At 50.4% G+C, this 48,270-nt stretch carries 31 protein-coding genes; 11 read left to right on the forward strand and 20 right to left on the reverse strand.

Annotation, left to right across the window (positions count from 1 at the left end):
* On the reverse strand, positions 1 to 419 hold a 419-nt coding region (locus LLG96_19785), incomplete at its 3' end, for a hypothetical protein (GenBank protein MCE5252449.1).
* A gap of 272 nt (positions 420 to 691) precedes the next feature.
* On the opposite strand from LLG96_19785, the gene LLG96_19790 reads away from it, so the two are divergent.
* Together LLG96_19790 and LLG96_19795 are read left to right on the forward strand one after the other, a co-directional pair.
* The gene (locus tag LLG96_19790) at positions 692 to 3,715 is read left to right on the forward strand and encodes a hypothetical protein (GenBank protein ID MCE5252450.1); all 3,024 of its coding nucleotides are present in this window, start codon (positions 692 to 694) and stop codon (positions 3,713 to 3,715) included.
* A gap of 203 nt (positions 3,716 to 3,918) precedes the next feature.
* On the forward strand, positions 3,919 to 6,009 hold the full coding sequence (locus tag LLG96_19795) for a hypothetical protein (GenBank protein MCE5252451.1): 2,091 nt from the start codon (positions 3,919 to 3,921) through the stop codon (positions 6,007 to 6,009).
* Positions 6,010 to 6,153: 144 nt separating this feature from the next.
* Here the strand turns inward: LLG96_19795 and LLG96_19800 are convergent, their stop codons facing one another.
* The 10 genes from LLG96_19800 to LLG96_19845 all read right to left on the reverse strand — a co-directional run bounded on the left by LLG96_19800 (position 6,154) and on the right by LLG96_19845 (position 18,611).
* The gene (locus LLG96_19800; GenBank protein ID MCE5252452.1) at positions 6,154 to 9,633 is read right to left on the reverse strand and encodes a hypothetical protein; all 3,480 of its coding nucleotides are present in this window, start codon (positions 9,631 to 9,633) and stop codon (positions 6,154 to 6,156) included.
* 76 nt (positions 9,634 to 9,709) lie between these two features.
* Entirely contained in the window at positions 9,710 to 10,546 is an 837-nt protein-coding gene (locus LLG96_19805) for a metal ABC transporter permease (GenBank protein MCE5252453.1), read from the reverse strand.
* Between the two features lie 132 nt (positions 10,547 to 10,678).
* Complete coding sequence (locus tag LLG96_19810; GenBank protein MCE5252454.1) at positions 10,679 to 11,488, reverse strand: metal ABC transporter permease; 810 nt, start codon at positions 11,486 to 11,488, stop codon at positions 10,679 to 10,681.
* Positions 11,489 to 11,530: 42 nt separating this feature from the next.
* Positions 11,531 to 12,601: a metal ABC transporter substrate-binding protein gene (locus LLG96_19815; GenBank protein ID MCE5252455.1), complete on the reverse strand. Its 1,071-nt coding sequence runs from the start codon at positions 12,599 to 12,601 to the stop codon at positions 11,531 to 11,533.
* A 45-nt stretch (positions 12,602 to 12,646) separates the two neighbouring features.
* On the reverse strand, positions 12,647 to 13,978 hold the full coding sequence (locus tag LLG96_19820) for a hypothetical protein (GenBank protein ID MCE5252456.1): 1,332 nt from the start codon (positions 13,976 to 13,978) through the stop codon (positions 12,647 to 12,649).
* Between the two features lie 243 nt (positions 13,979 to 14,221).
* Positions 14,222 to 14,506 (reverse strand): hypothetical protein, encoded by a 285-nt coding sequence (locus LLG96_19825; protein MCE5252457.1) that lies wholly within the window; start codon positions 14,504 to 14,506, stop codon positions 14,222 to 14,224.
* A gap of 163 nt (positions 14,507 to 14,669) precedes the next feature.
* Positions 14,670 to 15,257 carry a hypothetical protein gene (locus LLG96_19830; protein ID MCE5252458.1) on the reverse strand — a complete coding sequence of 196 codons (588 nt, stop codon included), beginning with the start codon at positions 15,255 to 15,257 and terminating at the stop codon, positions 14,670 to 14,672.
* A 443-nt stretch (positions 15,258 to 15,700) separates the two neighbouring features.
* Positions 15,701 to 17,956, reverse strand: a complete 2,256-nt coding sequence (locus tag LLG96_19835; protein ID MCE5252459.1) for an excinuclease ABC subunit UvrA — start codon at positions 17,954 to 17,956, stop codon at positions 15,701 to 15,703.
* The gene (locus tag LLG96_19840) at positions 17,943 to 18,350 is read right to left on the reverse strand and encodes a DUF3795 domain-containing protein (protein MCE5252460.1); all 408 of its coding nucleotides are present in this window, start codon (positions 18,348 to 18,350) and stop codon (positions 17,943 to 17,945) included. The genes LLG96_19835 and LLG96_19840 overlap by 14 nt, the downstream gene beginning before the upstream one ends.
* Positions 18,351 to 18,398: 48 nt before the next feature.
* Positions 18,399 to 18,611, reverse strand: coding sequence for a hypothetical protein (locus LLG96_19845; GenBank protein MCE5252461.1), 213 nt, complete (start codon positions 18,609 to 18,611; stop codon positions 18,399 to 18,401).
* Between the two features lie 688 nt (positions 18,612 to 19,299).
* On the opposite strand from LLG96_19845, the gene LLG96_19850 reads away from it, so the two are divergent.
* The 3 genes from LLG96_19850 (at position 19,300) to LLG96_19860 (ending at position 24,706) form a co-directional block, all read left to right on the forward strand.
* Positions 19,300 to 21,294 (forward strand): transketolase, encoded by a 1,995-nt coding sequence (locus tag LLG96_19850; protein MCE5252462.1) that lies wholly within the window; start codon positions 19,300 to 19,302, stop codon positions 21,292 to 21,294.
* A complete protein-coding gene (locus LLG96_19855) occupies positions 21,294 to 22,622 on the forward strand; it encodes a beta-ketoacyl-ACP synthase 3 (GenBank protein ID MCE5252463.1) in 1,329 nt (442 codons plus the stop codon). The genes LLG96_19850 and LLG96_19855 overlap by 1 nt, the downstream gene beginning before the upstream one ends.
* A gap of 122 nt (positions 22,623 to 22,744) precedes the next feature.
* On the forward strand, positions 22,745 to 24,706 hold the full coding sequence (locus LLG96_19860; GenBank protein ID MCE5252464.1) for an NAD(P)/FAD-dependent oxidoreductase: 1,962 nt from the start codon (positions 22,745 to 22,747) through the stop codon (positions 24,704 to 24,706).
* Positions 24,707 to 24,748: 42 nt separating this feature from the next.
* Here LLG96_19860 and LLG96_19865 read toward each other — a convergent pair whose 3' ends face one another.
* The 3 genes from LLG96_19865 to LLG96_19875 form a co-directional block, all read right to left on the reverse strand.
* Positions 24,749 to 25,546, reverse strand: coding sequence for an SDR family oxidoreductase (locus tag LLG96_19865; protein MCE5252465.1), 798 nt, complete (start codon positions 25,544 to 25,546; stop codon positions 24,749 to 24,751).
* A gap of 581 nt (positions 25,547 to 26,127) precedes the next feature.
* Positions 26,128 to 27,024, reverse strand: a complete 897-nt coding sequence (locus tag LLG96_19870; GenBank protein ID MCE5252466.1) for a universal stress protein — start codon at positions 27,022 to 27,024, stop codon at positions 26,128 to 26,130.
* Between the two features lie 3 nt (positions 27,025 to 27,027).
* Positions 27,028 to 28,344 (reverse strand): Nramp family divalent metal transporter, encoded by a 1,317-nt coding sequence (locus tag LLG96_19875; GenBank protein MCE5252467.1) that lies wholly within the window; start codon positions 28,342 to 28,344, stop codon positions 27,028 to 27,030.
* A 408-nt stretch (positions 28,345 to 28,752) separates the two neighbouring features.
* On the opposite strand from LLG96_19875, the gene LLG96_19880 reads away from it, so the two are divergent.
* From LLG96_19880 to LLG96_19905, 6 genes are all read left to right on the forward strand, one after another.
* A complete protein-coding gene (locus LLG96_19880; GenBank protein ID MCE5252468.1) occupies positions 28,753 to 29,757 on the forward strand; it encodes an arabinose ABC transporter substrate-binding protein in 1,005 nt (334 codons plus the stop codon).
* Positions 29,758 to 29,784: 27 nt separating this feature from the next.
* Positions 29,785 to 30,789, forward strand: a complete 1,005-nt coding sequence (locus LLG96_19885) for an arabinose ABC transporter substrate-binding protein (protein ID MCE5252469.1) — start codon at positions 29,785 to 29,787, stop codon at positions 30,787 to 30,789.
* A gap of 85 nt (positions 30,790 to 30,874) precedes the next feature.
* A complete protein-coding gene (araG, locus tag LLG96_19890; GenBank protein ID MCE5252470.1) occupies positions 30,875 to 32,386 on the forward strand; it encodes an L-arabinose ABC transporter ATP-binding protein AraG in 1,512 nt (503 codons plus the stop codon).
* 100 nt (positions 32,387 to 32,486) lie between these two features.
* Entirely contained in the window at positions 32,487 to 33,452 is a 966-nt protein-coding gene (gene araH, locus LLG96_19895) for an L-arabinose ABC transporter permease AraH (GenBank protein MCE5252471.1), read from the forward strand.
* Positions 33,453 to 33,568: 116 nt separating this feature from the next.
* A complete protein-coding gene (locus LLG96_19900) occupies positions 33,569 to 34,735 on the forward strand; it encodes a hypothetical protein (protein MCE5252472.1) in 1,167 nt (388 codons plus the stop codon).
* A 109-nt stretch (positions 34,736 to 34,844) separates the two neighbouring features.
* A complete protein-coding gene (locus LLG96_19905; GenBank protein ID MCE5252473.1) occupies positions 34,845 to 36,272 on the forward strand; it encodes a trimethylamine methyltransferase family protein in 1,428 nt (475 codons plus the stop codon).
* 90 nt (positions 36,273 to 36,362) lie between these two features.
* Here the strand turns inward: LLG96_19905 and LLG96_19910 are convergent, their stop codons facing one another.
* The 6 genes from LLG96_19910 to LLG96_19935 all read right to left on the reverse strand — a co-directional run bounded on the left by LLG96_19910 (position 36,363) and on the right by LLG96_19935 (position 48,155).
* The gene (locus LLG96_19910) at positions 36,363 to 39,404 is read right to left on the reverse strand and encodes a hypothetical protein (GenBank protein ID MCE5252474.1); all 3,042 of its coding nucleotides are present in this window, start codon (positions 39,402 to 39,404) and stop codon (positions 36,363 to 36,365) included.
* A gap of 320 nt (positions 39,405 to 39,724) precedes the next feature.
* Entirely contained in the window at positions 39,725 to 41,734 is a 2,010-nt protein-coding gene (locus tag LLG96_19915) for a beta-galactosidase trimerization domain-containing protein (protein ID MCE5252475.1), read from the reverse strand.
* 23 nt (positions 41,735 to 41,757) lie between these two features.
* A complete protein-coding gene (locus tag LLG96_19920) occupies positions 41,758 to 42,354 on the reverse strand; it encodes a hypothetical protein (GenBank protein MCE5252476.1) in 597 nt (198 codons plus the stop codon).
* Between the two features lie 61 nt (positions 42,355 to 42,415).
* A complete protein-coding gene (locus LLG96_19925; protein ID MCE5252477.1) occupies positions 42,416 to 43,681 on the reverse strand; it encodes a beta-lactamase family protein in 1,266 nt (421 codons plus the stop codon).
* 291 nt (positions 43,682 to 43,972) lie between these two features.
* A complete protein-coding gene (locus LLG96_19930) occupies positions 43,973 to 46,183 on the reverse strand; it encodes a T9SS type A sorting domain-containing protein (protein MCE5252478.1) in 2,211 nt (736 codons plus the stop codon).
* 109 nt (positions 46,184 to 46,292) lie between these two features.
* A complete protein-coding gene (locus LLG96_19935; protein ID MCE5252479.1) occupies positions 46,293 to 48,155 on the reverse strand; it encodes a right-handed parallel beta-helix repeat-containing protein in 1,863 nt (620 codons plus the stop codon).
* Positions 48,156 to 48,270: the final 115 nt, after the last annotated feature.

The following is a 48,270-nucleotide window of genomic DNA, read 5'->3' on the forward strand; positions in this document are numbered from 1 at the left end:
CTGAGGGAGATCGACGGCTCCTGAACCGCAGACAGCCCGCTTATCCGCCATACAAGCACCTGCTCGTCGCCGCCGCCAGATGCATACAGATATTTGCCGTCGGAGCTGAATGTCAGGCCATAAAAACCCTTCTCGACCGGCAGTTCTCCCGCGATACTGTCCTGCTCCGTGTCGATGAGCGAGATGAACTGCCTGCTGAAACCGTTGTTCGTGACAGCAAGGAGTTTCCCGTCCGGAGAAAGGGACATATTGAGCGGCAGATCGCCGACCGGCAGGTGTGTTCCCGCCGGCGTGAGCACCCAGCGGTTGGGAAGGAGTGTCCCCGCCTTTGTGGGGCCGGGCAGTTCGGGCGGTTTCGCACAGGAAAACAATGCAAGCGCCATAACCACACACAGTACATACAATGTGCTCTTTTTCATGTGTTTTTCTCCCAAATTTTTTTTTAAATCGGTGAAACATTCAGACCATCAGACAGTTACGTTTATTCACACCATGACACACTCTCTTTGCAGAACTACCGGAAAAATTTTTGCGCCATGCATGGAAAAGATATATACTGTACGGTATAACATTCACCAGTTTATTTCAAGTCAATTTTTTATAAAAAACCCATGATATTTATACAAATTCCAAAAGATATTCGTTCGAAAACAATGAAAATGATACACATGAACATGAAAGGATGGCGCCAGTGAACAGGTCACGGTATACTCTCAGGACGTTCTTTTTTGCGGTACTCTGCTTTATGACGGGTGTTGCTTCCATGTATGGAGCACCGGGACGGTATGAAAAGGAATTGGCGGGAAACGGCTGGAAGCTCTGGCTCGACCGTGAAGCCACATGGATCGATGACGATATATACCTTCCCCCCGCGGATGTTTCGCGTCTGCCGGTGAATCCCCCCACCTGCGGGTGGGAGAATCTGGACGATGCGGGCGGTAAGAACGTGTCCGTTCCCGGTACTGTCGAGGAGCATTTCTGGAGCGCAAGCGGAAATCCGGTCGGCACTGCGGGCGATTACCACGGTGTTTCCTGGTGGAGCACAAAGTTCAGCCTGGACCCTTCGCTCAAGGGGAAAAGAATCATCATCGTCTTTGAATCGGCCAACCTCAGGGCGGAAGTATTCGTAAACCGCAGGCTCGTCGGCTACGATGTCGTCGGAAACACCCCGTTCGAAACGGACGCCAGCGGAGCGGTACGGTTCGATGGCGAAAACCGTCTCGACATCCGCATCACCGATCCCGGCGGAAACTTCAGCTGGCCCGCCCATACCGTATTTACCTGGGGAAAAAATACCCTGCCCATCGTACGCGGTTTCGGGGGGATTACCGGGAAAGTGACACTGCGGGCCACAGACGCCGTTCATGTGGACGACATCTGTGTCCTTAACAAACCGCAGATCAGGGATGTCGATATATTTATCACCGTGGGAAATTCCTCGGGCGTCCAAAAGGACGGAAAACTGACCCTCACCATCAGCGAGTGGAACAATCCCGCGAGTATTCTCTGGGAAAAGACCATATCGGCATCCGTACCGCCGGAAGGAAAGGAGCTTTCGCTCGGGGTCAGTGCCCCCAAGGCAAAGACTTGGAACCTGCTCGACCCGCATCTCTATGTTGCCGCGGTCACATTCACCGGAGCGGACGGCGCCGGTTCGGATACCATGACGAGGAGGTTCGGCTTCCGGTGGTTCGATATCAGGGATAAGGACGGGGATCAGCGCCTCTATCTCAATGGGAAGCGTGTGTTCATGATGGCCACGGTCAATCGCGGATACTGGGCAACGAACGGCATGTACGCTACACCGGAAACGGCGCGGAAGGATGTTGAAACCGCCCTGGCGCTCGGCTACAACTCCCTCGCGTTTCACAACGCCATCGGCCAGCCGCTTCTCGTTCAGTACGCCGACGAGTACGGTATTCTCTGTACCGGCGAATCGGGCGGATACCGTATCAACGATGACCGCGGCAAGCCGGTGCAGAATGAGATAACCCGTGCGCTGCGCCGTGAGAAGCTCATACGGTTTGTCAAACGCGACCGCTCCTATCCCTCGCTCATCGCCTATATGCTCAAAAACGAGGACGGGAATCCTGCAGACGAGGACGATATTGCAAACATGACGAAAGTCCGCGCGCTCGACCCCTCGCGGATACTCCTCTACACCGGCGACTGCGACAGGATCAGGCCGGAATTCGCCAAACTGAACAAACATCCCCTGAAGCTTTTCTACAAGCCGTACGACCCGAAAGAATATTATTACGGCTGGTTCGACATGCACCACTGGAATCCCGAGCCGGGCTATCTCGACGATTACTACCGTAATCCCCGGAATTACATGCGCCTTAACGTGGTTGACGGTGATTCGACGCGTCACATTCCGGAAGACGAGATCATCTTCTATGGCGAAGAGGGAGCGTTCGGTACAATGTTCCGCCTCGGAAAAATCAGGGAGGACATCTACCGCAAGGGAAATGCCGACGGCTGGCGTGAAGGGGAGCATATCGACTGGTACAACGCTTATGACAGGTTCCTCGATGAAAGTGGATTCAGGTCATCGTTTCCCACTGTTGACGACCTCACCCTCGCGCTCGGGAAAAACATGCACTACTTCCACGGCCGTATCATCGAAAACGCCCGCATCTCGAACATCATCGATGCATACAACCTGAACGGCTGGGCGAGCGCAGCCACTCACTCCGACATAGCGGATGCATACCGCTATCCCACAGGGGATCCGTCCATCCTCAGGTATTACAACCAGCCCCTCTATATCGCGGTTAAAATCCGCGACAAGGTCATGCCGGTTGGTACATCCCCGGTAGCGGATATTTATATAGTCAATGAGGTCGACCTCAAGGGTAAACACACGCTCGAACTCGACCTGAAAGACCCTGCGGGCGCAACGGTATTCTCGAAATCGTATCCCGTGACTGTCACAGGTGGCGAGGAGTTCGGCCAGCTCCTCGTGGAAGGCGTGGCTCTTCCACCGGTGACCGCGCACGGGTACTACCGTCTCGATGCCCGTCTCACCGGCTCAAAGGGAACGGCGTGCTCCGGGTTCGACGATATCTTCTCGGTGGACTACAGGAACGGCGCTCCGCTTCCCGGCAAAGGAGCGGTGATCGACACGACGGGAACGGTCAGTGCTCTCCTTCGCGAGGCGCGGGGGATTACCCTTCCGGAATTCACCCCTGAAAGCCCTCAGTTGGATTACATTATCATTGGCGGACACGATTTCAGGAAAATCGTGAGGACTGTTTATACCGCCGTGATGGAACAGGTGGTCAACGGCGCCACGCTCATCGTGCTCGACAACGCCGACCAGTGGGCTCAGCAGTGGGATAACATCTATGCGTACCAGGCGGTTCAGTACAACGGCAGCCGAAACGTCGGAGGAGGAGGCCGCCTGTTTGTGGGCAGGAGCACCCTGCTCACCGGTCTTCCCGTTTCGCAGTCGATGAACTGGGAATACCAGGTATTCTACCGTAAGAATATTTGGGGGCTCGATATCGGCCGTATCGGGAACGAGACGGTCGTCGCCCTTGCTTCTCAAAGCCGCAAGGATATCCTCACCTCAGTCGCGCGCATACCCTTCGGCAGGGGGCGGATTATCGTGAGCACGCTCACCATGCTGCCCGAGCTCGGCTCCGACAGGCCCCAGTCGGCAATGGCAAAGAAGCTGTTTTTAAACTATATCGAGTATGCGAAGAAATAATAGTATCTTAACCCGATCTATTCATGAATTCAGAACGGGGATTTACGCGGATTTATTTTTATATCTTTTTGATGTAGATGATTAATTGTTACGAAAGACAGTATTAATAATCTATTATGTCTCTTTGTGCTTTTGTGGTGAAATATTTTCATGAATAATCAGAGATGAATATCTCTGGTATTACATAGTCCAGGGGGCGAAAGATGATAAAAAGAGTCTGTGCGCTGTTGATGACTTTCTTTATCTTGACATCATGGAGCGTTTCGGCTGAAGAAATGAACATTGACGAGCTGCTCCGCGTTTTCACAAACAAGGTATCGGGCTCACGGGCCCGCGATTACACCATGAGATTGTGGCGGTACGACAAGTGGTCGACGCTTCCCATGTGGAAGAATACCATGAAAGAGGTAAGATCGATCATGCGCGAGCGGGCGTTCGACGAAGCCGAGGTTGTCGATACCCCTGCGGACGGAGTCACCCAGTTCGGCACATGGACAAACCCGCTCGGCTGGGATGTGAAACAGGCAACGCTCGAAGTGATCGAACCTGCAAATATCCCCGATGAATACCGTTATCTCTGTAACTATACCGACAATCCGACCTCTCTGAACAACTGGAGCTGTCCGACTCCTCCCGGAGGGATTGAAACCGGGCTTGTCCTCCTCGAAAATCCCGATCCGGAAGAGCTTAAAAAACTCGATGCAAAAGGCAAAATCGTGCTGGTCGACTCGGGCAGCCGCGGACTGAAACGGTATCTTGCGGAATACGGCGTGCTCGGTCTGGTGAGCGATGAAATCGAGGAGCAGAACAGCGATTTCATCAACGCAAACCAGTGGCTTAACGGATGGACCGACCTGCCGGGGGGCTGGCTCATGAGCGCTTCGGACGACAGACACCAGTTCGGTTTCTCGATTTCGCAGAAAAAGGCCGGATATCTCAGGAATCTGCTCAGGCAGGGCACGACGGTGCGTGTCCGTGCCGTTATCGACAGCAGATACTACACCGACGACACCATCCCTTATGCGACCGGGTGCGTCAAAGGAACGGAGCCGGACGGCCAGGAAATAATCATCGGCGGACACCTGCTGGAATGGGGAGCAAACGACAACTGCACGGGCAGTTCAGCGATACTCGAAGCAATCGGCACCATAAACGACCTCGTGCGGTCGGGAGTGCTTCCCGCCCCCGGACGAACCATACGCCTCTGGTTCGGCCACGAGGTGTATGGCTCGAACGCATTTACGGTATATAATCTCGAACGTCTCAGGACAAAGGCGATTGCATCGGTGAACTGTGATTCGCCCGCGGTCGATCATGAGCTTTCTACAACGAGCGTCACCATGGTTCTGAACCCGAACTGCGCGCCCTCGTTTACCGATGCGCTTTTCGCTGAGATCATAAAGCGATACCATGAGCGCTATATTCCTTACAAACACTGGCATACAGAACCATATATAATGATGGACATTTTCCCCGATCCGATGGTCGGCGTCCCGACAAACGCGATCACCTTATACAATTTCTATGGTGAGCGCACCCACCACAATTCCATGGATACCATCGAGAAGGTCGATCCCCGCTCGCTCCATGACCTCAGTACACTCATGGCTGTCTATGTATACTATCTGGCGTGCGCCGGATATGATGAAACCCCGCTGATCGAGCGGCTCACGTTCGACAGGGGTGTCGGGGTGATTCTCGAGAAATCACGTGACATGACACTCCGTCTGACCGCGGACGGGGATGGGAACGCCCTTGGAAAAGCGCTCGACGAAGGTTCGCGGACAATTTCGTATTATGCGGAGCTTCAGAAACAGGCGCTCAGGAACATCGAACGGCTTGTACAGGAAAAAAACAGGGCTGAAACTCAGAAAGACATTGCCCGGTATATGAAAAAAACGGACGAATTCTGTGAATTCATGACCGGACAATATCGTGAAGCCGTTCGGGAAAAAGCAGAAAAGGAATCGCTGAAAATCGTCAAATATTCAAAGGGAAAGGGTACCTGGGAGCAGGAGGCAGAAACGATCATTCCGAAACGCACCACGATCGGGACAATCACCCTCGAAGGGATTCCCCGCGATCAGTGGAAAGTGGTGAAATCCTCCTCGCGCTGGTGGTCGCCGACCAACTGGGGGAATGCATCGTACTGGTGGTGTGACGGCAGACGTAACCTGAACGAGATCAGGGAGCTTGTCGAACTCGAAGCGGGAAGACCTGTCGTGAATTTCGACCTCATCGCATACTATAAATTTCTCAAAGAACAGGGGCTCGTCGAGTTTGTTCAAAAATGATCGGGAGCACCGCCCTGTCAATCAACTGATTTCATTGCCGGATAGACGGAGAAACCGGAATCGTGGAATCATTACCGGTGTTCTCCGTTTTTTTCCTTTTTTCTTCATGCTCAGATTTTTTACATCGTGATTTCGTGCGAAATGCTATCTGACTCCTGCCGAATTGTTCTCTTCAAGTATTTCCCGAATTGCGTTATCCGGGTCGACAACCACGTTCAGGTTTCGCGATTTCGGTACATTCGGGAATGTAACCACTTCCCGTTTCGGAATAAAATCCGTCGGCGCATCAAGCTGAACGATTCTCTGTTCAGCCACCGTTTCCTCGCCGGTGAGGAGCCTCACTAAAACATTCTTCGCGGCGCTGTTGCCGAGATTGTGGACAATCACGGTTACTTTCGATTCCGTTCGGCTTATATCACGGGTATCGACAGCGAGATCGGGAAGTTCCGCCGGACGATCAACCCGTTCGATCTGTTCGACTCTGATAACGAGCGGCGTGTGCGGCGGCACGGGGAGCGTCACCACATCAAAACGGCTCAGCTGCTGCTCTATTTTCCAGATGGCTTCACCCGCTTTACCGGTTCCATCCGGGTCGCGGTACAGGCCTATCCGGTAACGGCCGTCCTGAATCCTGCAGAGGCGCATCGCAAGGCTGCGTGTCCGGTTGTCGAACGAGTAGCATACTGCTTCGAGGGAGGTGTCATCCGCTTTGAGGATTATCCGGGCGACCTCGGGTCCGCCGCCGGAGGGCCACATCACCGCAAGCTTGAGATGCGCATCCCATCGCGTTCCCCGCGATCCACCGAGAAGGTAACGGTATGCGTCATCGGCGCCATAAGGCCTGAAATCGTCACGGTGAATGTTGGATCCGGTATACCGGAAGAAGTTGAAATCAGTGCAGGTCGAAGCGAAAAGATGAAGATCGCCGGTTACCTTGTCGAGCGGCTCAGTAACATAGGGCTCGGTCGGAACATCCTTTCCCCAGTACCAGTTCAGAACGTTGACCGATGATTTGAATGCTCCGCCGTTGCCATAATTGAGCGGTGTCCGCTCGGGATGACCGGAATGCCATGCCGATTCCATCTCACGTTCGGCGGCATAGGCCTGCCCGAGGTTGTTGACGACGGTGTTGTAGCGCTCGCTGATGAAATCACCCACATGGAGACGGTCGATCGGGTGAATACGGCAGTACCCATCCTTGAAAAGCCCGGTCAGCTCGAATTTCGTATGTACCGTGTCAATAACCGCCCGCGCGCTTTCGCTGCCATCGAGCGGAAGATCGGCCTGGTGGAAACTGATGAACAGCGTGTCGTCATTCCACCCGCCGCCCACCTGCCCGTCCGGGTTCTGGTTCTTCACCCACCAGTCGGCGATACTGTGGCGGAACGTGTTGTAAATATGCATGTAGAGCGCCCAGTCGGGAGCACCGGACGGGTTGGGAAACCGTATGAGTTCTATGAGCGCCGGATCGGGCGGAGCGCCATCGATGACAAACTGCCTCGATTTGGGGCCGCAAAGGAGATCGAGGAAATTCGCGGTGAAATGGTCGGGCTTGACCCGCTTTACCGCCAGCGCAGGCAGAATCATATCGAAGGGGCCGCCGTAGGAATCGGGATGGTCGAGAGAAACCGTCCTGCCGGTGAATTTCCACGGCATGAATTCGTACATTTTCGAATACTGAGCTTTTGCCGATATGATTTCCTTGTCGGCATAGGCATCCACGGCGATATAGGGTGCTGCGGTTGCAACGTAAAGGTGCGCAGGCGATTTGACGTCGCCGAGCGCGAGGTCGCATCCCCCCGCTGTTCCGAGATCAATCCAGAGACGGTCGCCTCCTGTCAGCACGAGGTCGGTAAAGTCAATGGTGAGGACAAGCGTTCTGAATCCGCCGGGAAATCCCCTGAGACTGACCGCAAACTGGTTCCAGAGCCGTGACGGTACCGCCGGATCGTGCACCCGGACATACAGAGCCTCGCTGTCTCGTGCGGTTTTCAAGGGAATGGAAAGCGTGACCGCTGTCACACCGGTGGGATCGGTGAACGGCTCGCTCATTATATTGAGCCGACGGAACGCACCGATGTCGACCGTTTCACGTTTGCCCCGGACGTCGCTTCGGGAAGCGAGAGCAATACGCCGCTCATCACGGGCGGTCAGGGCATGGAAAGCGAAATCGTACCGGCTGTCGAGCCCGCCGGTCATCGGCAGCACGGTATACACCGTACCGGCCGGTTCGGAATTCTCCTGTTTGCCGACATGGTACAACCCCACGTTGTGAATGCGCTTGTCGCCGGAGACGGGCAGATGTACCGCATCACCCTGAAATCCCGGCGGACACCCATAACCGATGGTGAACGGTATCCTGAATGCCGCTCCTTCTGTCGCGGTGATCATCGAGCCATAGAAAAATCGCTCTCCCGCCGGAATGGTGAAAAGATCGGCCTTTTCTTCCCTGTCCGGTGAACCTGCCTGAACGGTTACATCGGTCAGGTTGCCGGTGACCGTCACATAGTTGACCGCGGCGCCCGGAGGAGTCGGGATATCGACTTTCCCGGCATGGAAATCGGCATCTCCGGGGATGATGGTGAAAAACGCATATTCGTGCGGCCAGGCCATCTCGTTACGGCCGTCGATGACATACCATCCCGGAATGTGCCCGTCAGTGGCATCGCAGGGCCATACTTCGGTAACTGTCATGCCGTAATCAGGCGCAGCGACGGGAAGATTTTCGCTCCTGTCCGAGCCGCTGACACGTGCAATACGGCCGATATCATACTGTTTACGGGTATACACCGTAGATTCATCGCCGGGAGCCCTGTTCGATTTCACGAGGTTCTGAATTTCGGAACGGGACAGCGGGCGATCCATAAGGTAGAGTTCATCATAGGTCAGCCCCGGCGCGGCGAGGTGAAACAATCCCGGCGGCAGTGTTTCGAACCAGCCGTCGCCGCCCCAGGTTGAAGCGATTTTCTCTCCGTTGAGCCAGAGTTCGAGCCCGTTCGCCCAGTCCCAGTTGAGCACGACGTGGTTCCAGCGCTCTGAGTCCCAGACCGTACCGGGAGCGAGCTCGTGGCGGACATAGCGGGCATCGCGGAGGTAAGCCGATATTTTGAGGTCTTTATCGATATCGATACCGATGAGGTCGCGCTCCTTGCGGCCAAACGCGATGGAAGCCTGCTCGAAGAGGCGGCAGGCGTAGGGAGGTTTCCCTTTCGCCCAGAACGCAATTGCTCCGAGCCGTGGGCTGATTCTGCCTTCGCCCCACCAGAAGGGCTCGTAGAAACCGTACGACTCCGAACCCCATGTGGGTAGTATGGCGATATCGAAAATAACCGCTGTGGTGAGATCAAGGTCTGTTCCCGTCATGTTGTCGGTATCCGGCATCTGCGGAATGAAACCGAGATGAATCCCCTTACCGAATCTGCCTTCAGGGAAATCGATCCTGCGTTTTTCGAGGGACATTTTCCCCGATTGGGTGATAAACTCATCGGCGAGAAAATCCGTCGTATCGAACGACATATGGCAGGTGACCACGGAGCGACGCGGCCCGATGGTGTCACTTCCGGCGGCTGATGTTCCAGCACCGGTTAACAACAGACATACTGCAAGCCACAGGGTGACATGCATGGAATTACCCCCTTTGGATTCACTGAGAAAAGATTTGCTTCATTTGCGAAAATTACAGGGGGGTAATATATGGTATTCACAGCTTGATCGGCATATGCTTTTTAAACAAGGCAGCAATAATCAGTACAAATCCCATCATGGACACAAGCGATGGACCGCACGAAAAATCAAAACAGTATGAAAAGGCAAGACCTGCAATTGAAACCAGAGCGCCCATGAGCCACGTGATGATGAGCCTGCTTCTCCATCCCTGAGCGAACAGGGCGGAAAACGTTGCGGGAATGATAAGATATGCAAATGTCAAAAGGACTCCCGAAATCTCGACCGTGTATGTAATAACGATCCCCATGGAAGCATAAAAGAGAAAATCCCACACCATAACATTCATGCCGCCCTGCGCCGCGCCTTTGTAATCTGTTGTCAAACGGATGAATTTCGACCGGAAAATGTAATGGAATATACCAATAATACTGTAAACTGCGGCACATAACAGTATTTGAGGCCACTTCGCCCAGAGAATGCTCCCGGCAAACATTTCCTCGAGGTGTACATCTCCGCCCGCGGCAAGAGAAAGCAGAAAAATCGTCGCAGCTGCGGCAATGGCATATGATACGCCGATAACTGTCTCCTGAGATATTCTGGTAACTTTTTTTGATACAAACGAGAAAAAGGCTGCCGCACAGATCGTGCAGCCAAGGGCAAAAATTCTTTCTACAACACTATGTTCTTCCAGCGCATGCTGCCTGAACAGGATGAACACGAGCGCCGAACCCACAGTCGCAATCTGTGCAAACGCGATATCGATGAATATGATTTCACGTTCGAGCACATGAATTCCAAGATATCCCAGAATAAACAGTATCACCAGACATGCAACAAATGACGGGAGCAGAAAATATGCGGCTTCCCACATCTGAATTTCCCTTTCTGTTTTATGGTACGAGCAATATCAACAGTCTTATGGTTCATGGTTCATGGTTTGTGGTTTGTGGTTTTTTTCACGTGATTATCCATATCCCGCAGATACAGTTTTCGCAGAAGCATCCTATGCTTCTCCGGGTACGAAAATGCGGGTAATAAGAGCGATAAAGAAAAAACCACCGAGAGCCAGCACAAGACTCGGGCCATAGGGCAGTCTCAGAAAATACGAGAATAAGAGCCCTACAATCGAAGCACAGAATCCGGCAGTCCACCCGATTATCAGTCCCGGCAGCCAGTTCTTTGTAAACAGTACACCGATGGCGGCAGGAATCATCAGAAACGCATACGCGAGAAGAACCCCGGCTATCGGGACAATCAGCACCGTGATAATTCCCTGGCTGAGGAAAAACAGGAGATCCCAGAAATTCTCATGTTTTATTCCCTTTCGTTCGGTGATGCCTATAATGTGATGCCGGTACTTGAAATGGAAAATCGACAGAACGATATAGGAAATGATAGTTACCCAGACAAGAGGCCATGTGACCCAGAGCAGGCAGCCCGACAACGTCTGGGTGATATATGCGCTGCCGCCCGAAATCTTGTCGGCGACCAGAAACGATGCCACAAGCGCCATACAGTAGATAATACCGATCACCGCCTCACGGGGAATCTTTCCGCTTTTCGGTTTCACCACCGCGAGAAGAAACGAACCGAACACAACGGCAATAAACGACACAAAATAAGATGCCGTGGTGCCGCCTTCTATACCGAACCCGATTCCCACGATAACTCCAAAGGCAGCGAGCTGATCAAGCGAAAGATCGGAAAAAATGAGATTCCTCCGTATGATATGCAGCCCGATATAGGTATGTACGGAAAGCACCACCGCCAGTAACAGTATCTGAATCATGAAAAAGGAAAGAAAATTCTGCATATATTTCTCCCTGAAATAAAATGAACATCACACGGATAGTGTTTATTGTGTGGAAATGATACCTCCCGATTTTCCCTGAACGGCTTTGTTGATGCTGTCAATCCAGTACGAAACAAGTTTGAAATTGTCCGAAACCTCGGGTATGGCATCGACGGAAAGCGGGAGAAACAATGCCTGGATACCGGTTTTCTGGGCAATGGTTGTCGGTTTCCTTTTTTCGAAATAGCTCGCCACGAGCATGACATCTACACCATGCTCCTTAATGAGATTGATCGTTGTCTGGACATCCTTCGGCGAAGGCGGTATTCCCGGCTTCACTTCTATGAATCCGATTATGTTGAGCCCGAAATCACGGGCGAAATAGGCCCAGTTCTTGTGGTAGGCAACAACCTCCTTGTTCCTGAACGGCATTGCCTGTTTCAACCAGCCGCCGAGCGAGTTTATCAGTTTCTCGCCCTGATACTCCTTGTCCAGAAATTCGAACAGCGTTCCAGCAAGCAAAAGATCGCTCAGATGATCCCCTCCGATGAGCTCCACCAGTTTATCACCGAACATGCTCCTGTCAATCTTATCGACAAAGGCTTTTTGACGCTTATCGTAGTAATCGGCGTTCTCGGGATCGACTTTTTTGAGGCCCATGCATATATTATCAGAAATTTTTATCCAGTTCATCGGACTCGTATGAATGTGGGGATTTCCATAGACATGAATATCGCCTTCCGTCCGGCTTATCGTCGTCGGTTTTTCAAGTATATCGAGACCGGTATATACCGTCACAAATCCCACGGCGCCGTCCATTATTTTATCGTTCCGCGCCTTATCGAGCAGCGTCGATGCCCAGACTTCAAGGTCCATTCCCGTGGTCACGAACATGTCCGCCTTTTTAAGTTTCAAAGCAAGGCTCGGTTTCGGTGCAACGAAATGCGGGTCCTGATCCCCCTGCGAGAGATACTCCACAACAACCTTGTCTCCGCCGATTTCTTTGACTATGGAAGCATAATCGGAAAATGTCGTCACCACATAAACCGGCGACTTCGCATAAACACCCGATGCACCGATTACCAGGACTGCCATCAGGTACATCGCAAAAGTAAAACACCATTTTGTTTTCATAGTAACACTCCGTTTTTTATATGTTTACTCTCCGTTAAGCATACATCAGTATGCTTCGTGTTTGTGAGGTCCCATCGACCAGACCGACTGAAGAAAAACCGCATGATCGTTATCGGCAAAACTTCGCTGTGTATAACTGTACTGGAGGCGCATCATGACAAATTCGCTCTGCCAGAAATCGATTGACGGCGTTATGTCCCATTCATTCTTTTTGACCGGATCCATCGGGAGCTGTGTATACCCGTACCGGAGACCGATCCAGTAACTCGGTCCCATTTTATTTCTGATATAGGTATAGAAACCGTATCGGTTGATATCTTTCCCCGCGCCTTCACGCTGGCTGACGATAAATTCGCCACGTAATTCGGTCGTCCTGTAATGAGACCTTGCGGCCGGAACCCATTTGTAGGCGATATCTACATCTGCCAGCTTCGTGGCATACTCGTTCTTTTTATCATTGTATCCGTACGCGCCCGAAAGACCGATTTCAAGGTAGGTATCCCGTGACAGATCGTAATAGTTTTTAAGATGCATCACCCCGATGGGATTATTATATTTCGTATCGAATGCATGGCCGTCACCTCCTGTGATTATCTCGCAGTCAAGCTCGTTTACATGCGCCCAGAGTTTCGGCAGGAGAAAATTACCGGCGATGCCGATGCCGCCAAAATTATTCGTTCCGAAAAGCTCGGTAAGCACATGGGGACGGTCGACCTGAGGAAGGCCGTGATCGTGCCAGCGGTTGAGTATCCCGAACTGGGTATTGTATTTTCCGACTTTCAGATTGAGACCGCCGGGAAGATTGAGCCACTCCATGTACGCCTCACCGATCATTTCGGAAAGCGATACTTTACCCGTACCGGGTATTCCGAGAAAAAATTTTCCGCGGGTGAACGGATCGAGGGGTGAGATGATGTGGAATTCGGCTTCACGCAGATAGAACTGGTCCCTCCCGTCGGTAAAATCACTCGTTTCAGTGATGAATGCCGCATCGCTCGAAGAATAGCTGCCAAAAAAATCACCGGTGAGACTGATCTCGGGATTTAACTGGGCCTGCTGACGTTCTCCGCCCCTGAAAACACGATTGACAGTCTGCTCTTGTTCCTGACTGCTTAATTTCAGCGTCTGCACTTCTTTCAGGAGGTTTTCAAGTTCCGATTCGCTTTTTTCAGCAGCCTGCGCTTTTTCAAGCTTTTCGATCCTTGATTCAAGATCGGTGATTTTTCCGTTATATTCTTTCTGTTCCTGTATCCCGGTGTTTTCTGTCCGGGTACCCGAAACGGATGCCGCCGGAGGGGCGGATTTGTTCTGGGCGCCGGAAGGTACATTCAGGAGAAGAAACAGTGTTATACATACAATACACCATACCTTATACATTCTTATCTCCATTGTGATTTTTCTAATATTTTGTTATTTCTATAAATTACACCACAACACCTTATTGACAGTACACATAATACCAGACTTTTATCCGTTTCCGGGAAAAGTGCAATAATTTCCCGGAAAGGATAGTCCGTTCGCTTCAATGTGTTAGTGTATTAGCATATAGGATTATATAGCTTAATACTATATTGTTATTGCGATTTTATTTTGGCAAGGTACTGCCGTTTCAGGGGATTACTATGCGCAAGGTGGCGCGCGGAGAGATATTACCGTGAGAAATTGAAGTGGAAATAAGAGATTGTCTGTAACGATGATAAAGCCGAGTAACGGCATGATACTGAAAATGCCGAAGAAAACCGTAAAGTAGTGAACAAGCTCTGTTGACTGGTATGCCTGACAGAGAAGGCATTTATTGGGGATAAGAGGGTTCTCGCCCATATGCCCGCACACATAATCATATCCGATCATGGTCAGGGCGACGAGCGCAAAGAACAGGAAAACTATGTAGAATTTGTTTTTCATAGGCCGATTAGTTTGACAATATCCGATACTTGTAAAAAATAAAGCGAAACCATTCGAGAATGTCAAGATTATTCGAGAACTACATTCAAATATTTATTGTTTCCTCCGGATATCACAAAAGGAATATCATGGTATCCCAACATGTTTACAATCACTTAAGGCATTACAGCCCGTATTTCGCCTTGAGATCTCTGAGTCCTTTTTCATACATCTCCTGATTGTCGGGACCGCCGATACCGTCATAGAGGACAGGGACATTCTTTTCAAGGAGAGGGACGATATCCCTGAACTTTATTTCCGAGCCGAAATAGAGCCCGAGTTCGCCAAGAATCCTCCTGTTGGTGAGAGTAACGCTTGCAACGGTATCCGGATTTTGCGCCGAACTGCATGTGTATCCGGCGCCCCAGACACTTCCGAGCGGATCGGGCATGAGGTGTGTGCATCCGACACAGGCATCGTCATACGCCTCGATTATGCGGATCACGAGATCGGGTTCGTTTTCCAAACGGGCGACAAGCGGGTCCCATTTGACCGTCTTCCGTTCGTTCCGTGCCCCATAGTAAGTAACCAGATACGGGGGATGATAGGCGCGCAGGTACATGGGGCGACCGCCCAGGACAACATTCGAGCGGTCGATGGCAAGTTTCTGAGTTTGGGCTGCAGCGATACCTCCTGCGGTCCGCGAGAGAACAAGGGCGGTTCCCGCTCCCATGCCTTTCATGCAGATTCTTCGTGATATCGGATGGTTCATCTTCCAGCTCCTTATGAGTACGGTGACAGGACTCATATGTATTTACTGAATTATTATATCCTTATTCCCCCGGAACATTACGGCCGGTCGGGAAAAAAGTTACAAATTATTGCTCCGGCGAAAAATAATAATACTAATGAGATATTTTACAATTTTGTAAGAAAACATCAAGCGATTAAAAAATGCCCCTATGAGATAGCCATTCCCAACTTAGTATTAACTTCTGAAAATAAATGGTTAGATATAAGAGGGCTGTGAAAAAGTATATTTTTCACGAGCCCGATAATGAAATGTATTGTTTCGGTGCTGTCAAGGGTATGTAAGCTTGTCCCCGAATCATTAATCGGGGATCAGCACTTCGTGCCGACCCTTGACAGCTTATATCCACACTTACAGACTTTATCACAAGACTTTTAATCAGATTAAGTAAATCCTAACAGAAATTAAACGATTCCTTTTAAGTATCTTCCAGTATAACTCCTTTTACACTTAATCAAATCTTCAGGAGTTCCTTCAAACAATATTTCTCCACCTTTAGAACCTCCCTCAGGACCCAAATCTATCACCCAATCAGCGTGTTTAACAACATCAAGATTATGTTCTATAACAATCACAGTATTGTCATTATCAACCAGATTCTTTATTATTTTCATTAATCTATCAATATCTGCCATATGCAAACCAGTTGTTGGCTCATCCATAACATAAACATTCCCTTTTTTATGTAATTCTGATGCCAGCTTGATTCTCTGGCATTCTCCACCTGACATAGTGCTTAGCGGTTGTCCAAGTTCTAAATAATCTAGGCCGACATCGCATAAAATCCCAAGTTTTCTTTTGATTTCTTTATTCTCAAAAAAATCAACTAATTCTGTAATAGTCATATTAAGAGCATCAAAAATACTTTTTCCATTATATTTCAATGCTAAAACTTTTTCAGTATATCTTTTGCCGTTGCATTCATCACAAGTAACTTTGACTTCATCCATAAAACTCATTTCATAACTTATTGTTCCAAGCCCCTTACATTTTGGGCATGCTCCTTTGGAGTTAAAACTGAATAAAGAAGGATTTGAATTTGTTACATGTGCAAATTCTTTTCTGATCAGATCAAAAACTCCAATATAGGTTGCAGGATTAGAACGAGAAGATTTTCCCACAGGAGACTGGTCAATGATAACTGCATCTTTATTCTCCTTAACAAAAACATCATTTATCAAACTGCTTTTCCCTGAACCTGCAACTCCAGTTATGCAAGTTAAAACTCCTTTTGGAATTTTTGTAGAGACATTCCTTAGATTATGCAAAGATGCATTTTTAATCTCGATATAATCCTGCCATATTTTCCTATAATTATTAACTTTCTCGTTTTTGTTCAAATACTCAGCAGTCAATCCTTTTGATTTCTTTAAGCCTTCAAAGGTTCCAGAATAGATTATTTCTCCACCCAAACTTCCTGCTTTTGGCCCAATATCAATAATGTGCTCTGCACATCTGATTAATGCAGGGTCATGTTCAACAATAAAAACACTATTACCTTTCTCTTTTAGCTTAACTAGTATTTCAATTAGTTTGTTAATATCCCTTTGATGAAGTCCTATAGACGGCTCGTCCATTATATACATCATATCTACTAAATCGCAATCAAGCTGTCTTGCCATCTTTACTCTCTGGCTTTCTCCTCCTGATAAGGTAGCAACTGAACGGTTCAAAGAAAGATAGCCCACACCAATCTCGATCAAGTGAGAAAGAATCTGCCTCATCTTCTGAACCATTGGCTTTGCAATATCTCCTTTAATAGTTCCGAGATAATCATAAAGGTCATTGAATTCCATATTTATTAATTCAGAAATTGTTTTTCCATTCACTTTTACACTTCTTGCTTTTTCATTTATTCTTGAACCGCCACAGGAATCGCAATCAGAATAAACAAAATATCTTTGATAGGCATCTTTCCTCTCTTTGGACAATTCCTCTTTTGCTTTATTTACATATATCCTCTCGAGTTTTCTGGCTATGCCCTCAAAGTTCTTTGAATATGTTCCAGCGCCATGCTTTTTTTCAATAGGAATAGACTTCACATAAAGAAAATCATTCAATTCTTTTTCTGAGAAATCCTTTAGCTTCTTATCCACATCAAAAAGACCTGCTGCAATCATCTCTCTCCAGTTCCATCCTCCAACCTTATGGTCAGGATGGTTAATTGCTCCCTCCCTAATTGTTTTTTCCTTATCCAAAAGCATATTTACATCAACTTTAATCTGTTTTCCTAATCCTTTACAATGTGGACACATACCCAATGGATGGTTAAACCCAAAAACAAATGAGGGTCCTATAAACTTGTCACCACATCTGGAAAAAAGGAGCCTTAGGTAAGTATACAACTCCGTTGCTGTTCCAACAGTGCTTCTTAAGGTAGTCCCCATTCGTTTTTGGTCAATAACAATTGCTGTCGAAATATTTTTTATCTCTTCGACAGGTGGTTTGGACAGTTTAGGCATCCTTGCTCTTGCAAAGGAAGAAAAAGTTTCAATAAGTTGCCTTTGAGACTCAGTGTAAATTGTATCAAAAACCAATGAAGATTTTCCAGAACCAGAGACTCCTGTAAATACAACTAATTTATTTTTGGGAATTTCTAATGAAACATTCTTCAAATTATGAGTCTTTGCATTTTTTATTATTATTTTATCGTGATTCATTTTTTTCACCGCAGTTTAAACAAATTGGTCTGTGGACGCAAAGAACTTTACCACATTTGTGACATTTCCATCTTGATTTTTCATTCTTAACGAACTTGGTTATGCCTAAATTCTTAATGTTTTCAAGATTTTCAATCATGCTCATTCCATGCTTTGTTCTGTATCTTTTATCAAGATTCTTTAATCTTTTACATGGATATTTGTCGCATTTATCTGAGCAAAATTTCATTTTATTTTTCTTTAGAACTTGACAACTTCTTATGATGCATTGTCTACCATAACTTGATTTGTATGCATCCATTTCCCTGCAACCATGACATTTGTTTTTATCTCTAAGATAACCTAGGCATATTCCGCAGTTCATTCCGCAGGGCGCAATTAAATTACTTTTCATTTTTATAATCCTTAATAAATTTAATTAACCATCCTTTTTCTGCTTTATTCAGATATATTCTTCTTGTTGCCAGTTGAATATTTCCAAGAGGGCATTTGCCATCAATAAGAATTTCTCTAATTCATTATAGCATTTTATCATCTTGTAAAGTGATTCTGAGTATTCTGTTAATTGCTCCATAGCTTCTTTCTTGTTTAATAAATTCAAATTTGCCAAACCTATGACAATTGGGTGCTTAGAAGCTTGCCAAGCCGAAATCATTTCTTTTTAATTTATCCTTGAAAACTTTTTTGCCTTGTTCAGTAATTGAATAAATCTTCTGAGTAACATTGTTTTTTGAAAGTTAAACTATAGGGTACCTCTAATAATTCCTTTTAGGGTGAGCGAATTATAAAAAAAGTCACATTTATTTCTCAAAGCCCCCTTCCTGCCCTTCGGGCATCCTTCCTCCGAGGGGGCAGGAACTAACCGTGGTGCAACGACTTCCCTTGCCCCCTCCGGGGGACACGAAGCGCAGCGTAGAGCCGCGAAGCGCAAGGGACCGAGGGTCAGGGGGCTGTAGTTAAAAAACTCGCCTTTTTTTAACATCTGTAAAACGACTTTTACAAAAGGCCCGAGTTATAAAATTCATGGCTGCATGTAAGTAGTATAATATTGCATAATAGACCGTAATACCAAAAAAAATATTTGCAGGACAATACCGGTATAGAATCGGACGTCATTTTTTATAATCAGCCGTTGTTTTGTCCGCAAAAATATCATCTGACCATATCCTTTTATGAGATACACCCGTTAAACATGAACAGATTTGAATAATTGACATTAATGAGTGAATGTAGTATTTTGGTTGACAAGAGCATAAATTATAAATACTATGAATATTAAAATCTTCAAAACCTTTCTTCAATAAACAATAACACTTAACTCTTTAAGAAAGACACACGTTTTCGTGTCTGAACTCAGGATCAAACGATACCCACAGAAGCTAACCCGGCAGGATTTTTATCCGCTCGCTTATTATTATATGTACCTTACACGGCAGCTCGAAAACCGTATGATCGAGTTGTTTCAAAAAGGATACATCAAGGGTACGGTAACGATAAGCAGCGGAAATGAGGCTACCGCTATCGGTATGGCTCTTCCTCTGAGACCGTGCCTCGATGTGGTTACATTCATGCACCGTGATATAGCTTCTCATCTTATTATGGGAGTCAAACCTTATACCCTGCTCTGTCAATATATGGCGAACAGGGAAAGTCCGACTCACGGATGCGAGGGGAATGTCCACCACGGCGATGTCTGCAATCGTCGGTTTCCCATGATAAGCCATCTCGGCAAGATGTTCAGTCTCGCTGTGGGGGGCACATGGGCCGCACGCCGTAAAGGCGATGGTGCGTTCGGATTGACGATCATCGGCGACGGCAGCAGCAGCACGGGTGAATTCCACGAGGCGCTCAATATCGCTTCTATCCACCATGTGCCTGTGATCTTCCTCATCCAGAACAACCATTACTCCTTCTCGACTCCGACAGAATTTCAGTACAACTGCGCCAGTCTGTCCGATCGCGCTCATGGTTATGGTATCAAGGGTGTGACCATCGACGGCACCGACCCGTGGGAAGTCTACAGCACGGTCTTCGATGCGTTGGCCGCCATGGATGCCGACCCGGCGCCGACGCTCATCGAGTGCGATACCATCCGTCTTCATGGTCATGCCGTATATGATAAAGCCGAATATATCACCCCTCAACAGCGGGAAGAGTTTCTGAAGCGCGACCCTGTTCCGAAAACGCGCCGCATACTCAATGAGACATATTCGTTTCCCGAGGCTGATATCGCCGCCATGGAACATGAAATCGACAGCGATGTTCAAAAAGCGATCGACAGCGCTCTGAAAGTTCCCCGCCCCGATGCTCAATCCCACGCATGGACGGTATATGCCGACTCACCGGCTACCCGAATCGAGCCGTTCAGGGCCAAAAAGATCAAGAATGGTGACGCGGTCAACCACGCCCAGGACTATATCCTCGCCCATAATCCCGGAGCCGTCCTTCTCGGGCTCGATGTCGGCACATATGGTTCGGCATTCAAGACCAGCAAGGGATTGATCAAACGTTATGGCCCCGAGCGCGTCATGGACATGCCACTGAGCGAATCGGGCATCATGGGATTTGCCCTCGGCGCTTCTCAGGTCGGCATCGAACCGATCGTCGAATTCCAGTTCGCCGATTTTTCCACGGAAACCGTGACACAGCTCGGTCTCAATACCGGTACATGGTTTACCCGTTCATCTCAGGGAGTGCCTATGCTCGTGCGGCTGCCCTGCGGCGGCGGGCTGACTCTCGGACAATTCCACTCTGGCGAATACGAGGGCCTCTGGTCGCTGTTCCCGGGCTTGAAGCTGCTCTATCCTTCAACGCCCCAGGAAACTTTCGAAGCGCTTGTCGCAGGATTTTACGACCGTAATCCCTGTCTTGTGTTCGAAAATAAACTCCTGTACTGGAACAAAACCGGGGATATCGATTTCGATGGCGACCTCAAAGCGGTATGGCGACCCCGCAGGTATACGGAAGGCGGTGACCTGACCATCGTTGCCATCGGTGCGATGATCGACCAGGCTCTCTCGGCAGCAGCCCAGTCGGGTTATTCCGTCGATGTATGGAATCCTTTTGTCTTGAAACCGCTCGATCTTGGCCCCGTCATGGAATCAGTCGAAAAGACGGGGAAATTGATTGTGGTGCAGGAAAGCGGCGAATCCCAGGGGATAGGCAACCGTATTATTTCCCTGATTACCCAGGAATGTTTCAGCTTTCTGAAGAACCCGCCGAAACTCATTGCTGCTCCGGATGCGATGGCTCCTTTCGCACCGGAGCTCGAAGCCTGTTTCAGGCCGAATGCACAGGGTATTCTGGAAACGATTAAAAAATTACTCGGAGAAAGGTAATGAACGATAAAGCTTTTCAAATGTCACTCTATCTCCCCATACAGGGTCTCACTGAGACAGTCGTGACAGTCGTTGAATGGCAGGTTGCGGAAGGTGATCATTTTGAAAAAAATCAGGTCATAATGCTCTATGAAACAGCCAAAGCGCTTTATGACTTCGAGGCTCCCTGCGCCGGGAAAGTGGTAAAACTTCTCCGGCCAGCGGGAGAAATTGTCCCGTATAATGAGCCGATCATGGAGATCGAAACAACCGATTCTGGCATGAAAAACTGGATTCCGCCCGCTTTTACCGAACCCGTCGAAGCGGATGTCGACGTTGAGGAAAGCATGGTATCCCCGGCGGTAACGAACGAGGTGGTCAATGATGGTACCACCATTCTGGGTATCGGCGGGTACCTTCCGTCACGGGTGGTTACCAACGAGGAGCTGGTCGTGGGTTTTCCCGAGATCAACGCCGATTATATATACCAGGTCAGCGGCATTCGTGAGCGACGGTGGGCCGCGAATGGTGAAAAACCCTCGGACATGGCCTACAAGGCATCAATCGATGCCATCAGGGATGCGGGAATACCGAAAGAAGACATCGATGCCATCATTCTTTCCACGACCACGCCTGATTTCGCGATGCCATCCACCGCATGTATCCTGCAGAACCGTCTGGGTCTCAGGGGCATACCTGCCTTCGATCTCAACGCCGCATGTTCCGGCTGGCTCTATGCGGTCTCGATGGCACGCGGAATGATTCTTTCCGGACTGGCAAAAAATGTCCTCACTGTGGGTGTCGATTTGCAATCACGTCTCCTGGATAAATCGGACCGGAGCACATACTTCATTTTCGGCGATGGCGCCGGCGCTGCGGTCATTTCTTCCGGAACTTCCGGCCACCTGATCCGCAGAATAATCCTCGGAGCAGATTCGAAGGGACTTCGCATGGCGCGGCGTGAGGAGCCCGGCTATTGCATTTCCGAAGGCTGCGAAGATTTCGATCCATGGATTCGCCTCGAGGGTCCCGCGCTTTTCCGGTTCGCGACAGAGAGTTTTGCCAAGCTGATCCGCGATGTCATCATTAAAAGTGGCTGGAAACCGGCGGAAACACGGTGGGTTATCCCTCATCAGGCAAACGGGCGGATTCTCAAGGCCGCTGCAAAACAGAGCGGTGTTTCCTTCGACCGTTTCTATCTCAACATCGAAACGGTGGGAAATACATCGAGTGCGAGTATACCGCTGGCGCTCGTGGAAATTAAAAACAGCCTCAAACCGGTCGATAAGCTCATTCTCTGTTCGGTCGGAGCAGGAGTGACATCGGCTGCCATTTCGGTGGAATGGTGATGTATCCCTGCAGTACCTGGATTTTTTACGGTTTTCTCCTGACCTGTATGAATTGCAGCTCTCACTACATAAATCGTACATTTTAACAAGATAATCCCTCTGAAACGTATAAGGAGCAGTTTATGTCATATCCGAACCTCTTCAGCCCCATTAAACTCGGCTCAGTCGAAATGCCCAACCGAACGGTGATGGCCCCGATCAACAACGGCCTCTTGAGCACCGATGAAACATGGCCGTTCCAGACAATCCGCTACTACGAGGAACGCGCAATCGGCGGTATCGGCCTCATCATTACCGGCGCAGTCCGTGTGAGCACGCTCGCGGGAATCCCGAAAGTGGGTATCTTTCACGAACGCTTCATCCCTTCACATAAAAAGCTGGTCGACCGTATCCACAAGTACGATACGAAAATCTTCTGCCAGCTTACCCTCAACGGCGGTAAAGTCGGAAAGGAAGCCCCTTCCGCAATCTATAATCCCGCGTACCCGTGCAGACCGCCGGAACTGACCACTGAACAGCTCGACGGTCTTGTGGAAGACTTCATCAGGGCTGCGGGATACGCCCGCGAAGCCGGTTACGACGGCGTCGAGATTCATGGCGGGCATACCTATTTTGTCGGACAGATGATGTCGCCGTCCACCAACAAACGGACTGACAAGTACGGCGGCTCGTTCGAGGGAAGGATGAAATTCCCTGTCGATGTCCTTGAAGGAATAGCACGGGAATATCCAGGATTTGCGGCGGGCATCAAATTCAGCGCATACGAGGAACTTCCCGGGGGGATCGATATTCCGCTCGGTATTGAAATCGCAAAGCGCCTCGCCTCTCTGAATCCTGCGTATCTCCATGTGAGCACGACATCCACATCCCTCATGATCAAGAGCCGGTGGTCATCAGTTCCGCACATGTATATCACGAGGAACACCCTCATGCCGCTGGCGGAAAAGGTTAAAAAAGCCTGTACCGGAGTACCAGTCATGGGAACCGGCGGGATAACCGTTCCCGAGGATGCGGAGCGGTTCATCGCCGAAGGAGCCTGCGATGTGGTTGCGCTCGGCAGAACGGTGCTGGCGGACCCCCACTGGCCGAACAAGGCGAAGGAGGGGAAAGCGAAAAACATCACCCCGTGCATACGGTGCAATCTCTGTTATTACCAGCTCTGGTCCAGCGAGCCGCTCATCTGCACCATGAATCCCTATCTCTCCCATGAGAACGAACTGCACTTCACTCCAGCCGACCGCAGGAAAACAGTCATGGTAGTCGGCGCGGGACCTGCGGGTATACGGTGCGCGCTTACCGCTGCGAAACGCGGGCATGATGTGACTCTGTATGAAAAGATGCCGTACATCGGAGGCATGGTGTATCCGGGCGGGAAACCGCAGTTCAAGGATGATCTCCAGCGTGTGCTGAAATGGTATGAAACGGAGCTTGCCGAAAGCACGGTCACCGTAAAGCTCAGTACCGAAGTCACCCCGGAGCTCGTCGAGGAGGAAGCGCCCGATGTTCTCGTGATCGCGGTCGGCGGTGATGTCATAAAACCCGGCATTCCGGGGATCGATCAGCCGCATGTCGCATCGGCGATCGATGTGCTCCGTGATGTGTCGAAATACAGAGGCACAAAAGCCGCTGTCATCGGCGGCGGCGAGGTGGGATGCGAAGCCGCCTGTTATCTTGCCGACAACGGGTTTAAAGAAGTGACAGTCATCGAGATGCTCCCCGACCTCATGCCGCAGAGCAACAAAATTATCCTCAACCATATGGAGCTGCTCCTCGAAGACCGGAACATCAAGGTCATGACAGGTACCCCGGTCACCGCAATCACTCCCGAGGGTATAGAGGTTTGCCTCAAGAGCGGAAAGCTCTGGGGAATCGAAGCTGATCTTGTTGTCTATGCGGTCGGTATCAAGACACCTGGTCAGCAGATCGTATCTTCCGGGCCGGCGATGAAAGTACAGCCCAAGAGCGGTCTCATCCCGGCGCTCTCGATGAAAGCGGAGGAAGTGTATGTCATCGGGGACTGCACCTGCGTCGCCCGTATCCTCGAAGCGACCGCGGAAGGAGAGCGCATCGGACGGTGGGTGTAAACCTCACGGAATTATACAGATTCAAATCCTGCAATCCGCCCGTTACCAGTTTTTGTATCCCGGCGCGGGGACAGGCTGCTGGAGACCGTCCACGGGAATGTGACGGCCGTTGATCCAGTAGGCGCGCGGCGATGCCACGAACACGATGACATCGGCGATTTCCTCGGGGCTGCCGAGCCGGCCCATGGGGAAACTTTCGCGCCGATAGGTCTCGAATGCATCGGGATTCTTCTGACGCCATTTTTCCCAGATTCCATCGGGGCTGATCATGGAGCCCGGCGAGATGGTGTTCACCCTGATATTGTCGTGCACGAGTTCGAGCGCCAGCGGCTCGGCAAGAAAAATAAGCGAATTCTTCGCCGCACCGTACTGGCTTCCCTTCGCGAGCTGGGGCAGCCATCCCGAGACGGAGGCGATATTGATGACCGATCCGCCGCCCCGCTTTCGCATGAACGGAACGGTGAGTCGTATCATTCGCACAGTCTGGAATACGATATTATCGAATGTTTTATGCCAGTCCTCGTCGGTGGCCTGAAACAGGCTGTCGCCGAACCGTTTACCCACATTGTTTATCAGGATGTCTATCCCGCCCAGCTTGTCCGCCGTCTCACCGGCAACACTCTCCGCTTCACTCGGAATACAGACATTCGCACGGATTCCATGAGCCCGGACACCTTGAGCGCGGAGCTCTTCGACCACTCTCCCGATCGTTTCCTCTTCATCGATCGAGCAGACACAGACATGAGCGCCTTCTCCGGCAAATGCACGCGCAGCCCGCAGCCCGAGACCGTTCGTTCCGCCCGTTATGAGGACAACCTTATCCTTCAACTTCAAATCCATTTTTTTCCTCCTTATACAAACTCTCTATGTCACCCTGAACCGGTTTCAGGGTCTGTTCCAATCCATAAATCCATCGGAATCCAGTATCAATGATCGCACAATGGAATATTAAATTGAATCTGGTTATTCAATGAGCTCATAATCACTAATTCATTGTATGAGTATTGTCATTCCCAAGAACGAAGTGAATAGGGAATCCAGTATTATTGCTTCGGTGATTAAATAGTGACATCGGATGAGGTCATGCCGAACTTGTTTCGGCATCTATTCCAGGTATTAGTATCATTATTTATTCGCCGGAGTATTAACATCGCTATGCCGTGAGTGTTGGATGATGGATTCCCGTTTTCAAAGGAATGACACTTTAACGTGTAAAAAACATCCCATTCGTAAGCGTTATGTACTATTGCTTCGGCGATTAAACAGTGATATCGGATGACGTCATGCCGAACTTGTTTCGGCATCTATTCCTGCTATTGGTATCATTATTTATCCGCCGGAGCAATAATCAAATAACCATAAAATTGAATTCCATACCGGTCCTTTTTATATCTGCAATACCTCACAAATGAAATACATTTTCATACAGGCACGAGAAGCATCGAACGTTTTGTACGGGCCAGCACCCTGGCGGTGACGCTGTTTTCCCAGAATGCAGCGGTACCCGCTTTACCATGGGTACCCATGATAAGTATTCCGGCATCGATCGATTCCGCAACATCCGAGATAACCGCAGCGGGATCGCCCCGCAGCACCTCCGATGTGACCGGAACAGTAAGGTCATGGAAAAAATGAACCTTATTTTCCAGATAGATAGACACTTCATTGTATTCAAGCTCGAGAGCCGCTCTTGTTGCGCCCGGCATCAACCGCCGTTCCGCCGCCTGCCTGCCTGACAGCGTACCGGTTGTCGGAACAACAGACAGAAGATGCAGCCGCGCTCCCGATGCCAGGGCGAGCTCAGCCGCAGCTTGTAAACCGGTCTCGTGAGCACTTTCGCCGTCCGTAGGAGCAAGAAGAACACGGCATTCAAACGCTCCATGCTCCCCGACTGTTTCCGGCCGCACAAGCAGGACAGGTATATCGCCGGCAGCAACCACCTGCTGCGCGATACTTCCGAAAACCACTGATTTGAGACCGCCCCGTCCATGCGAACACATGACGATAAGATCGTGCGAAAATTCCTGCTGATGACCGACAATGCCGCGCGCGACATCGCTGGTTTTGCCGGTATGTACATGGAATTCCACGGGAATCTCAGGCGGGAAAACCTGCCGCGCCAGAGTTTCCAGGTAAATATGTGCTTCCTCGGGACTGCTCAGGTGACGGTCTCCGTGGATTGTGGGCGAGACATCCTCTTCGATGACATGGATAAGTGTGATACGGGAACCGAAAATACGGGCGATGCACAGAGCCGGTTTCAGCGCCGATTCCGCAAGAACCGACCCATCGAGGGGTATGAGGATATGCTTATACATGGTCTACTTCCCGAATATGGTCTGATAGAGCAGGTATCCGTTAAGAAATATGATCAATATCGCCACTATTATGGCTGCGAATGTGGTTATGGCACGATTTTTAAGGTCGCCCATCAGATCGCCTCTCCTCGTGAACATGATAAGCGGTATTACCGCAAACGGGAGTCCGAAGCTGAGCACCACCTGGCTTATCACGAGCGTCCGTGTCGGATCGAGGCCTGCCATGATCACCGCAAGCGACGGGAAAACCGTGATCAGCCGACGGAGCCAGATGGGAATATGACGTTCGAGAAATCCCTGCATGATCACCTGACCGGCCATTGTCCCCACAGTTGTCGACGACAACCCCGCAACGAGAAGGGAAATGGCAAAAATCGACTTTGCGGCGGAACCGAGCAGGGGTTCGAGGGTGATATGGGCATCCTCGATTGTGGCGACCGAACTGAGGCCGGCGTGGTGGAAAGTCGCCGCAGCCATCATGAGCATGGCCGCATTGACAAAACCGGCCACGCCCATCGCTATGGTCACATCGGCCACCTCGAAGTTGAACAGCCGCCTGCGGTGCACCGGATTGGTAACCCTGATGCGCCCCTGTGTCAGCGAGGAATGGAGAAAGATGACATGCGGCATCACGGTTGCTCCGAGTATGCCGGTGGCGAGGAGCACGCTCTCGGCGCCATTGAAGTGTGGTGTAAACGCATGATACACAACCTTGGACCAGTCGGGCTTGTCCAGGACGGTTTCAACCACATAGCAGAGAGCGATAACACCGAGCATCGCGGTAATAACCGCTTCGAGGGGACGGAATCCACGGTTCTGCAGCCCCAGAATTGCAAAGGTCACTGCTGCGGTCACCAGACCGGCAACCCAGAGAGGCATTCCAAACAGCAGGTAAAATCCGAGCGCCGCGCCGACAAACTCGGCAAGGTCGGTCGCTATCGCTACAAGCTCCATCAGCACCCACATTCCCCACACAACCCAGCGCGGGAAATGGAGACGGCATAATTCGGCAAGATTATGGCCGGTGGCGATACCGACTTTTGCCGATGTCACCTGGATGAGCATTGCCATGAGGTTGCTGGCGACGACTACCCAGAGGAGTGTATACCCGAATTTTGCCCCGCCCTCTATATTGGTTGCAAAATTCCCCGGATCGACATACGCGATGCTCGCAATGAACGCCGGTCCTAAAAAAGGCAGGAGACGGGCAAATCCCCGTTTTGTGCTCTCCCCGGAGAGAACCCGGGTTGCTGAATCAACGGTCTTTGTATCCCCGGTTCTGACAGTTTCCCGTGGGGATTTTTTATGGAGTTCATCCATCGAGTCTATCTGCCTCTCGATTTCTGTAAACGGCAATGAATATAATTGGTAATTATAATGTTACAAATAACAGGATTGACTCCGGCTGAGCGTATTACCCCGAAAAATCGGTTTTTATAATATAACCCATCATGTGAAAGGGAAGCACATTTTTTTCTCCCGTCCATCGGCACCAATGGCCTGTACAATCCCAATCCCTGCTCATTCATAAAAAGCTTCGCCAATACACTCGGACGGTCTCTCTTTTTCATCAGGGTGTTTATGCTATTCATTTCCTCTCCCTGAAATCATTATATATCCGTATGCACTTTTCTGTTGCTTACCGGGAATATAACACCCATTATATGGTAACCTTACGGAAAATCCATTCAAAACAGAGCATGGACATTTCATTACAGGGATTCATCGATGAGAAAAAAGAACTGCATCTGCCTTTTAACTGTAATCGCAGTGATGCTCGTCTGGACGATTATTCTTTCAGGATGCGGATCCCGCGGCGCAAAACCGGTCAAGATAGGTTTTCTCGTGTCCAACCCCGAGCAGACGTGGTTCCAGAATGAATGGCGCTACGCCCAGAAGTGCGCGGACAGGTATGGATTCGAGCTGATCAGGATCGGGGCTACCGACGGCGAAAAGACACTTGCCGCAATCGACAACCTGGCTGCCCAGGGTGCGCAGGGATTCGTCATATGCACGCCGGATGTCCGTCTGGGTCCGGGGATTCTGGCACGCGCTGCTTCATACAGGATGAAGGTGATTACCGTGGATGACCAGTTTGTCGGTTCAGACGGTTCATTCATGGATGTCCCGTATATGGGTATCTCCTCGGTATCGATCGGATGGTCGGTCGGAAAAGCTCTCCATGAGGAGTATCTGAAGCGCGGATGGACAATCGATGACACCGCTGCGCTCGCTGTCACATTCGAAGAGCTCAATACCTGCAAGGAACGTACCGACGGGGCCACGGAGGCTTTGATCGAAGCGGGTTTCCCCGCTGAAAAGATTTTCAGGGCACCCCAGAAACACAGCGATGTGCCGAGCGCATTCGATGCGGCGAATGTCACGGTGACACAGCATCCCTATATCAGGCACTGGCTTGTCTATTCGGTCAACGACGAGGGTGTGCTCGGTGCTGTCCGGGCGCTGGAAAATCGGGGCTTCGGAGCCGATTCGGTCGTGGGTATCGGCATTGGCGGAGATGTGTCGAAATCGGAGTTCGAAAAGAGCGAGCCGACCGGTTTTTTCGCCACGTGCCTTCTCAATCCATACCGCCACGGCTATGAAACCACCGAATATCTCTACAAATGGATCAAGGACGGCATCGAACCCCCGAAAGACATACGGACAACAGGGGTGATCGTAACCCGTGAAACCAGGGCGGGTATTATGAAGGAATTGGGCTTATCGGATTAAGTCGGGGATGGATCGGGGATGGTATTCATGAACATTACTTTTTTCAGAAAACATACGGCATCGATCATCACATTGTTCGCCGTATTACTCATCTGCGGCAGCTGCGGGGACAGAGGCGAGAAAAGGATAAAAATCGGGTTCCTCGTCAAGCGTCCTGAGGAAATATGGTTCCAGAACGAGTGGAAAGGCGCCCAGGTATGCGCGGATAAACTCGGTTTCGAGCTCGTTAAAATCGGGGTGACCGACGGCGAAAAAACGCTCGCTGCCATCGACAACCTCGCAGCACAGGGAGCGCGGGGATTCGTCATCTGCACACCGGATGTCCGTCTGGGACCGGCTATCATGACAAAGGCGCGCGCGTATGGCATGAAAGTCGTCGCGGTGGATGACCGTCTCGTCGATGCGGAGGGCAGGCCCATGGATGTCCCGTACCTGGGTATGGATGCCGCGGAGATCGGGAGGATTGTCGGAAAAGCCCTCCATGAGGAATTGGTAAAACGCGGCTGGAATCCCGATGAGACCGCCGCCCTCGCGGTCTCGTTCAACGAACTCGAAACATGCCTCGACCGGACAGGCGGAGCAATGGAAGCGCTGGTTGGAGCCGGGTTCCCTGCGGAAAAAATCTTCAGCGCCCCGGTCAAAACTACCGATATACCCGGCGGATTCGATGCATCGGATGCCGTATTCACTCAGCACCCTACTGTAAAACGGTGGCTCCTGTTCGGCTGCAATGACGAGGGTGTGCTCGGCGGGGTACGCGCCCTCGAAAACCGTGGTTTCGGGGCGGAATCGGTGATAGGAATCGGAATCGGCGGAAGCTCGACAAAATCCGAGTTTGAAAAGGAAGTGCAGACAGGTTTTTTCGCGACGGTATTCGTGAATGCCGCCATGCATGGATTCAGGACAACGGAAATGGTGTACCGGTGGGCCGGGGATGGTGTCGAGCCGCCGAAAGAAACGGCGACAGTCGGGAAGATCCTCACAAAAGACACCTACGGAGAGGCATTGCAGGAACTCACCCTCTCACAGTGAAAATAGTACAGGCCATGACATCTCGGGTACCGGGAAACTATAAAAAGAAACTTGCGCTTAATGAAAGTACCATCGATTGACCGAAATGACCCAATCAGATAATACGGCGTATCAGCCCTACCTTGCGTTCGAGGGAATCGGCAAATCCTTCCCGGGAGTGCGGGCGCTCGATGATGTATCGTTGTGCGCCGGGGAAGGAACGGTGCATGCCCTTATCGGAGAAAACGGCGCGGGGAAATCGACCCTGCTCAAGATACTCTCGGGCGTATACGCTCCCGATTCGGGAACGCTTAGCCTCGAAGGGATTCCCCGGACGTTTCAAAACACACAGGACGCCATCAGGGCCGGGATAGCGGTAATTTACCAGGAGCTCCACCTCGTGCCGGAGATGAGCGTCGCCGAAAACCTTCTCCTGGGACATCTGCCGAATCGTTTCGGCCTGGTGCAGAAAAAAAAGGTACGGGAACTCGCGGCTGCGACACTCGAATCTCTCGGTGAGACAGTCGATCCAGCTGTCAGAATCAGCGCTCTTCCCATAGCCCAGCGTCAGATGATCGAGATCGCAAAAGCCCTCATGCGCGACGCAAAGGTGATTGCATTCGACGAGCCGACGAGCAGCCTGACCGAACGTGAGGTCAAAAAGCTCTTCGCTGTCATCGGGAGCCTTAAACAAAGCGGCCATGTGATCCTCTATGTTTCCCACCGCCTTAACGAGATATTCGAAATCTGCGATTCGGTAACGGTGTTCAGGGACGGTAAGGTTGTCGAAAACTGCGGGGACATCTCGAAAGTCAACCATGACTACCTTGTCAAGCGCATGGTGGGGCGATCCATCACGGATATTTACAGTTATGCTCCGCGCCCCCACGGAATTCCTGCCCTTGAAGTCGAGGGACTGACCGGACCGGGGCTGACCGGACCGGCTAACCTGACCGTGGCGCAGGGCGAGACCGTGGGGATTTTCGGGCTTGTCGGCGCGGGCAGAACCGAACTGCTCAAGCTTATCTGCGGAGCTGTGAAACCACGATCGGGCACAGTCCGGATACACGGGGAAAAAGTCGCGGTCAACAGTCCGGCATCGTCCATCAGGCATGGTCTCGTATTCACTCCTGAGGACAGAAAAAACGAGGCGGTTTTTCCGCTCGGCTCAGTATGCGAGAACATCAATATCGCCGCACGTCGCATTGTATCGCGATGGGGACTTATCAGCGAATCGTGGGAACGGACAAACGCCGAGAAATTTATCGGCATGCTCTCGATCAGGACACCGTCGGCAGACCAGCTCATGAGGAATCTCTCGGGCGGGAACCAGCAGAAGGTGATACTTGCTCGGTGGCTTTCGGAACGTGTCAGGGTCATGCTGCTCGACGAGCCGACACGGGGAATCGATGTCGGTGCGAAAAGCGAGCTCTACGGAATCATATCACGGCTCACGGCAGAGGGGATCGGGATCGTCGTCGCTTCGAGCGAGCTCCCCGAGATTCTGGGCATATCCGACCGTATCATTGTCATGCGCCAGGGAATGATGACCGCATCGCTTTCACGCAGCGAGGCGGATGAAGAGCGTATCCTGCACTATGCCCTGCCGGTCGCATGACATAAATGAGGAGCGAGCGATATATGAACGGTTTTGTTTTTCATATTCTATTATCAGTTTCCTGCTTTCTCAATTTCAGTTAACGCCATGAGGTGTCACGGTGAGCATCAGAAACACACATGATCTGAGAACCGGCATCAAGGGTTTGTGGGATACCGCGAGCATACTCGTAGTTTTTGTCGTTCTGTTTGTGCTCCTTTCGATATTCGTGCCGTACTTTTTCTCCTGGGTAAACATGGTCGGACTGGCGCTTTCGGTCGCCACAGTGGGCATGATAGCCTGTACCATGCTTTTCTGCCTCGCTTCGGGTGATTTCGACCTTTCCATAGAGTCGGTCGTCGCCTTCACCGGCGTCCTCGTGGCTGTGGTTATCAACGCGACCGGGAGTATTACTGCGGGTATTGTGTGCGGTCTCTGCGCGGCGGGACTTGCCGGTCTCTTCAACGGCATCATCATCGCCAAATTGAAAATCAACGCCCTTATCACAACGCTCGCCACCATGCAGATCATGCGCGGGCTCGGATTCATCGTCTCGAAAGGGACCGCGGTTGGGATTAAAGCGCCCGGATTTTTTGTCCTCGGGTCGGGAAGTTTCATCGGCATCCCCATCCCGGTATGGTTGACCATTCTGTCATTCGGCGCATTCGGTTTTCTGCTCAACAGGACCACGTACGGCCGAAACACGCTCGCAATCGGCGGAAACAGGGAAGCCGCCCGTCTCGCCGGCATCCCGGTTGACAGGATCAAAATCGTGATATTCACCACCCAGGGAATCATGGCGGGACTGGCAGGGATTGTTCTTGCATCGCGCATGACAAGCGGCCAGCCGAACACATCGGTGGGGCTTTCACTCGATGTCATCTCTGCCTGCGTGCTCGGAGGGGTATCGCTCTCCGGCGGGGTGGGAACCATGCTCGGTACGATTGTCGGCGTCCTCATCATGGGAACGGTGCAGAATGCCATGAACCTTCTCAACATACCGACATTCTACCAGTATGTGGCGCGGGGCATCATACTCCTTCTCGCGGTGCTCTTCGACCAGCTGAAACACCGGAGAAATGAATAGAATCTATGATAATCGGCCAGACACGAATTGTAAGGATGAACGCGAAAAATATTAAGGCGGGAAATACCCTATAAAGTATTACATATAATCCTGTTATTCACCGGGAAACCGAGCATATGAATAATTACGAGCGTTTCATTCAAACCATCTCATGGCAACCGGCCGACCGTATCATGACCTACGAGGTCATGGACAACACGGAGATACTGAAATATTACGGCGGTTTTGATCCTTCGCATCGGTATTCCTTCGAGGAGCTCGTCGAGGTCAATGCCCGGATGCTCAAAAACATCGGAATCGATGTCACCCGCAATATCCATGACCCCGTCAACCACTGGATGGGTGCAAAAATCGCCAACTGGATACGTTTTTTCGGCGTAAATCCCGATAACTGGGAATTGTCCCATACGGGCGATACGGCGTGGATATCGAAACGTCCCTTTTCCAATCTCCGGGAGCTCGAAAAAAATATGCCCGTCCTTCCGAAATTAGAGGAGGTCAGGGAATGGTATGAGCCCGTTTTACAGACCATAAAGGAGATATTCGATTCATACGATCTCGTCTATATCGGCGGTATCGAGGGGCCGATATGCGACGCCTATACGTATACCGACACAGAGCTGTTCTGCACCGCGCTTTATGATGCTCCCGAGCTCGTCTCCCATATCATGGACTGCACGGGCACATTCTCGGCGTATATCGCCCGTATTTTTGCCGAACATCCTGCCTCGCCTCTTCTGTTCATGGGCGAGGACATGGCGGGTAAAACAGGCCCGTTCTTCAGCCCTGACTTCATCCGTGAGCACGGCCTTCCCCGATGGCGGTGGATTACCGAACCGCTCAGGGAAAGGGGAATCAGGTTCCTGTTCCACACCGACGGCCGGTATGGCCCGCTCCTTCCGATCATTTTCGAGGAACTCGGCGCGGACGGTCTCAATCCCATCGAGCGGATGGGCTGCAACGATATTTTCGCCATCCGGGAATCGTACCCGGACAGGCTGCTGTTCGGGAATGTCTGCTGCTCGTCTACTCTGCCCTTCGGAACGCTCGAAGACATCGAGGATGAAACGCTCGAGCTCATCGAAAAAATCGGCCCGCAGGGCGGCATACTCATCGGATCGTCGAGCGAGGTGAACGATATCGTCCCCCGCGACCATGCGGTGAAACTGTACGAAACCGTTCTGGAGTACGGCTCGTATCCCATTGACTGCGAAAGAATACGGAAAAGAAGAGCGGAAATCAGGAGCCGCCTGAAACTGCGAAAATCCATCGGTGATTCATAGACTTCTTTTCTGAATATCAGTGTTTTGGTGACTTGGCGATAATCATCAACAAAAACAAATAATTTCATTGATTCTGATTCGTATTGTTTCCGATAAAGGGATTGCCCCGATGATGAAAATACAGGTTCTCGGACAGGAAGGTGTTGCGCGGATCGATGAAGCGGCGCGCCGGATTCTCGAACGGACGGGTGTCGAGATTCCCCACAACGAAATGCTTGGCCTTTTTGCCCGTGCGGGAGCGAAGGTCGACATCCCCTCACGGCGTGTGCGTATTCCTCCAAAGCTCGTGGACGAATGCCTCGAATCCGCAGGCAAAACATTCACCATCTACGGCCGTGACCATACCAAAAAGGCTTCGTTCGGGACAGGCAGCCGCAACTACAATTCGATCGCCGGCGAGGCTTATTGGGTGGATGAGAATGGTAAACGGCGTTTTGCGACCCTCGGCGATGTGGTTACCGCGTCAAAGCTTACCGATGTCCTGCCCTGGATAACCATTGCTGGCGCCATGGCGGACCCGCATGAAATCGATGCTTCCTTCCGGTGCGTCGAAGTCGCGGCGGCTCTCCTCCGCACAATCGCCAAACCGGTAACCTTCTGGTTCCATGACCGGGCAAGCGCGGCGTTTGTCATCGAGCTGTTCGCTGCGCTGGCGGGGTCATCGGAAGAGCTCGCAGCTTTTCCTCCCGCCTACCCGTTTCTCGAACCGATCAGCCCGCTCCGTTTCCCCCAGAACGGCATAGACCTCCTGTTCGAAACATGCCGCGTCCCCCTGCCGGTTCCGGTCGGCCCGATGGCACAGACCGGTCTGAGCGCTCCTGCAACGCTCGCCGGTACCCTCGCCCTGGAGACAGCCGAGATACTTGCCGGTATATGTGTCACCCAGCTCATACGGCCGGGAACACCGGTCTGTTTCGGCGGTATCCCCCATGCCTTCGACATGCGCACCACGCAGTTGATATTCGCAGGTCCCGAACAGGGACTGATGGCTGTCGCCATGACCGAAATGGGCAGGCAGTACGGCCTTCCGGTGTATATCAATGTCGGGCTTACCGACAGCAAGTGCGTGGACGCCCAGGCGGGTCTTGAGATCGCCGCAACCCTGCTTATGGGTGTGCTCTCGGGCGCCGATATATTCGGGCACCTCGGTATCGCGGGTGTCGATCAGGCATCCAGCCTCGAAATGCTCGTGTTTCAGCACGAGGTCATCGACTATATCGAGCGGATCATGCGCTCGTTTGCCATCGATGAAGAGCGGCTTGCGCTCGATCTGATAGACTCGCTCGGCCCGGGGGGAACATTTATCGCCGAAGAACACACGGTGCGGCATTTCCGTGAAGAGATATGGATGCCTTCCATTTTGGACCGGTCATATTGGGATCACTGGGAAAAAAACGGCGGACTGACCACCGCGGAAAAAGTGAACGACCGCATGGGGGAACTTCTTGCACAGTACACGCCTCATCCGCTCGACGATACGGTCGACCGCGAGGTGGAAAAAATACTCGAAAACGCACGCAGGAAACTCGGCAGATAGCGGTCAATCAGATAAATTCAGAAAATTAATTGACTGTGGTTAACAGAAATTTTTATTGAATGTACCTATAATGTCTTTAGCGAAGTCAGCTCATTTCCGCCATGTTTTCCCGGGAGTTTCCAGCAGATTCAGAAAAAGCTTCTTTGCCACTACGGACTGCGGAGTATCGGAAGCGAGTTCCGGCACGATCCGCAGGGTGCAGAGAAACACCTGGCCTTCACCGAACGGCGTGCGGGAGAGGGCGGTCACGATGTCTCTCCGGTTTTCGCAGGCGAGGGCAACGAGCACTTCCGAACCGAGACGGTTCATGTCGATACCCCATATATCGCCGCGGTAGAATACCTGGTATTCCCAGCTCATCGCCTGCGACTGCGGAAGTCCTGCAAAAACGGGGCTTTCCCCTGTAATAAACCTGCCGTCGGCCCCCCAGTGTACGCTCCGATAGTACTCCACGGACGGATGCCTGTAGAGATTGTCCATGACATGCTGAGCCCAGAGATCGGGCTGGTCGAGAATAATAAGCGTCGTTCCGTTCGCCACCCGGTCCATGACCGCATTGATGTACCTGCTCCGGTAGGACGCCCTGCCGACTTTATCGAAATCATGCGGGCCGATGACGATAAAATCCGGGTCGGGTGCCTCGGGATCGAATGCGGGCAGGGTAATACCCCTCGACTCCTTCAGAAACCTGTTGATGATCCCCGTAGTGTCGATGACAGCGCCCGTGCCACTGATGCCTGGCCCGGTATGGTAATCGACAACAAACAGCTCATCATGACCCGAGGCTTTAACCTCCGATTTCTTTTTAAGCTCGGCGGTAAGTGTATAGTATCCGGGCTTCCGCACCGCGGGGAGTGTGATTCCCTCGACGAGCAGCTCGCCGAATTCCTCTCCGCCGGTCACGGTTACCGGATAACTGCCGGAGTAAACAACAGCGCCGTCGGGGTCGTCGAGCCGTATCTCAAGGGTATGCTTACCGTTGAGACCGGCTTCGTTGACGATAAAGAAGTCGGCCACCGGAACAGCGCCGTCAGGAAGCACCTTGTCGCGTATCTTGACTGCGATATAGAGCGGCTGGGCATAGTATGATAATATCGAGGGATCGGCTGTTGGATAACGGTATACGTCCACGATGTCCTCGGCAGTAACGGGCGCCGCCCACCCGTTGAGATTATAACCGTCCGAAATATTACCCATCCGGACGTTTTCAAGAACGCGCCCGTGGAAGTAATGGAGGCTCCGTCCCATGCTCAGGGTCAGGTCATCGACAGTGGGAAATGAAGTCCTGAAACCGCTCTCGTCGAGAAAACGGCTATAGGAATCGAACCAGGAAAGATGCTCCTGCTCCCTGAAACCGGAAGCGCCCGTCCTGGCAAGCTCGTTCTTTATCTTTTCGAGGCGCATCATGGTTCCCCACTGACCCTCCTCGCCCCAGAAGATGATCTCATCCGGTTCGAGACGGTGAACGGAATCGCCGTACGCAACGGTGCCGCGCATGTAGAACCGCGGATTGTTGTAAATGTCGTCCACATATCCGGGATACCGGAACCAGTGGTGATGATCCCACCAGCCGTGATAGTAGAGCGAATCATCGAACGGTTTCATGTGAAGTTTATACGGGTCGTGCGCGAGACGGGTAAAGGTATCGAATCCCTTGTCACGGTTCCGGTCGCTGTCGTAGGTTATGATACGGCCGGGATCGAGTTTGTGAACCATCTTCATGTTGAAGATATCGTCTTCGCTCGGCGGATTCTGCGCCTCGTTTTTCATGTTGTAAATGACCATGGAAGGACTTGAGCGGTCGCGCTTGACCATTCTCACGAACTTCTCTCGGCGCCAGATCATGGCGGTTTCGTCCGGAGCGGGCATGCACCGGTATCCGGAGGGCTCTTCGTAGGACAGGAGACCGGCTTCGTCGCAGAGCTCGATAATGTACTGCTGGCCGATGGCGCGGTGAAAGAGCATCGTGTTGTATCCGAGCATCAGGGCTGCATCGATATCGCGCTTCGCCATCACGGGTGTGGGAAATATCCCGTTCTTCGGCCAGAATCCCCGTGTCATCGCCGCGAACAGGAAAACACGCCTGCCGTTGAGGTAAAACCGTTTGTCCCCGTTCTTTTCGCCGATATCGAACCACCTGAATCCGAATCGCCGGCCCATGGAATCGACACTCCCGCCATCCTCAGTCCTGAACGTGGCACTCGCCACATAGAGATGAGCGTCACGGATATTCCAGACATGGGCTTTCGGCGCCCTGACTTTGATCGGAATGGTTTTCTCTCCCGGAGGAACCGATTCAGCGGTCGTTTTTTCCCAGAGGATGTTCGAGGGATTTCCCCACTCATGGACAACGAGCGACAGCGCGCCTTCGCGGGTTTTACCCGAAGCGTTTCCGAGGGTGACGAATACTTCGACATCCGTGACCGTTGGCTTGTTCTCGACATACACGTCACCAATGAATATCTCGTCGGTCGCCCGTACATACACTCTGCCCGTGATTCCGCCGAAGCCATGCACCGCCGGAACCAAGTTCCTGCCCCAGCGGCAGAGATCGTTGTCCTCCCAGGTAAAATTGCCCACCGGATCGGTAATGCGCACATCGAGTCTGTTGGGAACACCGAAAACGACTGTTTTTGTCGCATCAACCTCGAACGGGGTGTTCCCGATAACATCATACCCGACAAGCGTACGGTTGACAAACACTTCAGCCCTCAGGTTGACCGAATCGAACGAGAGGACAATACGTTTCCCCCTGAGCGATGAATCGAGCATAAAGGTCGTGCTCCACCATGAGACACCGCGATAATCACCGGCGATACCGATCGGATTACCATTCGCACCCCAGTAGTGTTCCTCGATAGTTCCCGGCACGGCGACCGTTTTACCGGGCAGCCGGTCGAGCCGGTCCCATCCGCATGAGGGTTGATTCACCGGTACTTTCGAGAGATCGACCGGCGGCATGTAAACAGGGTCGTTTTTCCAGTTCGCTTCATGATCGAGACGAAGTTCCCATCCGGGTCCGGACAGTTCATGCTTCCAGCGGCCCGGTTCCGCTCCGGAACGGGATACATTTGCCAATAAAAGAAGCAGCGTAAAGAAATAAAACCTCCGAAAAACACTACAGACGCTCATATACCCCGTCCTTTATCAATATGTTACGATTCACAAAATACAATAGAACACGGATTTACGCGGATTGGGTGGATTTTCACAGATTTGTATATAAAAATATTAAATATATCTAATCATTGACAATTCGTAACCCAAATTTATCTGAAAATGCATTTATTGTTCCCCTGGGCTGAAGTACCGTCATGGTGTCCGGAGTCCTTGTTAAGCCGTCATTCCCGAATCTTTAATCGGGAATCCATGTGCAGCCTGTATATATTTATCATCTGTCGATGTGACTATCTATGGTCATTGAAATTTTTCATAATTCCGGTTAATACTGTTTATTCGCCCGGCGTTACGAGCAGTTTATACATTGCTACTTCGCCTCCCGTTTTGGGGAACGTAAACCGCCATATGGGCAAATCACGTTTTATGCCGAGTTCATCGCACAGCACCGTAAAAAACGTATTCCATCCCGTTTGCCGGAGGGCAAGCCTGCTGTCACCGAACGGCATCGCGGAGAAAACAATCACCTCTCCCCTGCCGAGCGAGCGGCTGTAAACCGCCGGGGTGCCATCCTCGTACGTGAAGAGCACTTCAGCTCCGGCGGGGATGTTGAGCGTTCGCGCCGTCACACCTTTTTTCCCGGGCTGAAGTATGAGCCGGTCGATACCCTTGAATCTCTGAGAGCCTTCCGTCGCCGGAAGCATATGCGAGGCCTCACGGTTCTTTCCGAGCGGAGCCCCCATAAGGCGTTTACGGAACGAAGCCAGCGAGCCTGTCTCGATATCGGAAATCAGCGCATCGGGATCGAGGATAACGAGAGTTGCTCCCTGTTCGACACGGCTGATAAGCTTTTCAGCAAACTCGCGGGAGACATACGAAAGCTGGGGAGCTATTATCAGACGGGCGTCATCGAGCGACTGAAGTCCACGCCTGACATGATTTTCGCTGACAAAGGAATACCACGCACCGAGCTTTTCACCGAGGAGCGCATGAAGCATATAGTGGCCGTTCAGAAGGTCGTCGTTCACCGCATTCCGTGAATCATCGCTGAACAGCACTGCTATTTCCGCCTTCTTGGGAATATCGAGCGCGGGAAGGTCTTTCCAGAGCCTGCTCAGGCGGAGGATTTCACGGTAGTACTCCCGATGGGGAAACCGTGAAGCGCCGAACCATTCAAGATGAGTCACTCCCGCTTTTGCAGCCTGGCTGGTCAGCTCACGGAGCCCATCCGGCGTCGGCAGGCCGTTTTCGAGAAATCCCTCCATGATGATCTTCGATGGTTTCCCCGCCGCGAGGTCGGTGATGAGCTTTGCGACAAACCCGACATGGTAGAGCGCCCGTTCACGGCCATCCTGAGTAAAGTTGCGCGTGGGATACGGGTCTGCGGAAAAGCTGTCGGTCACCTCATATATGGCGGATTGATCGATACGGTCGATGGAATTCGGGACATCCTTGTTGATGAAATCCATGATATTTATGGCGTTACGGTTATAGGCATGGTATTCGATGCCGGGGGCGTAGCGGTGCACGAGATCGTACTGCGGCTTGGCGGCTTTATAGAGTTGCCCGTTGAGCCAGCGCCAGACCGCTATCCGCATGAGCGCAACATCGTGGGGAGACCTGTTGAGGACAGCGGGATCCGTCATTTCCCATGGTCGCGCCAGGGTCGTGTCCTCCGCCGTGAGGGCAATCGTTATACCATATTTTTCCCTGAGCTCACGGTTTACCTGATCGACTGCTCCGGGCGCTCTGGCAGTCCCGGCCCAGTTAAACGGTTCATCCTGTCCCAGCACACATGAAAGCCATGGTTTATCGCCGTACTTTTTAAGCCATTCCTCGGTCCCGGCGCGGGCGGCCTCGATGAAACGGGGGTCCCAGCAGGCGACAAGACCGTGCTCCCAGCTTTGATAAACCTCGGAAAATACAAATGTGGCTCCTGCCTTTTTCGCTGCATTTGAATATGCCGTCAGGGGAGCCATGATGGGAAATTTCATGCCGTATTTTTCATTGAATTCGTTCACCACCGGCTCGCCGAGACTGGCAATGGCCTCGAGCGCAAAAGGCCCGTCGATGCCTGCCGCCGCGCTTTCGAGGAGAAAGTGATGCTGCTCGGAAGCCCAGGTTTCATCGGTGTACCCTTTTGTCCTGCCATAGAGGCCATAATAGAACGATGTCACCTTGCGATCGATGCGCCGGTCGGTGAGCACTGTTTCATACACCGCGCCGGGACGGTCGACGATAAAGGGATCGGTCTGCGCAGGCGCCGGAGTACCCGCACAAAACAGGAGCAGGAAAAAACCTCCATACAGCAGCATATCACGGCGGTACCATTTCAGAAATTCCATGATTCTCTCCCTGTGAATGCTCTTTACTTTCTCACCACCGCTATGGCGTTGGTCTCGACAAACTGTTCGGGGCCGAAAAGTTTCACGACCTGCATGTTGGTCATGGCGTGCTGGCCTTTTGGAAAATATTCCTTGATGAGTTTACGGACGACCGGTCCCGCAGCGCCGATATTTTTCCCGCCCGCGTCGGGGTCCATGAAACTCTGGAGAAACACCACATCGTCCATGGTGGCGCCATAATGTTCAAGCACCGCTTTCATGTTTTCGAGGGTCTGTCTGAACTGGGTCTCGAAGTCCTCGCCGACCGTCACCTTGTCATACTCCCATGTTTTGTCCTTCACCCGGCTGTGAGAGAGCTGCCCGGCAACGAATATCAGATTGCCGACCTTAACTCCCTGGGCATAGTTGGCATCTTTTTCCCAAGGCACGCCGAATCCGAATTTTTCAGGGACAAACGACTCCTTATATTCGGTAAGCGCTTTGAGCGCCTCCTCACGGGCAATGGCACGCATGGCGGCATCTTCCCTGTTTTTCTGAGAAAGATCATGGCTGCACCCGGACAAGAGAGCGATACATCCGACTGCACCGAACAACAGCGCCGATATGATTTCACGCTTCATTCCTCTATCCTCCCCTGACTGTCTCCTGAAATATCTCTTTGTCTCTCTGCCCTTTTGCCCCTTAATCATCTATAGCCTGATACACCAGTACCCGGTAGGTGTTGACGAGCGTCTTGTCCCAGTAGGAACCCATCTGAGACATGAAGATGCCGATCATGTCCTCTTCCGGATCGATCCAGAAACGGGTGTAATAAGCGCCATCCCAGCCCACGATTCCGAGTGATTCGAGCTCGTCATACTTGCCCCGCTCCGACCGTATCCCGAATCCGTATCCGAACTTGTCGCCGCTGTTGGGGCGAAAAGCCGAATACAGGTCGCCGATGGAATTTGTGGTCATGAGCTCGACCGTTTTACGGCTCAGTATGCGAACGCCGTCAAGCTTACCGCCGTTCAGAATCATCTGCGCGAACCGCAGGTAGTCGGGTGCGGTCGACACGAGCCCTGCGCCTCCCGAGAAATAGGTCTGTGTGCACAGGTATGCGGGGTCGACGGCATCCTTTGTAAAACCGCCCTTCGGATTGAGCGAATAGAGCCGTGCCAGCCGAGGGAGTTTTTCCTTCGGGAGGACGAGGTATGTGTCATTCATGTTGAGGGGAAGAAATATGCGCTCACGGAGAAATTCATCGAATGTTTTGCCCGATACAACTTCAACAAGGTACCCGAGCACATCGATCGACATGCCGTAATGAAATTCCTCTCCGGGATTGCTGATGAGCGGCAGCCCGGCCAGTTTTCTGATCATTTCGCCGATGGTTCCCTGTGTCGGTGTAAGGCCGACGGTCATTCCCGCTTTTTTATAGAGATCTGACTGGAGACCATCGCCATAGGTAATCCCGGAGGTATGGTTCAGGAGATTCCGGATGGTGATTTCGGATTTCGCCGGGACGAGCGTATAGGAATTCCCCGTGGAAGACGGAACCATGACCTGCGGATTTTTGAATTCGGGGATATACTTCGACACCGGATCACTCAGGAGTATCCGTCCCTCTTCGTACAGAATCATCACCGCGGTGCTCGTAATAGCCTTCGACATCGAGGCGATACGGAACATGGCATCCTTCGTCATGGGTTTGCCCGCCTCGATATCCATCATGCCGAACGACTCGTAATGCGCGATTTTCCCGTGACGGGCAACGAGAGTGACCATTCCTGTTATCTGTTTATTATCGATGTACCGCTTCATGACCGTATTGATACGGTCGAGCCGCCGGGACGACAATCCGACCTCTTCGGGCCGTGCTGTCGGGAATCCCTGGCCGAAGACCGGTACTGTCAGCATGAATACGACGGTCAGCACAGAAACGAGCGTTAATACAGTTCTTTTCATGGAATCCTCCTGATAGAGTTAGATTATAGCGAGTGTGTACCCTATGAAACTAAGGCTTTTACTCGAAAGCAAGCGATTTCTTCGTTACCAGAAAGAGACAATAAAACTTCCGGAAAGTAATATATGAAGTTGATAAATATGGAATGGAACGCGGATTTACGCGGATTGGGCGGATTTACGCGGATAAAAAAATGCAGAATTTTGAAAGGTAATCTTTTTGAATTATCCGGGTTGACAATTGTTCATGGCCGATTTGAAAAATGATACGGGTGATTTATCGTGTAGCCCGACTCATTTCACCATTACAATTTTCCCCGTTGCCGTCCGCCCGCCGCAGGTCAGTCGGGCGAAGTAGATGCCCGCCGAGACCGGCGCACCGCTGTTGTCCTTGCCGTCCCAATGGAACCGGTGTGTTCCGGCGGTCATACGTTCCGAGGCAACCTTACGGACTTTCTGGCCTGCGATGTTGTAGATGGTAAGCGTTGTGAACCCGGCATCAGGGATAACGAACTCGATGGTCGTCGAAGGGTTGAAGGGGTTGGGGAAGGAACGGATAATGGGAACCGGTTCGGGTTTCGTTTCGTTTTCATCCACTGAAGTGATGATTACTTCTCCGGTATACCGGGAGACACCGTTGTCGGTGCCAAACCAGATGGTGTTGTTTTTTTCGATCGCGATGGCGTTGACCTTTTTATTACAGAGACCGCTGTTCTGAGTAAAAAATGTCGTCCAGTTTTCACCGTCAAAACGGCTGACACCAGCATCGGTGCCGATCCACAGAACATGGTTCATATCTTCGGCAACTGAAAGTGTATTATCGCTGACAAGACCACTGTTATCTGTTGTGTAATTCTGCAGATTTTCACCGTTATAATAATATATTCCATCATTGGATGGTATCCATATGGTGTTATTGCTGTCCGCATAAATACCATAAACCATGATTTGTTGCTCTATATTTATTGGAACATCAATGCGAATATTATCATCAGTATAAAAAGTAAGACCATAATTATTGTGCAGGAATTGTTCGGCTTTCCAGAAATAATTTTTTGAATCAATACAAAAGTAACTTCTTGTACTTTCTGACCATCCAGCCACAGCATTACGTTTTTGAGGAATATTTAAAAGTGATTTGTTTATATTTCTATAGCCCTTAAATCCGGACAAAATTCCGTTGTAATATATAAATATATGTCCGGGAAATTCTTGGGGGACACTGTCTGCAGCTGATCGAAACAAAACATTATTGTTATAATCGACAGCAACTTCCAGTATATGTTCTTTGCGACCGTACGGGAAAATATCGCTGTAATAGATTATCGGCAATTTATTAAGGGTGACGCCATCATAGAATAAAGCACCGTCAAAACCCGCTGTAAACCAAATGACATTGTCCGGTGACACGGCGATCGATTCACCGATCAGTGAATATCCGTCTATGGTAAATCCGTGCCACGCCCCCTTGTCATAATACGTGATTTTATCAGTTTTGTGTCCGAACCATACGACATTATCATGATCTATTGCAATATCGAAAAAACCCATGTCGGCAGGACCTGTGCAGGAAATATTCCCCGTGAATTTAACACCATCAAATCTGGTTAATCCATGATTCCCCGCTAACCAGATTTCTCCACCATTACCGGCTTTTACTATTCGGCATATCGATTTTTCAAGACCGTCTTCATCCAAAAACACATCTTTCTGATCATCTTTAATTCTAAAGAGGCCTTTATGGGTTCCTACCCAGAGAGCGCCCTGCGAATCCGTTTCAACAGAATAGAGGTGCCATAGTGAACTGATAACAGAGATCGATGACCACTCGTTACCATCGTACGAAATAACTGAACCGTTGTAATCGCCGAACCAGATTGTGTTTTTATTATCGACTGCAATGGAAACAACATTGGGTTGATACGTATTATAAAGTGTCCACTTTTCACCATCGAACGATATGATGCCCATTCCCCAAGTACCTATCCAGATAGTATTGTTTTTATCAACCATGATCTTTTTCAATAAACCAGCCGGTGCTCCGTTATCTTGTTTGAAAAGTGTCCACTTCTGGCCATTATAACATGATACTACATTGCGTGATATAAACCATTTGATGTTATTGTTATCAATAGTAACATCAAGAATCTGTAAGTCGCCAATTTTTTCTGTATCCTGAAACGATATCCATGTTGTTCCATCGAACCGTGAAACACCACCGTTCGTCGCTATCCATTTCACACCGTCCCGATCAACTGCAATGCCATTTATCGCATCATCAACAAGGCCGTCGTCGGTTGTATAGGCCAAAGAAGCGCCCGTCGTTTTATCATATGCAGCAAGGCCGTTCGGTGTTCCTATCCAGACCGTGTTGTTTTCAACGGCAAGAGCGGTAATGGTATCGACAATATTCGTACGGTAGGTTGTCCATGTATCTTCCGCGAAAATTGGTTGTGAAAAACAGATTAAGATAAAAACACCCTTCAAAATAAAAAAATATTTCATTGTTTCCGCCCTTGAACTCTTTGATATTTTAAAAAAAACGAAATTATTATGAAAAAATGAGATTATCAGTAATCTGAGGGGTGGATAATTCCACCCCTCATGGATTTATTCAATTATCAATTTCCCACCATCTAGTGTAATAAAGCACATCCTTGTCTATATTCGACGAGGTATTTGTGAAGTGGAGTTTCTTCCGGTCGTATACCATATAGAGGTAATTTGTGTTGCCCGCAAGGCTCAGTATATAATACGATGATGACATGTTCTCCACCTGCACCCCAAACGGATTTGAATATATACCGCGATACACTTGCATATTGCTGCTTGTTTTCTTTGCTATTAAAAGACTGTCGCCGTACGCGGTCATTGCGGTTACATAGTATTCACCAGCCGCCCGGAGAACAGGACTACCTGATTGCATGCTATATACATAAGTCGAGTCCGTGGCGAGATCCTTGAATGCAGCAAATACATACTGGTTGTTGACAAAAGCAACAGCCGTCACAGAATCAAATGCAGCAGAACTCCATACTAATGTATTTTTTAAAGTACTTTCAGTACTTTCATATATTTTAGCGTCTCCACTTTCGACTAGTGCCGTAACAAAGGTCGAGCTAGTTTTAGGAGCAAGAGCCGTTACGGTTACACCATTCGATGTTCTTCCGGAATAAACACGTGGTGCTTCCACAGATGAAGATGCAGTACTGGATTTATCGAATTTATATACTTTACAACTATCAGAAGAGGTATCAAATGCGCTGATAATGACACTTGCAGAAGTTGTACACATATCTCCCTGTGCATAATATCCACTTTTTGCCCGTGATCCTAAAAAATGTTTTATAGGCCCTCCCTGCTTTCGGAATTTGTAAAGAGATGTCTTTCCTTCATCGAGCCTGTAAACAGCCAGATAAGCACTATCAGCGTCACATGTAACACCATATGTTTTTACTAAATTGGACTCGGAAAATAAATAACTGATAGTATTGCCCCAGAATTCTGAAATGAAAGGATAATGGTTATTACTGCTGTAAAATGGACCTAAATAATTATCGTCTATTACACTATAAGGATCACTGAATGTGTTATCTGTAACTATTATATTTGTACTACTGTCTTCTCCTTTATCTGTTTCAGGACAATCCTCGATAAATCCAAAATGTGCACCTTGAATTGTATTATTATCAATGGTTATACTGTTGCAGATATCCCTTAGTTTTATAGGATCACCTTCACCATTATTGGTAATATCGTTTCTTTTAATTTCAGAATTCTCTGTATATGTTAAATATATTTCATGAGCACATTGTGTTTCGAATGGGTTATCATAAAAATCATTATCGTTTATTTTTACATTACTTAGCATATTTGTATGACCACTATATCCCCCGCTTACAATTGAATAAAAATAGTATGGTTCTTGACCAACAGACCATTCATTCCCGAAGTTGGTGAATTCGCAGTACGAGATTTCTGTGTAATCGGCATCAGGGGTCATATAAATATTGTTCATAGTGCAGACATCACCATTCCATTGCCATGAATCGTAACCATCGAATTTTATGTCTTCAATGGTATTTCCGGCATTATCAATTCTCATGACATACTGCAGACTGTCGTCCGGTGAATACCCGTAAATGACGGGTATAAAAGGCTCACCTGTATTACGTATCATGGTGATATTCGATTTGTCAACAAAAATCTGTGCTCTCACTGTGCTGTCCCATCCTCCACTGCCGCTATATGTCGTATCGCGCGGTGTCTCGAGAAATTCACCCTTTAATGCAATTGTATCACCGTTATTACAGCGATTGAGCGCCCTTTTGAGAGTTTTGAATGCATCGGTACTCATATTGGTCCCATAGTGTGTATCGCTACCATCCCAGCCATCAACATACCACGTGGCTCCCCAGATTGTGGCTGCACACAAGAATATAGCTATGGTGCTCATGAAAAACAATGATCGTCTCATTTTTCCACTCCTTATTTGTAATACAGTCATTTTATAAGATTTATTTTGGGTTATTTCATCAGCGTTATTCTGTGGCTCAGAAATTCCTTTCCAGCCTCAAGACGCACGAAATACA

The organism is bacterium (assembly GCA_021372535.1).
Lineage (GTDB): Bacteria > Latescibacterota > Latescibacteria > Latescibacterales > Latescibacteraceae > JAFGMP01.

Bases quoted from the DNA above. Each gene is read 5' to 3' on its own strand.
- LLG96_19795 (MCE5252451.1), top strand. From the start codon at position 3,919: ATGATAAAAAGAGTCTGTGCGCTGTTGATGACTTTCTTTATCTTGACA.
- LLG96_19860 (MCE5252464.1), top strand. From the start codon at position 22,745: ATGTCATATCCGAACCTCTTCAGCCCCATTAAACTCGGCTCAGTCGAA.
- LLG96_19820 (MCE5252456.1), bottom strand. From the start codon at position 13,978: ATGTATAAGGTATGGTGTATTGTATGTATAACACTGTTTCTTCTCCTG.
- LLG96_19835 (MCE5252459.1), bottom strand. From the start codon at position 17,956: ATGAATCACGATAAAATAATAATAAAAAATGCAAAGACTCATAATTTG.
- LLG96_19920 (MCE5252476.1), bottom strand. From the start codon at position 42,354: ATGAAGCGTGAAATCATATCGGCGCTGTTGTTCGGTGCAGTCGGATGT.
- LLG96_19805 (MCE5252453.1), bottom strand. From the start codon at position 10,546: ATGTGGGAAGCCGCATATTTTCTGCTCCCGTCATTTGTTGCATGTCTG.
- LLG96_19855 (MCE5252463.1), top strand. From the start codon at position 21,294: ATGAACGATAAAGCTTTTCAAATGTCACTCTATCTCCCCATACAGGGT.
- LLG96_19935 (MCE5252479.1), bottom strand. From the start codon at position 48,155: ATGAGACGATCATTGTTTTTCATGAGCACCATAGCTATATTCTTGTGT.
- LLG96_19915 (MCE5252475.1), bottom strand. From the start codon at position 41,734: ATGGAATTTCTGAAATGGTACCGCCGTGATATGCTGCTGTATGGAGGT.
- LLG96_19880 (MCE5252468.1), top strand. From the start codon at position 28,753: ATGAGAAAAAAGAACTGCATCTGCCTTTTAACTGTAATCGCAGTGATG.
- LLG96_19840 (MCE5252460.1), bottom strand. From the start codon at position 18,350: ATGAAAAGTAATTTAATTGCGCCCTGCGGAATGAACTGCGGAATATGC.
- LLG96_19925 (MCE5252477.1), bottom strand. From the start codon at position 43,681: ATGAAAAGAACTGTATTAACGCTCGTTTCTGTGCTGACCGTCGTATTC.
- araG (MCE5252470.1), top strand. From the start codon at position 30,875: ATGACCCAATCAGATAATACGGCGTATCAGCCCTACCTTGCGTTCGAG.
- LLG96_19845 (MCE5252461.1), bottom strand. From the start codon at position 18,611: ATGATTTCGGCTTGGCAAGCTTCTAAGCACCCAATTGTCATAGGTTTG.
- LLG96_19810 (MCE5252454.1), bottom strand. From the start codon at position 11,488: ATGCAGAATTTTCTTTCCTTTTTCATGATTCAGATACTGTTACTGGCG.
- LLG96_19900 (MCE5252472.1), top strand. From the start codon at position 33,569: ATGAATAATTACGAGCGTTTCATTCAAACCATCTCATGGCAACCGGCC.
- LLG96_19800 (MCE5252452.1), bottom strand. From the start codon at position 9,633: ATGCATGTCACCCTGTGGCTTGCAGTATGTCTGTTGTTAACCGGTGCT.
- LLG96_19885 (MCE5252469.1), top strand. From the start codon at position 29,785: ATGAACATTACTTTTTTCAGAAAACATACGGCATCGATCATCACATTG.
- LLG96_19910 (MCE5252474.1), bottom strand. From the start codon at position 39,404: ATGAGCGTCTGTAGTGTTTTTCGGAGGTTTTATTTCTTTACGCTGCTT.
- LLG96_19875 (MCE5252467.1), bottom strand. From the start codon at position 28,344: ATGGATGAACTCCATAAAAAATCCCCACGGGAAACTGTCAGAACCGGG.
- LLG96_19815 (MCE5252455.1), bottom strand. From the start codon at position 12,601: ATGAAAACAAAATGGTGTTTTACTTTTGCGATGTACCTGATGGCAGTC.
- LLG96_19865 (MCE5252465.1), bottom strand. From the start codon at position 25,546: ATGGATTTGAAGTTGAAGGATAAGGTTGTCCTCATAACGGGCGGAACG.
- LLG96_19930 (MCE5252478.1), bottom strand. From the start codon at position 46,183: ATGAAATATTTTTTTATTTTGAAGGGTGTTTTTATCTTAATCTGTTTT.
- LLG96_19870 (MCE5252466.1), bottom strand. From the start codon at position 27,024: ATGTATAAGCATATCCTCATACCCCTCGATGGGTCGGTTCTTGCGGAA.
- LLG96_19830 (MCE5252458.1), bottom strand. From the start codon at position 15,257: ATGAACCATCCGATATCACGAAGAATCTGCATGAAAGGCATGGGAGCG.
- LLG96_19905 (MCE5252473.1), top strand. From the start codon at position 34,845: ATGATGAAAATACAGGTTCTCGGACAGGAAGGTGTTGCGCGGATCGAT.
- LLG96_19825 (MCE5252457.1), bottom strand. From the start codon at position 14,506: ATGAAAAACAAATTCTACATAGTTTTCCTGTTCTTTGCGCTCGTCGCC.